Source organism: Clostridium paraputrificum AGR2156 (genome assembly GCF_000424025.1).
GTDB classification, from domain to species: Bacteria; Bacillota; Clostridia; order Clostridiales; family Clostridiaceae; genus Clostridium; species Clostridium paraputrificum.
The window spans coordinates 1-55,759 of sequence record NZ_AUJC01000015.1 but is presented as its reverse complement, the minus strand read 5'-3'; the positions used below and the strand labels follow the sequence as shown (position 1 = coordinate 55,759).

At 29.6% G+C, this 55,759-nt stretch carries 53 protein-coding genes and 3 pseudogenes; 43 read left to right on the top strand and 13 right to left on the bottom strand.

Annotated features, from left to right (window positions below; genetic code table 11):
• The 12 genes from G594_RS0113595 to G594_RS0113540 form a co-directional block, all read left to right on the top strand.
• Positions 1 to 455, top strand: a 455-nt coding sequence (locus tag G594_RS0113595; protein WP_027099091.1) for a transketolase family protein, incomplete at its 5' end; no start/stop codon positions are given.
• A 14-nt stretch (positions 456 to 469) separates the two neighbouring features.
• Complete coding sequence (fsa, locus tag G594_RS0113590) at positions 470 to 1,114, top strand: fructose-6-phosphate aldolase (RefSeq protein ID WP_027099090.1); 645 nt, start codon at positions 470 to 472, stop codon at positions 1,112 to 1,114.
• 107 nt (positions 1,115 to 1,221) lie between these two features.
• The gene (locus G594_RS0113585; RefSeq protein WP_027099089.1) at positions 1,222 to 1,560 is read left to right on the top strand and encodes a hypothetical protein; all 339 of its coding nucleotides are present in this window, start codon (positions 1,222 to 1,224) and stop codon (positions 1,558 to 1,560) included.
• Between the two features lie 306 nt (positions 1,561 to 1,866).
• Complete coding sequence (locus G594_RS0113580; protein ID WP_027099088.1) at positions 1,867 to 4,701, top strand: sigma-54-dependent transcriptional regulator; 2,835 nt, start codon at positions 1,867 to 1,869, stop codon at positions 4,699 to 4,701.
• Positions 4,702 to 4,846: 145 nt separating this feature from the next.
• Entirely contained in the window at positions 4,847 to 5,269 is a 423-nt protein-coding gene (locus G594_RS0113575) for a PTS sugar transporter subunit IIA (RefSeq protein WP_027099087.1), read from the top strand.
• Between the two features lies 1 nt (position 5,270).
• The gene (locus G594_RS0113570; RefSeq protein WP_027099086.1) at positions 5,271 to 5,744 is read left to right on the top strand and encodes a PTS sugar transporter subunit IIB; all 474 of its coding nucleotides are present in this window, start codon (positions 5,271 to 5,273) and stop codon (positions 5,742 to 5,744) included.
• Between the two features lie 13 nt (positions 5,745 to 5,757).
• Positions 5,758 to 6,552 (top strand): PTS mannose/fructose/sorbose/N-acetylgalactosamine transporter subunit IIC, encoded by a 795-nt coding sequence (locus tag G594_RS0113565; RefSeq protein ID WP_027099085.1) that lies wholly within the window; start codon positions 5,758 to 5,760, stop codon positions 6,550 to 6,552.
• Positions 6,552 to 7,352: a PTS system mannose/fructose/sorbose family transporter subunit IID gene (locus tag G594_RS0113560; protein WP_027099084.1), complete on the top strand. Its 801-nt coding sequence runs from the start codon at positions 6,552 to 6,554 to the stop codon at positions 7,350 to 7,352. Before G594_RS0113565 ends, G594_RS0113560 begins: the two co-directional genes overlap by 1 nt.
• Positions 7,353 to 7,370: 18 nt before the next feature.
• Positions 7,371 to 8,636 carry a neutral/alkaline non-lysosomal ceramidase N-terminal domain-containing protein gene (locus tag G594_RS0113555; RefSeq protein ID WP_027099083.1) on the top strand — a complete coding sequence of 422 codons (1,266 nt, stop codon included), beginning with the start codon at positions 7,371 to 7,373 and terminating at the stop codon, positions 8,634 to 8,636.
• Entirely contained in the window at positions 8,611 to 9,333 is a 723-nt protein-coding gene (locus G594_RS0113550) for an N-acetylmannosamine-6-phosphate 2-epimerase (RefSeq protein WP_242829728.1), read from the top strand. The genes G594_RS0113555 and G594_RS0113550 overlap by 26 nt, the downstream gene beginning before the upstream one ends.
• Before the next feature lie 8 nt (positions 9,334 to 9,341).
• Positions 9,342 to 10,070, top strand: coding sequence for an SIS domain-containing protein (locus G594_RS0113545; RefSeq protein ID WP_034866762.1), 729 nt, complete (start codon positions 9,342 to 9,344; stop codon positions 10,068 to 10,070).
• Positions 10,071 to 10,407: 337 nt separating this feature from the next.
• Complete coding sequence (locus G594_RS0113540) at positions 10,408 to 12,870, top strand: CoA-disulfide reductase (protein ID WP_027099080.1); 2,463 nt, start codon at positions 10,408 to 10,410, stop codon at positions 12,868 to 12,870.
• A gap of 72 nt (positions 12,871 to 12,942) precedes the next feature.
• On the opposite strand, the gene G594_RS0113535 is transcribed toward G594_RS0113540, so the two are convergent.
• Positions 12,943 to 13,269: a hypothetical protein gene (locus G594_RS0113535; protein WP_027099079.1), complete on the bottom strand. Its 327-nt coding sequence runs from the start codon at positions 13,267 to 13,269 to the stop codon at positions 12,943 to 12,945.
• A 340-nt stretch (positions 13,270 to 13,609) separates the two neighbouring features.
• Here G594_RS0113535 and G594_RS19700 point away from each other — a divergent pair, with 340 nt between their 5' ends.
• The 3 genes from G594_RS19700 (at position 13,610) to G594_RS0113520 (ending at position 15,445) form a co-directional block, all read left to right on the top strand.
• The gene (locus tag G594_RS19700; protein WP_051196017.1) at positions 13,610 to 14,170 is read left to right on the top strand and encodes a PH domain-containing protein; all 561 of its coding nucleotides are present in this window, start codon (positions 13,610 to 13,612) and stop codon (positions 14,168 to 14,170) included.
• Positions 14,171 to 14,342: 172 nt separating this feature from the next.
• Entirely contained in the window at positions 14,343 to 14,561 is a 219-nt protein-coding gene (locus G594_RS0113525; protein WP_027099078.1) for a hypothetical protein, read from the top strand.
• Positions 14,562 to 14,683: 122 nt separating this feature from the next.
• The gene (locus G594_RS0113520; protein ID WP_027099077.1) at positions 14,684 to 15,445 is read left to right on the top strand and encodes an SDR family NAD(P)-dependent oxidoreductase; all 762 of its coding nucleotides are present in this window, start codon (positions 14,684 to 14,686) and stop codon (positions 15,443 to 15,445) included.
• 51 nt (positions 15,446 to 15,496) lie between these two features.
• Here the strand turns inward: G594_RS0113520 and G594_RS0113515 are convergent, their stop codons facing one another.
• On the bottom strand, positions 15,497 to 16,243 hold the full coding sequence (locus G594_RS0113515) for a MurR/RpiR family transcriptional regulator (RefSeq protein WP_027099076.1): 747 nt from the start codon (positions 16,241 to 16,243) through the stop codon (positions 15,497 to 15,499).
• Positions 16,244 to 16,480: 237 nt separating this feature from the next.
• On the opposite strand from G594_RS0113515, the gene G594_RS0113510 reads away from it, so the two are divergent.
• From G594_RS0113510 to G594_RS0113495, 4 genes are all read left to right on the top strand, one after another.
• Complete coding sequence (locus G594_RS0113510) at positions 16,481 to 18,073, top strand: PTS transporter subunit EIIC (protein ID WP_027099075.1); 1,593 nt, start codon at positions 16,481 to 16,483, stop codon at positions 18,071 to 18,073.
• A 38-nt stretch (positions 18,074 to 18,111) separates the two neighbouring features.
• The gene (locus tag G594_RS0113505; protein ID WP_027099074.1) at positions 18,112 to 19,440 is read left to right on the top strand and encodes a 6-phospho-alpha-glucosidase; all 1,329 of its coding nucleotides are present in this window, start codon (positions 18,112 to 18,114) and stop codon (positions 19,438 to 19,440) included.
• A 64-nt stretch (positions 19,441 to 19,504) separates the two neighbouring features.
• On the top strand, positions 19,505 to 20,236 hold the full coding sequence (locus G594_RS0113500; RefSeq protein ID WP_027099073.1) for a carbohydrate deacetylase: 732 nt from the start codon (positions 19,505 to 19,507) through the stop codon (positions 20,234 to 20,236).
• A gap of 5 nt (positions 20,237 to 20,241) precedes the next feature.
• Positions 20,242 to 21,381, top strand: coding sequence for a glycerate kinase family protein (locus G594_RS0113495; protein ID WP_027099072.1), 1,140 nt, complete (start codon positions 20,242 to 20,244; stop codon positions 21,379 to 21,381).
• Here the strand turns inward: G594_RS0113495 and G594_RS0113490 are convergent.
• Complete coding sequence (locus G594_RS0113490; RefSeq protein ID WP_027099071.1) at positions 21,378 to 21,776, bottom strand: (deoxy)nucleoside triphosphate pyrophosphohydrolase; 399 nt, start codon at positions 21,774 to 21,776, stop codon at positions 21,378 to 21,380. The two genes, G594_RS0113495 and G594_RS0113490, sit on opposite strands and share 4 nt — an antisense overlap.
• A gap of 161 nt (positions 21,777 to 21,937) precedes the next feature.
• On the opposite strand from G594_RS0113490, the gene G594_RS0113485 reads away from it, so the two are divergent.
• From G594_RS0113485 to G594_RS0113460, 6 genes are all read left to right on the top strand, one after another.
• On the top strand, positions 21,938 to 22,384 hold the full coding sequence (locus G594_RS0113485) for a GNAT family N-acetyltransferase (protein ID WP_027099070.1): 447 nt from the start codon (positions 21,938 to 21,940) through the stop codon (positions 22,382 to 22,384).
• A gap of 127 nt (positions 22,385 to 22,511) precedes the next feature.
• Positions 22,512 to 22,934 carry a hypothetical protein gene (locus G594_RS0113480; RefSeq protein ID WP_027099069.1) on the top strand — a complete coding sequence of 141 codons (423 nt, stop codon included), beginning with the start codon at positions 22,512 to 22,514 and terminating at the stop codon, positions 22,932 to 22,934.
• 19 nt (positions 22,935 to 22,953) lie between these two features.
• Complete coding sequence (locus tag G594_RS0113475) at positions 22,954 to 23,133, top strand: hypothetical protein (protein WP_027099068.1); 180 nt, start codon at positions 22,954 to 22,956, stop codon at positions 23,131 to 23,133.
• A 175-nt stretch (positions 23,134 to 23,308) separates the two neighbouring features.
• Positions 23,309 to 23,473 carry a hypothetical protein gene (locus G594_RS20340; RefSeq protein WP_167539564.1) on the top strand — a complete coding sequence of 55 codons (165 nt, stop codon included), beginning with the start codon at positions 23,309 to 23,311 and terminating at the stop codon, positions 23,471 to 23,473.
• Position 23,474: 1 nt separating this feature from the next.
• Positions 23,475 to 24,041 (top strand): ATPase, encoded by a 567-nt coding sequence (locus G594_RS0113465; RefSeq protein ID WP_027099067.1) that lies wholly within the window; start codon positions 23,475 to 23,477, stop codon positions 24,039 to 24,041.
• 479 nt (positions 24,042 to 24,520) lie between these two features.
• The gene (locus G594_RS0113460; RefSeq protein WP_027099066.1) at positions 24,521 to 29,125 is read left to right on the top strand and encodes a dockerin type I domain-containing protein; all 4,605 of its coding nucleotides are present in this window, start codon (positions 24,521 to 24,523) and stop codon (positions 29,123 to 29,125) included.
• A gap of 207 nt (positions 29,126 to 29,332) precedes the next feature.
• On the opposite strand, the gene G594_RS0113455 is transcribed toward G594_RS0113460, so the two are convergent.
• A complete protein-coding gene (locus tag G594_RS0113455; RefSeq protein ID WP_027099065.1) occupies positions 29,333 to 29,728 on the bottom strand; it encodes an RrF2 family transcriptional regulator in 396 nt (131 codons plus the stop codon).
• Positions 29,729 to 29,957: 229 nt separating this feature from the next.
• Here G594_RS0113455 and G594_RS0113450 point away from each other — a divergent pair, with 229 nt between their 5' ends.
• On the top strand, positions 29,958 to 30,398 hold the full coding sequence (locus G594_RS0113450) for a globin domain-containing protein (RefSeq protein ID WP_027099064.1): 441 nt from the start codon (positions 29,958 to 29,960) through the stop codon (positions 30,396 to 30,398).
• Positions 30,399 to 30,919: 521 nt separating this feature from the next.
• Here the strand turns inward: G594_RS0113450 and G594_RS0113445 are convergent.
• The 4 genes from G594_RS0113445 to G594_RS0113430 are packed head-to-tail and all read right to left on the bottom strand — an operon-like array spanning position 30,920 to position 35,911.
• On the bottom strand, positions 30,920 to 31,678 hold the full coding sequence (locus tag G594_RS0113445; RefSeq protein ID WP_027099063.1) for an ABC transporter ATP-binding protein: 759 nt from the start codon (positions 31,676 to 31,678) through the stop codon (positions 30,920 to 30,922).
• Positions 31,679 to 31,682: 4 nt separating this feature from the next.
• A complete protein-coding gene (locus tag G594_RS0113440) occupies positions 31,683 to 34,001 on the bottom strand; it encodes an ABC transporter permease (RefSeq protein ID WP_027099062.1) in 2,319 nt (772 codons plus the stop codon).
• A complete protein-coding gene (locus G594_RS0113435; protein WP_027099061.1) occupies positions 33,994 to 35,277 on the bottom strand; it encodes an MFS transporter in 1,284 nt (427 codons plus the stop codon). Before G594_RS0113435 ends, G594_RS0113440 begins: the two co-directional genes overlap by 8 nt.
• A 13-nt stretch (positions 35,278 to 35,290) precedes the next feature.
• The gene (locus G594_RS0113430; RefSeq protein ID WP_027099060.1) at positions 35,291 to 35,911 is read right to left on the bottom strand and encodes a TetR/AcrR family transcriptional regulator; all 621 of its coding nucleotides are present in this window, start codon (positions 35,909 to 35,911) and stop codon (positions 35,291 to 35,293) included.
• Positions 35,912 to 36,153: 242 nt separating this feature from the next.
• On the opposite strand from G594_RS0113430, the gene G594_RS0113425 reads away from it, so the two are divergent.
• The 10 genes and pseudogenes from G594_RS0113425 to G594_RS0113390 all read left to right on the top strand — a co-directional run bounded on the left by G594_RS0113425 (position 36,154) and on the right by G594_RS0113390 (position 42,682).
• The gene (locus G594_RS0113425) at positions 36,154 to 36,729 is read left to right on the top strand and encodes a YeeE/YedE thiosulfate transporter family protein (RefSeq protein WP_034866758.1); all 576 of its coding nucleotides are present in this window, start codon (positions 36,154 to 36,156) and stop codon (positions 36,727 to 36,729) included.
• A 13-nt stretch (positions 36,730 to 36,742) separates the two neighbouring features.
• The gene (locus G594_RS0113420; protein WP_027099058.1) at positions 36,743 to 37,303 is read left to right on the top strand and encodes a YeeE/YedE thiosulfate transporter family protein; all 561 of its coding nucleotides are present in this window, start codon (positions 36,743 to 36,745) and stop codon (positions 37,301 to 37,303) included.
• Between the two features lie 367 nt (positions 37,304 to 37,670).
• A complete protein-coding gene (locus G594_RS20650) occupies positions 37,671 to 37,793 on the top strand; it encodes a hypothetical protein (RefSeq protein ID WP_278244167.1) in 123 nt (40 codons plus the stop codon).
• Positions 37,748 to 38,542 carry a PHP domain-containing protein gene (locus G594_RS18985; protein ID WP_242829727.1) on the top strand — a complete coding sequence of 265 codons (795 nt, stop codon included), beginning with the start codon at positions 37,748 to 37,750 and terminating at the stop codon, positions 38,540 to 38,542. Before G594_RS20650 ends, G594_RS18985 begins: the two co-directional genes overlap by 46 nt.
• Positions 38,543 to 38,630: 88 nt before the next feature.
• Complete coding sequence (locus tag G594_RS0113410) at positions 38,631 to 39,053, top strand: DUF3788 domain-containing protein (protein ID WP_027099057.1); 423 nt, start codon at positions 38,631 to 38,633, stop codon at positions 39,051 to 39,053.
• 122 nt (positions 39,054 to 39,175) lie between these two features.
• Positions 39,176 to 39,340, top strand: a pseudogene (locus G594_RS20755) (helix-turn-helix domain-containing protein); the annotation flags it as partial.
• Entirely contained in the window at positions 39,341 to 39,643 is a 303-nt protein-coding gene (locus tag G594_RS20750; protein WP_027099056.1) for a hypothetical protein, read from the top strand.
• 338 nt (positions 39,644 to 39,981) lie between these two features.
• On the top strand, positions 39,982 to 40,134 hold the full coding sequence (locus G594_RS20160) for a hypothetical protein (protein ID WP_155849312.1): 153 nt from the start codon (positions 39,982 to 39,984) through the stop codon (positions 40,132 to 40,134).
• 44 nt (positions 40,135 to 40,178) lie between these two features.
• Entirely contained in the window at positions 40,179 to 40,871 is a 693-nt protein-coding gene (locus G594_RS0113395; protein ID WP_034866767.1) for a DUF1287 domain-containing protein, read from the top strand.
• A gap of 14 nt (positions 40,872 to 40,885) precedes the next feature.
• Positions 40,886 to 42,682: a hypothetical protein gene (locus G594_RS0113390; protein ID WP_027099054.1), complete on the top strand. Its 1,797-nt coding sequence runs from the start codon at positions 40,886 to 40,888 to the stop codon at positions 42,680 to 42,682.
• A 73-nt stretch (positions 42,683 to 42,755) separates the two neighbouring features.
• Here G594_RS0113390 and G594_RS0113385 read toward each other — a convergent pair whose 3' ends face one another.
• Together G594_RS0113385 and G594_RS0113380 are read right to left on the bottom strand one after the other, a co-directional pair.
• Positions 42,756 to 44,438 (bottom strand): GH3 auxin-responsive promoter family protein, encoded by a 1,683-nt coding sequence (locus G594_RS0113385; protein WP_027099053.1) that lies wholly within the window; start codon positions 44,436 to 44,438, stop codon positions 42,756 to 42,758.
• A gap of 86 nt (positions 44,439 to 44,524) precedes the next feature.
• A complete protein-coding gene (locus tag G594_RS0113380) occupies positions 44,525 to 45,067 on the bottom strand; it encodes a YcxB family protein (RefSeq protein ID WP_027099052.1) in 543 nt (180 codons plus the stop codon).
• A gap of 318 nt (positions 45,068 to 45,385) precedes the next feature.
• Here G594_RS0113380 and trkA point away from each other — a divergent pair, with 318 nt between their 5' ends.
• Positions 45,386 to 46,741 (top strand): Trk system potassium transporter TrkA, encoded by a 1,356-nt coding sequence (gene trkA / locus G594_RS0113370; RefSeq protein WP_027099051.1) that lies wholly within the window; start codon positions 45,386 to 45,388, stop codon positions 46,739 to 46,741.
• A gap of 5 nt (positions 46,742 to 46,746) precedes the next feature.
• Entirely contained in the window at positions 46,747 to 48,195 is a 1,449-nt protein-coding gene (locus tag G594_RS0113365) for a TrkH family potassium uptake protein (protein WP_027099050.1), read from the top strand.
• Between the two features lie 51 nt (positions 48,196 to 48,246).
• Here G594_RS0113365 and G594_RS18980 read toward each other — a convergent pair.
• Positions 48,247 to 48,992: pseudogene (locus G594_RS18980) on the bottom strand (EFR1 family ferrodoxin).
• Between the two features lie 168 nt (positions 48,993 to 49,160).
• On the opposite strand from G594_RS18980, the gene G594_RS0113355 reads away from it, so the two are divergent.
• Positions 49,161 to 49,937 carry a nitroreductase family protein gene (locus G594_RS0113355; protein WP_027099049.1) on the top strand — a complete coding sequence of 259 codons (777 nt, stop codon included), beginning with the start codon at positions 49,161 to 49,163 and terminating at the stop codon, positions 49,935 to 49,937.
• A 15-nt stretch (positions 49,938 to 49,952) separates the two neighbouring features.
• Positions 49,953 to 50,318 (top strand): ArsR/SmtB family transcription factor, encoded by a 366-nt coding sequence (locus tag G594_RS0113350; protein ID WP_027099048.1) that lies wholly within the window; start codon positions 49,953 to 49,955, stop codon positions 50,316 to 50,318.
• Positions 50,319 to 50,367: 49 nt separating this feature from the next.
• Here G594_RS0113350 and G594_RS0113345 read toward each other — a convergent pair whose 3' ends face one another.
• Together G594_RS0113345 and G594_RS0113340 are read right to left on the bottom strand one after the other, a co-directional pair.
• Complete coding sequence (locus tag G594_RS0113345) at positions 50,368 to 52,314, bottom strand: oxidoreductase (RefSeq protein ID WP_027099047.1); 1,947 nt, start codon at positions 52,312 to 52,314, stop codon at positions 50,368 to 50,370.
• A gap of 156 nt (positions 52,315 to 52,470) precedes the next feature.
• Positions 52,471 to 53,538: a helix-turn-helix transcriptional regulator gene (locus G594_RS0113340; RefSeq protein ID WP_027099046.1), complete on the bottom strand. Its 1,068-nt coding sequence runs from the start codon at positions 53,536 to 53,538 to the stop codon at positions 52,471 to 52,473.
• Between the two features lie 208 nt (positions 53,539 to 53,746).
• Here G594_RS0113340 and G594_RS0113335 point away from each other — a divergent pair, with 208 nt between their 5' ends.
• The 3 genes and pseudogenes from G594_RS0113335 to G594_RS18975 all read left to right on the top strand — a co-directional run.
• A complete protein-coding gene (locus G594_RS0113335; RefSeq protein WP_207734696.1) occupies positions 53,747 to 54,565 on the top strand; it encodes a hypothetical protein in 819 nt (272 codons plus the stop codon).
• 197 nt (positions 54,566 to 54,762) lie between these two features.
• Positions 54,763 to 54,915, top strand: coding sequence for a zinc-ribbon domain-containing protein (locus tag G594_RS0113330; RefSeq protein WP_027099044.1), 153 nt, complete (start codon positions 54,763 to 54,765; stop codon positions 54,913 to 54,915).
• Between the two features lie 479 nt (positions 54,916 to 55,394).
• Positions 55,395 to 55,759, top strand: a pseudogene (locus tag G594_RS18975) (PTS sugar transporter subunit IIC); the annotation flags it as partial.

The following is a 55,759-nucleotide window of genomic DNA, read 5'->3' as shown; positions in this document are numbered from 1 at the left end:
TTGGTAGAATGGCAGTTTCAAGAGTTAATGATGAAACAAACTATAACTTTGTAATAGGTAAGGGAATAACTTTAGCTGAAGGAAATGATGTAGCAATAATAGCAACAGGAATAATGGTTGAAGCTGCATTAGAAGCAAAAGAAGAATTAGCTAAAGAAGGAATAAATGCAAGGGTTATTAATATACATACTATTAAGCCGATAGATGAAGAATTAATAATAAAAGCTGCAAAGGAAACTGGAGTTATAGTGACAGCTGAAGAGCATAGTATAATAGGTGGACTAGGATCAGCAGTAGCAGAAGTTGTTTCAGAAAAGTGTCCAGTACCTGTTTTAAGAGTTGGTGTTAAGGATACATTTGGGGAAAGTGGAAAGCCAAATGAGTTATTAGAAAAGTACGGATTAACTTCGAATAATATAGTTAATAAAGTAAAAGAAGTAATAAAGTTAAAATAAAGGGGGAATTAAAAATGAAAATATTTTTAGATACAGCAAATATTGAGGATATAAAAGAAATTAACTCTTTAGGAGTTATACATGGAATAACAACAAATCCATCCCTAATTGCAAAAGAAAAGAGAGACTTAAAGGAAACATTAAAGGAAATAGCATCTATAGTAGATGGTCCAATTAGTGGGGAAGTTATAAGTTTGGACTATGAAAATATGATAAAGGAAGCAGAAGAGCTTGCAAGTATTCACAAGAACATAGTTGTAAAAATTCCTATGACATATGATGGATTAAAAGCAGTTTCATATCTATCAAAGAAGGGAATACGTACAAATGTTACTTTAATATTCTCAGCAGCACAAGCATTACTAGCAGCAAGGGCAGGAGCAAGCTATGTATCTCCATTCTTAGGAAGATTAGATGATATAGGATCAAATGGGTTAATACTTATAGAAGATATAAGTGAAATATTTAATGTTCATAATATCCAAACAGAAATAATAGCAGCATCTATAAGAAATCCAATTCATGTGATAGAGGCCGCAAAGCTTGGTGCAAACATTGGAACTCTTCCACCAAGTGTTATTAGAGCTCTAATTAATCATCCATTAACAGATGCAGGCATTAAAAAATTTAAAGAAGATTGGGAAAAGGCTAATTTATAATAAAGTAAAATAAAAAACAAGTAAATTTGGACTATTTTAATATTTTAATTATCTAATTCTTTATGATATAATGATTTCCGCACAAAAGATAAAGAAGGAGATATAGCATGAGAATTAACTTAACTGAATTAGTAGCACAAATACAATTATCATCAGAAGATATGAAGTATTATTATAATAAAGAAACTGGAGAATTCGTACTGTATGATGAGCAAGAATATGGATATTTAGAGGATTTAGATAGTTTAGATATAATTTTTCACCCAGAGTGGGATGAGGAAGTATTAAAAAGCTTAATAGATATTAGAGATAATGAAGAAAATTATATAGAAGTTCCTTATTGCAATGTATCAAGAGGATTAGGGGATAGAGAAAGAGAAATAGAATATTTAAAGGTAGCACTAGATTGGTGCAGCAAGAATGATATTCTTCCTGTAAATGAGTAAATTTGAGTAGATATTTATTTTTCTTGTTCCGTCACAAGGTTCCAAGTCACAGAAAAACAAATATCTACTCTACTCACTGTTAAAGGTATGTATTAGAAAGCTTCAAGAAATGTATTAAGTTTCTTGGGGCTTTTTTTATTATTTAGGAAATTATAATCCCGATTAAATTGTGAACACTTCAACAGTTTCATGTTATTAAAGTTTATGTGCATATGAAATAATTATTTTTTCTTTGAAAATTTATAAGGTATAATTGTAAGTAATTATATTTCTAAATAAATAAAAAAGTTAGAGGTAGGTAATCATATGAAGAGGATTGAAAGGATACGAGATAGGTTAGAAAGGTTGTCTTATACAATAACTAAGGAGGATATTCTAAGAAACAGAACAATTGGTTTTACAGCAAATGAAGTTGGTAGTGAACTTGGAGTAGTTAGAAATAATGCAGCCTCTGATTTGAATGAGTTGGTAAAATTAGGAGTGGCATTGAAGATTGCAGGTAAACCTGTAAGGTTTTTATCGAGAAAAGAGATTGAAAGAATTATAGGAAATAAAATAAATGGACATATTTTTAACGCTCCAAAAGAATTACTTGAAGCAGAAAACAAGACAAGCTATCAAATGAGTAATAAGAAAATAAGAAAAAAAGACTGCTTTATTGATTTAGTTGGATATAATAAAAGTTTGAAAATGTGTGTTAATCAAGGTAAGGCAGCTGTTTGTTATCCTCCACACGGATTAAATACATTAATAGTTGGAGAAACTGGTGTTGGAAAAAGCTTGTTTGCTGAAAAGATGTTTGAATATGGAAAAAGTGAAGGGGTTTTTTGTGAAGATTCAAAGTTTGTAACATTTAACTGCGCAGACTATGCAAATAATCCTCAATTATTATTAGCTGAAATATTTGGGAGCAAAAAAGGTGCATATACAGGCGCGTTAGAAGATAGAAAAGGAGTGCTTGAAGAAGCTGATGGTGGTGTTTTATTTTTAGATGAAATACATAGACTTCCTCCAGAAGGACAAGAAATGTTATTTTTCTTTATGGATAAAGAAAAATATAGACGACTTGGGGAATCAAAAAATGATAGAAATGCTCGTGTAATGATAATAGGAGCAACAACTGAAGGAATTGAATCGAGTTTATTGAGAACGTTCACACGAAGAATTCCAGTAAGTATAAGTATTCCACCATTAAGGGAAAGAAGTATTAAAGAAAGATTATCAATTTTAAAAACATTATTTTCCCTAGAGTCAAAAAGAATTGGTCAGAAAATATGCGTCCATAAAGATGTAATGACTTCTTTGTTAATATATAAACCAACAGGAAATATAGGGCAGTTAAGAAGTGATATACAAATTACAGTAGCACGTGCATTTTTAGAGTATAGAAGTAATTACAAAGATTTTATAGAAGTTATTGTTGATTTTTTACCTTCTTATGTTAGGGATTCTTGCTTAGAGGTAGATGAAAATCTTAGATATAAAATAGATAGATTAGCTTATGATAATTATTTTGAGTATTCAGGAAGTGAGAAGAGCAATTTAGATATTGAGGTTCCTAAGTATGATTTTGAAAAGTATTTCAATGATTTAAGAAAAAAGATTAATAGTGATTCTATAAATTTAACTAAAGTATATGATGATTTTACACAAGCTGTAGTAAAGGATATGTATTCAAACTATAAGTATGCAAATATCATTAATGATGAAATTATTGAGATTGTAAGTACTATATCAGAAATTGTATATGAAGACCTACAGTTAGTTTTTGATAAAGAAGTTTACTATAGCCTAGCGTTCCATTTTAAAAATATATCTGAATTTAACTATATTGAACCGTTAAATGAAGAATATAAACATTATATTAAAATTATAAATTCTAAAGAATTCTCTGTGGCTATAAAAGTAGTGAAAAGGATAGAAAAAGAATTTAATATAAAGTGTTCTAAGTATGAGCCGTATCTTTTGGCAACAATATTCTTTGTTTTATCAAGCAATAAGAAGCATGATTTTATAGATATTATAGTAATAGCACATGGAGATTTAATCGCAGAAAAATTAGCAGAGACAGCAAACTTATTATTAGGAATAGATCATATAAAATATATAAATATGCCACTTACGATGAAACCAGAAATTGTTTTAGATGAAGCGCTAGAAATGGTTAAGAGTAGCAAGAATAATAAAGGAACACTGATAATGGTTGACATGGGATCTCTAGTATTTATAGGGGAAAAAATACAAGAAAGAACTGGACTTAAGGTGAAAGTTATTGAAAATACCAACATACTATCTTTAATTGAGGCATCAAGGAGGGCTATAATGCCTAATGCTAATATTGATGAAATTATGTATAGTTTGGTTAAGCTTCAAAAGAATCTTTATGAAAAACAAAAAAGAAGATTAGACGAAGAAATGGGAAATAGCAAGAAAGTAATATTTACAATTTGCAATACAGGTCAAGGAACAGCAACATATATTGAGGAGTCTATAAAAAAGATACTAAAGAAAAATAATATTTATGATATCAATGTAATACCTATAAGCGTAAGTAATAAAAAAGAGGCAGAAAGGATTATAGATTTAGCAATTCATGAAGAAAAGAAATATATAATAGCAATAGTTGGAGCAGTGGAATTTATATATAACAATATTCCTTATATATCATTGCAAGAAATGTTAACGTATTCTGGAATTAAAAAATTAGTTAATCTCATTGATGAAAAGATTAATATAGAAAATGATGAGAGCCTTATTATTGATGTTAATAGAGATATGGTTCTTGGGGCTGCTGCTGATGTAACATCTAAATATCTTCAATGTTTAGATGTTGAAAAAGTACATCCTTATTTAGTAGATTTTATTTCCTGCATAGAGCATAGTAATATTTTTAAGTTAGCTTTAAATGAGATAGCAAGCACATATGTACATGTATGTTGTATGATAGAGAGAATTTTACTATGTAATAATATTCTTAAGTCAGATGAAAATTTAGAAGAGGTAAAAGCTAAGTTATTTACTGAATTTAATTTTATAAAGAGAGCATTAAGGAATATAGAAGTTGGATTTTCTATAGAGATACCTGATGATGAAATATATTATCTATTACTTATATTTATTGAAAAGAAGCAATGCACTTAATTTAAAGTGCATTGCTTCTTTTTGGTTAAAGCGTATTAATGTGCATTATAAAGCATATAAATATGAAATTTTAATAGTTTAAGAGCATTGGCATAAGAATTGCTATAAATAATATTGAGAAAATAAAGAAAGGAAGAAATGGTTTATGACAGATATAGCATTTATACTTGCAAGTCATGGATATTTTGCACAAGAGGCTTTAAAAAGTGCTGAAATGATTGTAGGAGAACAAAGTAAAAATAAAGTTAGAGCCTTATCAATGACATTAGGGATAGACCTAAATCAGTTTAAAGAAAAGATACAAAAAGTAGTAGATGAGTTTGGTGTTGAAAGAAATATTTTAATTCTAACTGACTTAATGGGTGGAACACCCAATAATGCATCAGTTTATAGTTTGATATCAAATAATAATGTACAAGTAATCAGTGGATTAAATTTACCTGTATTGATAGAAGCATTTACTAATGAACATATGAATTTAAATGAACTAAAAGAACATTTAATAGAGGTTGGTAAATCATCATTTATTGATATGGAGAAGTACATAAATAAGAATGGAGGAATGTAAAATGGCAATAGATTTTGTAAGAATAGATGATAGGTTAGTGCATGGACAAGTAGCTACTACTTGGATAAAAAAGTATGAAATTGAGCAGGTAATAGTGATAAATGATTTATTAGCTAATGATCCAGTTCAAAAGTCTGTATTAGAAATGACAGCACCACAAGGAATAAGAATTTTACTTTTTGGTGTAGATAAGTTTACAGAGGTATATAAGAATAATCCTATTAAAAGAAAAACAATGTTAATTTATACGAATCCAGAAGATGTGTATAGGAATCTCAAAGCTGGAGTTAAAATACCTTATCTAAATGTAGGAGGAATGAAGCATGTATTAAATAAAGAAAAGTTAACTAAGGCAGTAGCAGTAGATGAAAAAGATAAAATGGACTTTAAAGAAATAATGAATTTAGGAGTAAATGTTGAAATACAAATGATTCCTGCTGATAAAGTTACAAATATGAAAGAATTTATAAAATAAGGAGTGATTAATAATGTTAATTCAAGCAACACTATTAGCAATTTGGGCTGCTATATGTACATTTGATTTATTTTCATTTCAAACATCATTATATAGGCCATTAATTGCAGGATCTATTACTGGACTTATATTAGGTGATTTTAATCAGGGGCTTATAATTGGAGCAACTTTAGAACTTATGTGGTTAGGTGTAACTGGAATAGGGGCGTATGTACCACCAGATGTTATTTCTGGATCAATAATAGGAACAGCAGTAGGAATAATATCTGGAGAGGGATCAGTAGCGGGGATAGCTATTGCAGTACCAGTAGCAGTTGTGTGTCAACAACTTGATATGTTAGCAAGAACTTTTGCAATATCTTTTACACATAAAGCTGATAAATTAGCAGAAGAAGGCGACATTGATGGAATAGATAAATGGCAACTTATAGGATTTCCAATGTATGCATTAACAAGGGCTGTACCAGTATTTTTGGCAGTTTACTTTGGAGCAGATTTTGTACAAAACTTATTTGGATATATTCCAGAGTTTATTATGAAGGGATTAACTGTAGCAGGGGGAATATTACCTGCATTAGGGTTTGGTATGTTACTATCATTAATGCTAAATAAAAAATTATGGGTATTTTTATTAGTTGGATTTGTTTGTACTATATATGGAAATATACCAACTATAGGGTTAGCTATGATTGGTATTATATTTGCAGTATTATACGATATATTTACTAATAGTAAAAAGGATTCAGCATCAACAGTTGAAGCAAGTGCAAATACACAAGTAAATGATGAGGGAGGTTATGATTTATAATGGAGAAGTTAACCAAGAAAGATATAAGAAAAGTATTTTGGAGATCTAATCTCTTAATGGGATCTTGGAACTATGAGAGAATGCAATCTTTAGGTTTTTTATATAGTATAAAACCAGTATTAAAGAAGTTATATGGAGATAAGCCAAAAGAAGAAAGATCAAAAGCTATGAAGAGGCATCTAGAATTTTTTAATACAATGCCAACTTTTGCATCACCTATTTTAGGTGTAACAGCGGCACTTGAGGAAAAGGAAGGAAATAAAGCTGATAGAACTATATCAGGAATAAAAGTGGGATTAATGGGACCATTAGCTGGGCTTGGAGATAGTATAGTATTTTTAACATGGTTACCTATATGTATGAGTATTGGTGCATCCTTTGCTAAGGAAGGAAATCCATTCGGATTAGTAATTGCTTTACTTATGTTTAATGCTTTAAATATGGGGATTAAGTTCTACGGAATTAACTATGGATATAGGGAAGGAATCAAATTTTTAGATAAAGCTAAGGATAGTGGGGTAGTTCAAAGATTTACTACAATGGCCACTATATTAGGATTAATTCTTGTAGGTGGTTTAATACCACAATTAGTAAATATAAATATTCCAACAGTGTTTAACATTGGAGAACTGGAACTTGGAATTCAAGCAACATTAGATAGTATTTTACCTAAATTAATTCCACTATTAACTACTTTAGGTTGTTATAAGTTATTAAAGAAAGGAAAGAGCTCTATCCTTATATTATTTGGAATAATTGCATTGTCAATAGTAGGAGTTTTATGTGGATTTTTAGGATAATAATTAAGGAGAATTATTATGAGTAATTATAAAGTTGGATATAAGGAAGAAATAATAACTCCTAAGTTAGGATGTTTATTAGCAGGGTATGACGTAATTAGAAAAGCAGAGGAAATTCATGATGAATTAAAAGCAAGAATATTAACTTTAAGAGGCAAGGATAATTATCTAATTGTTCAATTGGATATTGTAGGGGTTGATTACCATTTTATGGGTTTAGTGAAGAATTCCGTAAGTTCATTAAACTTTAATGAAAAAAACATTTTTGTATCAACATCTCATACTCATTCAGGGCCAACTGGAACAATGAATACTAATGAAGGATATCAAAAAGGCCTAAAACAAGTATTTGGAGAATATGATGCAGAATATGTAGATTATATTGTAAACAAAGTTAAGCAAGCTGTAGTTGATGCTATAAGCAATGAAGATAGTGCTAAATTATCAGTAAGTAGAAAGATGGTAAATAATATTTGCAGTAATAGAAATAATAAAGACTGGTTTTATGATAATGAACTTATTAGTATTAATTTGTTAAGAAAGGATGGAAAAAAAGTTTTATTATATAACTTATCATGTCATCCAACTGTAATGAGTAGTGATAATTTGTCTATTACAGGTGATTTTCCTAATAAAACTGAGGAAATGCTTAATGAATATGATTTGGTAATGTTTTTAAATGGAAGCTGTGGTGATATAAGTACAAGATTTACAAGGAATGCATCAACTTTTGAAGAGGTAGATAGAATTGGAACTCAAGTTTCACTAGAAATAAGAAATATGCCAGAAGTAAACAGCTATGAAGATATAGAAAAAGTAAATTCTATAGAATTAGAGATACCATTATTGGTCAAGGAATTTGACTCAGTAGAGCATGCTAAAGAAAAGGTTAAAGAGAAGGCTAGAGAGGTAGAAATAGCAAAAAGTAAAAACATGGATTCAAAATCTTTGAGATTGTTGGAATCAAAGTTAGAAGGATTAACGAATAATTATAAGATGGCTTTAGGATTTTCTGATGTTAAAGAAATAGTTGCAAAGGTTAAGATACTAAAAGTTAATAACTATAACCTTATATATATACCTGGCGAGCTTTTTTCAAGCTTAGGAAAAAGAATTAAAGATAATAATAGTAAGAACAATATTGTTATAGGATATGGAAATGGTTATATAGGATATATTCCAGATAAATTTGCATATGAAGTTAAAACTTATGAGACTTTTTCATCACCATTTAAAGAGGGTGAAGGTGAAAGGTTAGTTGAAGAAATATTACTTAATATTTAAAGGAGAAGATAAGATGAAGATATTAGATGATTTAAAAGGTACATTATTAGTATCATGTCAAGCTTATCCAGATGAACCATTGCATGGTGAAATGTTTATGGCGAAGATGGCTTTGGCGGCTAAAATAGGGGGTGCAAAGGGATTAAGAGGTTGTGGTCCTTTGGACATAAAAGCAATGAAGCAAGAGGTTGATTTACCTATTGTAGGAATTAATAAGAAGTTCACAGAAGGGTGTGAGGTTATTATTACTCCTGATATTGAAAGTGCAGAAGAGATTTTGAAAGTAGGAGCAGATATTATAGCTATAGATTGTACATTTAGAAAGAACTATAAAGGAGTATATTCCTATGATTATATTCCAGAATTTAAAAGTAAATATCCAAATGTTCCTGTAATGGCTGATATATCTACTTTAGAAGAAGGTATAAATGCTTATAAATTAGGAGCAGATATTATATCTACAACTTTATCAGGATTTACTGATTATAGTCCAAGACAGGAAGAGCCAGATTTTAAGCTTATAAAAGATATAAGGGATGCTTTAGGAGATAAAGTTTATATAAATGCAGAAGGTAGAATTTCAACTAAAGAAGATGTTAAAAAAGCTCTTTTAATGGGTGCGGACTTTGTTACTGTTGGAACTGCAATAACAAGACCTCAATGGATTACTGAGCAAATAACAAAATATATTGGATAGGTGAGAATATGATAACAATAGATTATTTGGATTTTATAATAGACAAGCTAAATGAAGTAAAGGCTAGTCAAATTAAAAATATAGAAAAAGCAGCAAGATTAGTTGCAGATACATGTAAAAATGGAGGGAGATTTTATATATTTGGAACAGGTCATTCTCACATAATTGCTGAAGAGGTTTTTCAAAGAGCTGGTGGTTTAGCATTAGTAAATGCAATATTAGAGCCAGAAATATTGCTTAATCAAAAGCCTAATAAAAGTACATTGATTGAAAGATTAGAAGGCTATTCAAAAATAGTTTTTGGTTTAAATAAGATACAAAAGGGAGATACTATTCTTGTTGTATCAAATTCAGGAAGAAATGCTGCAACAGTAGAAATGTGTTTAGAGGCAAAAAGTCAACAGGTTAATATTATTACTATGTGTTCTCTAAAGCATTCAAAGAATATAGATTCAAGACATTCAAGCGGTAAGAAAATCTATGAGTTATCAGATGTTAATATTGATAATTGTGCAGAGTATGGAGATGCTGCCTTCGAAGTTAAAGGGTTAGATACGCCTGTAGGAGCAACTTCTGATGCAACAGGTGTTGCCATTGTACAAGCACTTGTAACAACAGCAATAGATATGATGATAAAAGATGGTTTTGTTCCACCTGTATTTAAAAGTTCTAATGTAGATGGAGCAGATGAATATAATAAAGAAATATTTGATAAATTCTATAATTCTATAAGATAGTTATAATAAAAAAGCTTCAAGAAATAGATTGATTTTCTTGAGGTTTTTTTATTAATAATAAGATTCAAATTATTTGATAAGAATAATTGAGAAGGTATAGTTTTATATCTTCTTTTTAACGGCTAGGAAAGTATAAAATTTTAATTAGATATAAATTAAAGGTGTTATTTACCTTTAGTACAAAGGGAATAGATATTTATTTTTCTGTGGCTTGGAGCTTGCGACGGAACAAGAAAAATAAATATCCCCCATAAGTTATGTGACAAAGTCACAGAAGAAAATGAAAGGGAACGCTATAATAGAGTATATTGAAAAAAGTATTAAAGGAGATAGAGTTATGAAGAAGAAAGTTTTAATAGTTGGAGGAGTAGCAGGAGGTGCTTCAGCTGCAGCTAGACTTAGAAGACTTGATGAAGACGCAGAAATAATTATGTTTGAAAAGGGAGAATATATATCCTTTGCTAACTGTGGTCTTCCTTATTATATAGGGGATGTGATTCCTACAAGAGAAGCGTTAATAGTTCAAACAGTTAAACAAATGAGCAGAAAATTTAATTTAGACATAAGAAATCTAAGTGAAGTTATCTCCATAAATAAAGAAGAAAAAAAGATAAGTGTTAAAAATTATAGAACTGGTGAAGTATATGAAGAAAGCTATGATACCTTAGTTTTATCACCAGGAGCAAAGCCAATAAAACCACCTATAGCTGGAATAGAAGATTGTAAAAACCTTTTTACTCTTAGAAACATTCCAGATATGGATAACATAAAAAGCTTTTTAGAAGAAGAGAAGCCAAAGAGAGCTATTGTAATTGGTGGAGGCTTCATAGGCCTTGAAATGGCAGAAAATCTTCATGAAAAAGGAGTTAATGTTACCTTAGTTGAAGGAAGCAACCAAGTAATGGGGCCATTGGATATAGAAATGGCAAGTATTATACATTCTCATTTAATTGATAATGGAGTGGATTTAATTTTAAATGATGGTGTTGAAGAGTTTAAGAATAATGGTAAAAAGGTTATTTTAAAAAGTGGAAAAGAAATATATGGAGATATGATAATCCTATCTATAGGTGTTAGACCTGAAACAACTATAGCAAAGGAAGCAGGGCTAAAGTTAAATGAAAGAGGAGCAATTATAGTTGATGAATATATGAAGACTTCAGACCCTAATATCTATGCTTTAGGTGATGCTGTTGAAATAATGGACTTTGTAAATAAAAAGCCAACAATGATTCCTCTTGCATGGCCAGCAAATAGACAAGGAAGATTAGTAGCAGATAATATTTCAGGTAAAGAGGTTAAATATAAGGGAACTTTAGGATCATCAGTAGCAAAGGTTTTTGACTATACTGTTGCATCTACAGGAAATAATGAGAAAACACTAAAAAGATTAGGACTTGAATACAAAGCTATTCATATTCACCCAGGTTCTCATGCAGGATATTACCCAGGAGCTTTTCCAATAGCTTATAAGATGTTATTTAATCCAAAGACAGGGCAAATTTATGGAGCTCAAGGTGTAGGAATGGATGGAGTAGAAAAGAGAATTGATATAATTGCTACTGCAATTAAGGGAGGCCTTAAGGTAGAAGACCTTCAAGATGTGGAACCTTGTTATGCACCACCATATAATTCAGCAAAGGATCCTGTTAATATGATGGGATATTATGCTTCTAATATTATGGATGGGGATGTAAAAACAATTCAATGGAGTGAAGTTGATAATATAAACTTGGATGATTCTATAATTCTAGATGTTAGAGAAGAAATGGAGTTAATGACAGGAACAATACCAAATTCAATTAATATTCCATTAGGACAGTTAAGGGATAGATTGGATCAGCTAGATAAGAGTAAGAAGATATATGTAACTTGCCAAGTTGGATTAAGAGGATATATAGCTTCTAGGATTTTATCTCAACATGGATATGATTCCTTCAATATAGATGGTGGAGTAAAGACATATTTACAAGTTAAGAGAGCTTTAGAAAGTCATAATGATGATAAGAATGTTAGGGAAGAGGTTGCAACTATGTCACTAGAAAAAGGTTTAGATATAGCAGAGGTAAATGCAAAGGTTACTTTAAATGCATGTGGATTACAATGCCCAGGACCTATAAAAAGAGTATTTGAAGAAACAAAATCTTTAAATGAAGGGGAAGTATTAAAGGTAATTGCAAGTGACCCTGGTTTTAAGAAGGATATAAGCTCATGGTGTGAAAAGACAGGAAATACTTTAGTGAAAACAGATAAAGATGAAAAGAAGAATTTTGTGGCTTATATAAAGAAGGGTAAAGAAGGAGATAAGGAGGTTACATGTAGCACAGTAAAGGATGGAGCAACTTTAGTTGTATTTAGTGGAGACTTAGATAAGGCTATAGCTTCATTTATAATAGCTACAGGTGCAGCTTCCATGGGTAAAAAAGTTACTATGTTCTTTACATTCTGGGGTCTTAATATTCTTAAGAGTAAGGATAAGCCTAAGGTTGAAAAGAAAACTGTAGAAAAGATGTTTGATTGTATGCTTCCAAGTCACCCAGGTAAGTTACCTTTATCTCAAATGAATATGATGGGTATGGGACCTGCCATGATTAAAAAGATTATGAAGGATAATAATGTTGATTCTTTAGAAGATCTTATAAAGAATGCAATTGATATGGGAGTTAATGTAGTTGCTTGTTCTATGAGTATGGATCTTATGGGAATTAAGAAGGAAGAGTTTATTGAAGGTGTAGAAATTGGTGGAGTAGCTTCTTATTTAGGAGCAACTGAAGATTCAGGATTAAATTTATTTATATAATAGTAAAAAAATCCCTAAGAGTAGTTATATTCTTAGGGTTTTTTTTATATTGTTATTAATAATTTAATACCATTAAGGGTTCTGATTATCATTATTATCAGTTTTAAAAGTATTTTCTAATTCTCTAAAACACACTAAGTTAAATGCTATTATAATTCCTAAAATTAAGCCAGTAACAAAAAAGTTTATGTTATTAGTTAGGCAAAATAAACCTATTATTATTAATAATATATTAGTAAATACATTTAAATTACGTTTCTTTTTTTCATTTAAAGTATCTATCTTTCTTTGTATTGATTTAAATAATCCTAATTTACTATTGTTTAACCAATAGAATAAGCAAGAGAATATAGTACCTGATAAGGTTGATGATGCTAATATTATTATAAAATCTTTCATTTAAAGTTCACCTTCCTTTTGGATATTTGTTTCCATGTAACTTGGAGTGTAGCGATGGAACAAACAAAATAAATATCCAATCCACCTTTTTTATTTTATTATATACAAATAATGGGAGGGGTTAAATATATCTAATATTATATTTTTAATTTTTTAACAATATCTTTAGGTTTTTCTGCAGAGTCATGATTTACGTATCTGTGATAGAAATATTCCCACAAGTTCAAAAATCTTTAGCATTAACGTAACAATCAAAATAAATATCCCATCCTAATCTTTATTGAAAAATAATCAAAAGAATATTAATATGGAAATAAGTTGAAGGAAAGGAAATGGGATTATGAAAGAGGTTTTCTATAATGAATTACAAGGTGATGAACAAATACTTTGGAGTGGAAAAGGAAAATATAAATTTTTTGAAAAGGGTAGCCTATTTCAATTATTATTTATGATTGTATGGTTAAGCTTTGCACTTTATTGGGAGTACACTGCATATAAAGGTGGAGCAGGTTTAGTTATGCTTCTATTTGGAGGAGTTTTTGTTTTTGTAGGCTTAAACATGGTTTTTGGCTTACCAATAAGAAGAGCTATTGCTATAAAGAATAGGGTATATGCAGTAACTAACAAGAGAATTTTATTTTGTAATATGGGTAAGAATATATCATTTCAATATTTAGATCTTAAGGATGCAGAGATTGTAAATAAGTATAAAGAGAGAAGCGGAAGAGGAAGTATTGAATTTAACATGGGATATACAAACTATGATATGTATAATGACAATGGATATGATAACAGAAGAAATAGGGGAAGAGTAATGCCAAACAGATTTATGTTTTATAATATTGAGAAGGTAGATGAGGTATCTAATATTATAAGGATGGCAAAGGAAAGCTTAATATAAAAGGAATATTTATATAAATATAAAAAGATATAAATATATGAATATGGTTTTATGAGAAGGGAAATTTATGAATGCTTTAGTGGAAATTCAAGGAGAAAAATATAATTATAAGATTTGATATAGAGATGATGAATTATTGAGAAGGAGTTTTAAACTAATAATGTTTTACTGCATGGATTTTTTAAAGGATAGGATTTATTATATTAAGGATTTAAATGTGATAGCTATTTGTGATTACAATGGAGATGAAGTACTTATTACTCCAAAGGATACATCATTTTATAAAGAGAGTATATTACATGAAGAGGATACTACCCTTTTTATAAGAAGTAAAAATGAAACTCCATTTGATAGAGAGAGAATAATGTTTCCAATGTTGTCACACACTTAAAATTGGTAAAATGTGTTGTAAATGTATACAATAAGTAATATACTTTTCTATAAGGTCTTCACATTAAGAATTGGACTAGTCTAAATATAGGCCTGAATTTATATATGGGATGGAGGGTTTTTATGAAAGAGTTAAATGAGAAAGTAGCTATTATTACAGGTGCAGGACAAGGTATTGGTAAGGGGATAGCACTTCACCTTGGAAAACGTGGAGTTAAGGTTGTTTGTGTAGGACGTCGTCTAGATCCAATAGTCCAAACAGTAAAAGAGGTAGAAGAAGCAGGTGGACAAGGATTTGCCATAACTTGTGATGTTGGAAATCGTGAAGATGTTAAAAAAGTAGTAAAAGCTACAGTTGAGAAGTATGGAACCGTTGATGTTGTTGTAAATAATGCTCAAAGTTTACCAGGGTCAGCTAAGGTTGAAGATACAACTTATGAACAAATGCTTACAGCTTGGCAATCAGGAACCATAGGATCATTAAATATGATGCAAGAATGCTTCCCTTATATGAAAGATCAAAATGAAGGAAGAATAATAAACTTTGCTTCTGCAACAGGTATGTTTGGATATGCAGGGCAATTAGCTTATGGATGTAACAAGGAATCTATACGTGGACTTACTAAAATTGCAGCTAAGGAATGGGCTCAATACAATATTATTGTAAACTGTGTTCTTCCAGGTGCAGAAAGTCCAGCTGCTAAAGTATGGGCAGAAAAGTTCCCTGAGAAATATAAAGAAATAATGGAAGCTCAACCAATGAAGAGGTTTGGAGATGGAGAAGATGATATTGGACGTGTTATAGCATTTTTAGCAGGTCCAGATAGCAAATACTATACTGGTCAATGTTTATTAGTGGATGGTGGATACTCAATAGCTCCTTAAGTAATAAATCTCATAAATTGCAAGGTTATTCTTGCAGTTTATGAGATTTTTTTATTGTGAATAAAGTTTACTGAACTCTTCAAATATTAAATCTAATACTATATTAAAACCAAGTCTTGAAGTTAAATCATGATTATTTAATTGATAGTCCTTTAAGTAAGCAAATAATGATAAATCACTTAAGTTAGATAAGAAGTTTTGAGAAAGTCCAGTTAATGAAATTGTATATATGTTTTTTGTTTTAACAATGCCTGTAATTTTCTTTATTATATCTGTTGATCCAGAAGAGCTAATAATAAAAGCTAGATCGTCATCCTTTAAGTTGTTAGCAAACAATTTATTTTCATCTCTATCCTCTGGAACTAAGCACATTTTATTAAAGTACTGAAGTTTTTTACAAAATGATAAAGCAGGGTATTGAGACAATCCTAAAGAAAAAATAACAACTCTATTTGAATTATATATTTTAGTTGCAGCAGTACATATATCATCTGGTTTATTAAGAGAAAGAGTTTTTACTACAGAGTTATGTATAGAAATATGACTAGAATCTAAATCAATTTCATTATTTGATTTATTTGCATTTACAATATTATATTTTAATTCTGAAAAACCTGAATAACCAAGCTTTTTACATAATCTAATTATTGTATTAGATGATAGATATAGATCATTTGCCATATCTGTAATTTTTATATTTGAAAAAGAATGTGATTTTTCTAATATATATTCTACAATACGTTTCTCGGTATTATTTAAAGTAATATTTTCTTTAGAAATTACATCTAAAAATTTCATCTTAAGAAAGTACCTCCTATGAGTAATTAGTTTTAGTATACAATATTTAACATATATTTTAAAGGAAAATCCTTAGTATATGGGATTTGTGAAAAATATTACAGAATGTAAAAATATATAGGAATGTATAAAAAGTATAAGATGCTTTGTAAACGTTGTTACGAGGTGGTTAACTTGTTATACTAAAATCATGAAACATGCATGTGACAAATTTATGTAGCAACACGGAGGGTTTTTATGAAGAGCTTTATGCAAAAATTCGGAAAGTCATTACTTTTACCTATTTCTACTATAGCTGCTGCAGGTATATTTTTAGGACTAGCAGCTGCACTTCAAAATAGTTCAATAGTTGGAGAAGCCTTTGTAAATTTGCAAGGGGTACAAGATTTTATAGGATTTATTAGAAAACTAGCAGGGTTAGTTTTTGGTAATTTACCAGTATTTTTTGCAATTTCAATTGCTTTAGGAATGGCAAAAGAAGAGAAAGCTACAGCGGCATTTGCTTCTTTAATTGGTTTCTTAGTATTACATCTTACACTAAATTATTTGTTAGGATTAGATGGTATAACAGCAGAAACAACTTCGGTTAAGTATTTAATGGAGAATAACGGATTGTCTCAAATTGATGCCAGTATCGTAAATGCAAAGTATGAGACAGTTTTGGGATATTTTACTTATAGAATGAATGTGTTTGCAGGAATTATAGTAGGTCTTACAGTAACATTTTTACACAATAAATTTTATAAGATACAATTACCAAGTTCAATTAACTTCTTCGGTGGAAAAAGATTTGTACCACTTATAACTCTTATTGTAATACCAGTGGTAGCATTTATATCTTATTATGCTTGGCCAATTGTAGATACAGTAATATCAGGTTTTGGAAAGGGAATTGAGGGTGCAGGAGCATTTGGACCTTATTTATACGGATCGTTAAATAGATTGCTTATACCAACAGGACTTCATCATATATTAAATCAAATCGTAAGATTTACTCCTATTGGTGGTACTGCAGTAATAGATGGAGAACCAGTTGTAGGTGCGCTAAATATATTTAATGCAGCTATAGCATCTACAACAGGAGTTGGAAATGATATTGTAGCAATTGGTAGTAGATATGTTGGACAAGGACATATGCTTTCAGTAATGTTTGGTTTACCTGCAGCTGGTTTAGCTATGATACATTGTGCTAAAGATAAAAATAGAAATAAGGTTAAGGCATTAATTGTTGCTGGAATAGCAGCATCTATTTTAACAGGAATTACTGAACCATTAGAGTTTACTTTTATGTTCATATCACCAATTTTATTCTTATTCCATGTTATTGTTTATGGATTTGGATTTATGATAATGGATTTACTAGGAGTAGCTGTAGGAGGAGTTCAAGCTGGATTAATTGATTTTACTGTTTTTGGACTACTTAGAGGAATGGATACAAAATGGTACTTAATTATCATAGTAGGAATAATAATAGCTTTAGTTTACTATTTTGGATTTAGATATATTATTACAAAATTTAATATAATGACTCCTGGTAGAGAAGATGATGTTGAAGATGAAGATGGGATACCAGCAGTAATAAGTGATGATAAATTATCTAGCACAATTGTTGATGCTTTAGGCGGAAAAATAAATATTGTTAGTATTGAAAATTGTATGACTAGATTAAGAGTTGTAGTAGATAATCCTAATTTAATTAATGAAAAGGTGTTAAAAGATACAGGTGCATCAGGATTTGTAAGACCTACAAAAGAGAATATACAAATTGTATATGGATTAAAGGTTGATCAAATAGCAAGTTATGTAAAAGCATATTTAAAGAGTATATAAATCACATTAATAAAGGTAGCATGTATGGAGGCGTAAATATGAATAAAAATAAAACAAAGATAACAATAGTTGGAGGGGGCTCTACTTGGACCCCTGGAATTTTAAAGGCACTTACAAGATATAAAGAATCTCTATCTCTAAAAGAACTAGTACTATTTGATACAAATGCAGAAAGACAAAAACATATAGGAGAGTTTGGAAAGTTATTATTTAAGGAAGTTTGTCCGGAGGTAGTGTTCAAGTATACTACAGATAAAGAAGAGGCGTATAGGGATGTTGATTATATATTCTGCCAAATAAGAACGGGTGGATATCCTATGAGAGAATTAGATGAAAAAATCCCACTAGAAGAAGGTGTAGTAGGACAAGAGACTTGTGGTGCAGGTGGTTTTGCTTATGGAATCAGATCTCTAAAAGATATGATTGAAATGGTAAAAGATATAAGAAATTTCAGCAAGGATGCTTGGATATTAAATTATACTAATCCAGCAGCAATAGTTGCTTATGGATTAACTAAGGAATTTAAGGACGATAAGAGAATTTTAAATATATGTGATCAGCCTATTAATATGTTAGTTTCCATGGCTAAAATATTAGGTGTAGATGCACAAACTTTAGTTCCAGAATATTTTGGACTAAATCATTTTGGATGGTTTACAAAGTTATATAATAGGGAAGGTAAGGACTTATTACCAGAGCTAAAAGAAAAAATACTAGAACATGGATTTGCTCCAAAAGATGCAGAGCAAAGAGATAAATCATGGTTAGACACATATGCATTAGTTGAGGATATGGTAAGAGATTTCCCAGAGTATGTTCCAAGTACCTATGTTCAATATTACCTATATCCTGAATATAAGACAAGCAAGTTAGATCCAACTTTTACAAGAGCAAATGAAGTAATGAATGGTAGAGAGAAAAGAGTATTTTCTGAATGTGATGATGCAGTGGCACAAGGAACTACTTTAGGTCACAATGTAGTTCATAATGATGCTCATGGCGAAATGATAGTAGAAATTGCAGATACAATTCATAACAATAAGGAAAAGACATACATTGTTATGGTTGAAAATAACGGTATAATACCTAACTTGCCAGAAGATGCTATTGTTGAAGTTGCCTGTGTTTTAGGAAATAGAGGTGCAGTACCTTTCCATGTAGGAGAAATAGATACATTCTATAAGGGATTGCTAGAAAACCAATATGCATATGAAAGATTAACTGTAGAGGCATTCTTTGAAGGTAGCTATACTAAGGCACTTCAGGCACTAACATTAAATAGAACAATTGTAGATGCAAAGAAAGCAAGAAGAATATTAGATAGACTTATAGAAGCTAATAAAGGATATTGGCCAGAATTAAAGTAAATTAAAAAAATCAGTGGTGCTATCATCACTGATTTTTTGAAAATAATAAGAGGAGAGATGAGAGATGACAAAAATTATTTTTAATGCAGATGATTTTGGATATAGTAATGGAATAAATTATGGAATAATTGATGCTTTTAAATATGGAGTGTTAACTTCAACAACATTAATGGTTACAATGCCAGGAACAGAACATGCGGTAAAACTTATGAAAGAAAATGAGGGCTTAGGAGTTGGGCTTCACTTTAATATTTCTTTAGGAAAACCAATTACAAAAGGTAAAACCTTAGTAGGAGAGAACAATAAGTTTATCAAACCAGATAGTTTGCCAGAAGGATTTAAATATGATGAAAATGAATTAAGGGAAGAGCTAAGAGCTCAATATAATAAATTTATAGAGTTAGTAGGGAAAAAGCCAACTCATGTAGATTCTCATTTATTTAGTAGTGATAAAGTTCCTGAAATGAGAAAGCTATGTGCAGAAATAGCAAAAGAAGAACAAATTCCTATGAGAAATTTTGATTTGGATTTTGTACCACATGTTCAATTTGTACAACATAGATCCTATAATGCTGGACCAGGACTAGAATATGTTAAAGATAATTTCAATGATATATTAAAAAATGAATATGTAGAAATCATGGCACATCCAGGTTATATTGACAGTTATCTTATGAATAATTCTTCGTATAATATGAAAAGGTTAGAAGAGTTGGATTTCTTATTATCAGAAGATGTGAAGAATATGCTTGTAAGTAATAATGTAGAATTAATTAATTATAGTAACTTGGAGTAGATTGTATGAAAATAGTGTTAGCACCAGATTCTTTTAAAGAAAGTATGACAGCAAAAGAAGTTTGTATTGCTATGGAAAAGGGTATAAGAAATGTAAGAAGTGATGTTGAAATAGTACATTCTCCAATGGGAGATGGTGGTGAGGGAACGTTAGAAGCTTTAGTAGATGCTACAGATGGAAGTATGCATACATTGGAAGTTACATCTCCACTTGGAGATAAAGTTATTGGTAGATTTGGAATTTTAGGTGACAATAAAACTGCTGTTATTGAAATAGCAGAAGCTAGTGGTTTGCATTTAGTAAATAAAGAAAAAAGGAACCCGTTAATAGCAACTAGTTATGGTACAGGAGAATTAATAAAGGAAGCTTTAGATAAAGGTGTTAGTAAGATAATAATAGGACTAGGTGGAAGTGCAACTAATGATGGTGGCGTTGGTATGTTGCAAGCATTAGGGGTAAGCTTTAAGGACTGTAACAACAATGAGATACCTTTTGGTGGAGGAAATATAAATAAAATAGAAGATATAGATATTTCAAATTTCGACAAAAGAATATTTAAAGTAAAAATAGAAGTGGCTTGCGATGTTAATAATCCTCTTACAGGAAAAAATGGAGCTAGTGAAGTATTTGCAAGGCAAAAAGGTGCTGACAGTAACATGGTTAAAGTGTTAGATGAAAATTTAGTGCATCTAGCAAAAAAAGTAAAAGATATCTTAGATAAAGATATCAATAATGTACCAGGTGCTGGAGCAGCTGGTGGTATAGGAGCAGCACTTGTAGGATTTTGTAATGGAGAGATAAAAAGTGGAATAGATACAGTTATTAAATATTCTAAACTTGAGGATAAGATAAAGGATGCAGATTATGTATTTACTGGTGAAGGAAGTATAGATTTTCAAACAAAGTATGGTAAGACTCCAATTGGGGTAGCAAAAATAGCTAAAAAGTATGAAGTTCCAGTAATAGCTTTTGCAGGAAAAGTAGGAAAGGGAATTGAAGAATTATATGAAATGGGTATTACTTCTGTAATTGGCATTTTACCTGAAATTGTAACTATTGAAGAGGCTTTAAAAAGTGGAAAATTGAATCTAGAAAGAAGTATACAAAATGTTTCTAGATTATTATTTAAAATGCAGAGTGATTAACACTCTGCATTTTTTAATTCCTCCACAGCAGGGATATCTGCAGGAGCCCATTTTAGTGAATCAAGATTTTCTCTTTTAAGCCATATAAGTTTAGAATGTTCACTTGCAGTTGGTGTTCCTTCTATAAGCATACACTTAACTGTAATAAGATTTACTATAATATTTTCATATTCATGAGTATTATCATTAAAGTCTTCTATGTATTTCACCTTGCAGGATAATTCTTCTCTAATTTCTCTTTCAATAGCTTGTCCGTTGCCTTCACCCTTCTCTATCTTTCCACCAGGAAACTCCCAAAGGTTTGGCATACTCATTTTTGGAGATCTTAAGGCACAAAGAATTTCTGAATTAGAGTTTTCTATTATAGCTCCTACAACTTTTATAGTCTTTTTCATTGTAACCACCTCTAGGATAAGTTTAACATATTGTATGGTGAAGTGTATTTGTGGAGAGGAAAAATTAGAAATAATTTATAAGATATTTAATAATGCCTTGAGATATAATTGTATTGGTAAATTATTGTAAAATGTAGCAGGATAAATAGGGGATGGGAAGAGTGAATATTAGAAAAGCAACAAAAAAAGATTTATCAAGAATAGCAGAAATATATGTTTTTAATAATCGAATGAATTATTGGCCAATTTTTAAGGATGATGGATTTTCTTTTGGAGAATTGCAGGTAGTTACTATGATTGATAATTATTTTGGAAAAGATGAAATATTAAAAAATATATTAGTTTATGATGATGGTTTAATAAAAGGATTTGTTCAATTGAAAGAAAGAGAGATTTGTAAAATATATGTAGATACTTTTTTTCAAAGTAAAGGAATTGGAAAAGAGCTCATAGAATATGCAATTAATGAGTATGGTGCTAATAATCTTTGGGCATTAGAAAAAAATGAAAGGGCAATTTCTTTTTATATAAAACATGGGTTTAATCTAACTGGTGAAAAGAAATTTGAAGAAGATACTATTGAATATTTAGTTCATTTAACTAGGTAAATTCTAGTTTATTCATTAGAGTATAAAGGATAAGGTTAGTGAAATTAGAAGTAAAACACTTTCTAAAAAGGATTAATATTTAGATTAAATTTAAATATATTACTATTATTGATATGGAGGTTATTATATGAAGATATTTATTTTGTTTTGCAACATTATTGTTCCAGTAATTATGATTTGTATAGGAGTATTATATAATAGACATTCCAACAAAAGAATAAATAGAATATTAGATTTATTTATGCCTATTGCTATGATTGGTAGCGGATTAGGGAATGTAGATAATAGTGATTTTTTTAAGGGTAAAAATTCATTACAATCTTCTAATAAAAAGTGTGGGATGATTTGGCTTTTATCAGGATTAGTTACATTTATAATAACTGCTATAGTATTAATAATAAACAAATCAGATATTTTAAATGCTACAAGCTTTTTAGATACTACTAATGTCAGTGTTATTATGTTAGAAGTTGAATTTGCAATAGTAGTCATGACTTTTATAAGTGTAGAGTTTGTTTTAAAGAAGTATTTTTATAAGAAAAATGATTAATTTTATGGGGGAGATTTATATGAAACGGTATGAATACAGAGTTGAGCAAATTCAAATTGAACTAAAGAGTGTGTTTAAAGCAGATAAAAGTAAATATAACAAAGAGATTAGTGAAAAGCTAAATGTACTTGGAAATGAAGGATGGGAATTAGCAGGGGTAGATGGTACATGGTTTTATTTCAAAAGAGAAATAGTGTAAGCTAATGGGCAGTAGTTGTCTAGTCTATTGCAATTATTAGCACCTCTAGGATGAATTTAGTATAATGAATGGTGAAACGTATCTGTGGAGAACCAAAATAAAAAGATAGTAGGTTTATAATATATTAAGTTTGGTATATAATATTCATATAAATGCTTTTTTAGGAGGAAATTTAATGGTAAATAAGGATATTAATTTATATGATATTTTTATAAATTATTCATATAGTCAATTAAAGCAATTATTTAAAAATGCAAAAACAAAAGAAGAGCAAGACTTTTATATGACTTTATCTAATTTAGTATTACAAAAAGAGCAAGCTAAGGTTATAGGTGAATAGTATGCCAACTTATACAATTTTTGCAGGAGTTAATGGAGCAGGTAAAACCTCAATATACAAATCTATTTATTATAATGAAAATAAAAATGAAAAAAGAATTAATACTGATGAAATGGTAGCTAGAATTGGTTCTTGGAAAGACAATAATCTTCAAATGAAATGTGCAAGAGAAGCTGTTAAGTTAATAAAACAATACATTTTGGAGGGGATACCCTTTAATCAAGAAACAACACTATCTGGCAGAAGCATAGTAAAGAATATAAAGTTTGCAAAAGAGAATGGTTTTTATATTGTTATGAATTATATAGGGTTAGAAAATCCAGAACTTGCTAAGAAAAGAGTTAAAATTAGAGTAAGCAAAGGTGGACATGGAATACCTGATAAAGATATAGAAAGAAGATACTATGATTCATTAAAAAATCTAAATGATGTAATTGAAATATGTGATGAAGTAAATATATATGATAATACAGAAGTATTAAGAGAAGTTATATATTTTAAAGAAGGTAAGGTAATATGGAGAGACAAAAAAATACCTAATTGGGCAAATAATATACTACAAAAGTAGCTAGTAAAATTATATAAGTTTTATTAGCTATTTTTATATACAAATATAGTTGAAACTTGAAATTGAAATATTATTAATTATATAAGGAAACTCGACTCCTTGCAGTCGCTGAGTAAGTTCGAAGCACTAAATCAAAGATTTAGATTCTCACTTATGAGGTAATCTAATCTTTTTTACTTACGGTATGGTGAAGCGTATCTGTGGAGAACCAAAATTAAAGTGAGCAAATTTATAAAGATGATTGGTATTTATAGATGGAATTTTGATATAATTGAAAAAAATTGGTGAAGATGATATAATTTTCTCAAAAAATCATATCGTAAAACAGATAAAAAGATAATTCTTAGGAATAGCTTTGAACTGCTTTAGTTATGATTTTTTTGTTGTACTAATTTGTAGAATATCATAAGATTTGAGAAATGATAATATTCATTTGCCTTTATATTAGTATTGGATTTTAATGTGAAAGGAGTAGTAAGATGCGAAAGAGAATTATATCCGCTGTATTAGTGATAGGACTTGTTATTGGTTACATTCCATTTCAAAGTTTTGCTGCGGAAATTGGAGATAATGGAAAGGTTATCAATGGAGACTATGTGATTGCAGTAAATACAAATGCAGACCCCAATAATAAACAGAGTAGTGGGACATTAGTATTTGATAGCATGGGAGGAAGAGGGACAACTTCTTTAGAAAATGAACTAAATCAAGAGGCAGAAGATATAGATTTTATTGTAGATGGAAGCGATACCAAAGTAGAGAATAAAAACTTATTCTCAAGACTTTTAGGAGTAGGAGACATATATTCTATAGGAGATGAGAAAAAATTTTATCAAGGAAGGACATATGTTTGCATAGGAGTTTATGATAAGAGTTACATATGGATGGAAAAAAGCATGAAGAATGATTATGATGCTGCTGGAAAGACAAATGATGCAGCAGAAGATATGCGTTCGACTTATGAAAGTAAGCCTTATGAAGTTCTTATGGAATTGAGTGATAATAAATTCCCCTATAATGATGGGTCTGGAAAATTATCTATTCTTTTAGAACAGACTAGTAATGGGTCATCAGGGTTTTATGCAGGTGAAAGTGGAATTACAGCTATACATATTAATATACCGAAAGCAGCAGAGTATACAAAAGGACGTCTTTCGTCTACAAATGGGCTGCTTGTACATGAAGGGCAACATGCAATATTTAGAAATTTGACTTGTGGAGGAGATGCTCAACTGGCATCAAAGTATCGTTGGTTAGATGAGGGACTAGCAGTAGCTAGCATGGACTATACATGGGGTGGAAGTGATCCTTCAGGCTGGTTTGATTATATTAAAGGAAATCCTCAGATTAGGAATGGTTCTGCACTTGTATATAGTTCTTATAGAAATTCTTCTGCACAAGATTATGCAATGCCAGATTTATTTGTCAGATATCTGGCAAATCAGAAGTCGAAAGGATATAAACCAATAGAGTTTTTCCAAGGTATTTATAGAGTGACGGCAACTGGTAAAGACACAAAAACTTTCATGAATGATGTTTTTAAAGCAGCAGGACTTAAAGATGAAAATGGTAATGTACTTACATTTGACAAGTCTTTGGTGCAGTTCTATGCAGCGATTATTGCTCAAGATAAAGATGGAGTTTATGGTTTTTATGGTGATCCGGTAGTTTTAAATAAGCTTAATGATTATCCTATTTATATGGGGGAAAGCGGAAAACCAGTTATGCTTTCTGGAACAGCGGCTATTGTTCTGAAAACTGAAAATGGAGAATTTAAAGTACCGTCAGATGGTGGAAAAGACATTCGATATATTGCAGTAAATAGATCGGATACGGTATCTAAGCCTTCTAAAGGATCAGGTACAGCAGCAGATCCTTATAAGATTGAGAAAGCTTCAGACCTTTTTTATATAGCAAGTAATCAGAGTTGCCATTTTATTTTGACAAGTGATCTGGATTTAACAGGAAGTACTTATATTAGTGCAGGATGGTTTGGTGGAAGCCTTGATGGTAGAGGATATACAATAAAAGGTCTTAAACAGCCATTAATAGAAAGAAACAAAGGTACAATTAAAAACTTGAATATTGAAGCGGATTTTAAAAGTGATTATCAGGCCTATACTGGAGCACTTGCCAACATTAATGAAGGAAAGATATTAAACAGTAGTGTTAAAGGAAACTTCGATATACAGATGACAGGAACCGGGTATGGGGTTGTTCAGACATTTGGAGGGCTTGTTGGAAGAAATGAAGTATCAGGTGTTATACGAGAGTCTTTTGTTGATGCAAATATAAATGTGAAATTTGGATTTAGTCATGGATCAGCAGGGGCATTAGTTGGAAAAAATTCAGGTGCTATAGAAAACTCTTATGCACGTGGTTACTTGAATGTGATACAGGATAATAGAGGGGATTACAAATTTTATGTTGGAGGTATCACTGGAGAACTGACTAGAGATATGGGGTTAGGTGCAACACTGAAAAATTGTTATAGTACAACCCAGATAAGCACAAGAGCAGTTAGTGATTCAAATAAGCAAGCAATAGGTAGACTTTATGGTCAAGATCAAAATATTTCAGTAAATAGTGTAAGTCAATCTTATGCTTTGGATGGTATGGATGCAGTTGGTAAAACCACATCTGGAATTGATGGGGAAATTTATTCGAAAACTTCAGATCAACTTAAGAAAGTTGCAACTTATGTAAATTGGTCATTTAATAGTATTTGGAAAATACAAGAAGGAAAAGATTATCCGGTATTTATAGAAGCATCAGATATTAAAACTATTTCGGTTTCAGTACCACAAATAGAAAAAGAACGTTATGTAGGAGAAGAACTTTTACTTTATTCTGCAAAATTAATTGTAAATGGTACGGCAGTTCCCCTTACAAATGATATGATTAATGGTTTTGACAGTAGTACTGAGGGAGTGAAAACAGTAACTGGTAACTATAAGAATAAGGTATTTCAATTCGATGTTACAGTAAAAGCTCCTAAGTCAGTAGATAAACTTGAGATTTCAAAAGCTGGTAAAACTTCTTATGTTCAAGGTGAAGAATATAGTAGTGCAGGTGTTGTATTGATGGCAACATTAGATGGTACACCATATCATTATATAAAAAGTGGATTTACAAGTGATTTAGATGGTATTCTATTGGATAATCAAAATAGGGTAACATTTAGTTACTATGATGGCAAAGTTAGTCAAGAGATTACTGTGAAAAAGGATGAGCCAAAATCATTGACTGTTGTTAATCCTATGAATAAAGTAGATTATTATTCAGAAGACAAATTAGACTTTTCAGGTATGGGTATCCAGATTACATATGCTTCTGGAAAGAAATCTTCGGTTTTAAGATTTGATGAACTTAAAGGGAATGGAATACGCTTAGTATTGGATAATAACGGTAAATTTACTACTGTGGATTCTGATACTGTATTAACAGAAAAAGAGAATGGTACTAATATATATGCTTGCTTTGGAGACAAAAATCCAAACGAGTTTGGTTCAATATTTGCAAGATTAGCCCAAATTACTGTAAAGCCAAAATTGCATTTAGATAGTCAAATTTTCTTATTAGGTCAGAATGTTACAAGATTTGATTTATTTACAGATATGGTTGTAGGAGGAGAAGGAAATTATAAGTTTGAGATTGTTGAAGGAAAATTACCAAAGGGAATCAGAGAAGTTAAGAATATGCCTGGAAGTACTAGAATACTTTTTGAGGGAACACCTACAGAGGTTGGAGAGACAAGAGTTGTTTATAAAATTTCAGATTCTGCAGGAAATACTACTTTAACAGATATTATTTTTGTAGTGAATCCTCCATCAAGTGTAGCTGAGGTAGAATCATTTAGTATAACGAATGCTAGAGAATCTTATCCAGCTGTCATTAAAGGTACAACAATTGAACTTATTGTACCAGCAGATATACAGTTGAGTTCATATTGGGCGTCTGTGAAATTATCAGATGGAAGTAACTATTATCCAGATCCTAATATGCCACCTATAGTAAAAGAGGGAATACAAACATTAGCTATTATTGCTCAGGATAAAAAGACAATTAAAGAGTATACAGTGTTAATTAAGAGGGCAACACAAAATATGCAGCCTTTAGATAAACCTAAAAATCTAGTTTGGGATTCCAATACTAATACTTTAAGTTGGGATTCTGTGAATAATGCAGAAAGTTATATTGTTAATATAGCTCCTGAAGGTGAAGTTTCTTACATGGTAAGTACTTCAGAAAATAAACTTAATCTGAAAGATGTAGTTCAGAAATCAGGAAATATTGGTCTAAGTGTATTTGCTATTGGTGATAATATAAATACATATACTGGTAAGTCTTCTGAAATAACTGTTTCTTATGTAGCACCACCACAGATAAAGTATATTAGTGTTAATCCAAAGAAAATAGAAGCATTTAAAGGTTATAATACACAATTTAAAGTAACGATTTCAGCAAACAGTAATGCAGATAAAAGTGTAACATGGTCTATTGAAGAAGCTTCAAGTGCTAGTACTTCAATTGATTCAAAAGGTGTGCTTACAATAGGGGATGATGAGACTTCATCAGAAGTACAGGTAATTGCAACATCTAATCATGATCCAAGTAAAAAAGCAAGGGCAGTTGCTACGATTAAAGAGTTACCAAAACTAAATACTCCATCAGGTCTTATTTGGAAGGGACAAGTTGCTACATGGAATGCTGTTGATAATGCAAATGGTTATAGTGTTGAGCTATATAAGGATGGTATCAAGGTAGGAGAAAGTCAAGAAACTAATAATACACAGTTTGATTTTACCAATAAAATGAAAGAAGCTGGGATATACAAATTCCGTGTTATTGCTTTAGGTGATGGAAAAACTATAGCAAATAGTGATGAAGCAGAAAGTCTAGAATATAATTATATAGTTGATATCAATCATGATGGGAAGGTAGATATGCTAGATTTAGCAATAGTATCAGAAAAGTATAATTTGAAAAGTACTGATGTTGGATATATCAAAGACTGTGATTTAAATAATGATGGGATAATAGATATATATGATATTGTTATGGTAGCAAATAAAATAAAATAAATGTTTAGAGCTTAAGTGAAAAGTTAAGCTGTTATATATTTTTTTAATAAAGTTCCTACAACATTAAGCATAATATGTTTATTGTTTAAGTAGGAACTTTATTGATTTCCTCAATAAAATTTTAATAGTGGTAAGTTTATATTAAGGAGTTGCAATTAGTATTGATTATAATGTAGATAGAAAAATTTAAGAAGATATACTATAAGATTACAGTATATCTTCTAGAGTATATTGAGATAGCTCATTAACAAAACTCTGTAATGATTTAGAGAAAATACCTTTAAGCTTACAACCACTAGTCATTAGAGGGCAAAGTTTAGGATTATTCATACATTCAACTAAGTTTAAGTTTTCTTCAGTTGATATTAAAACTTTACCAAGGTTTATTTCAATTGGTTCTACACCTAATTTTAATCCACCATTTCTACCCTTAGTTGATATTATATATTCTGTTTTGGCAAGTTTATGTATAACCTTTTTCATGTGGTGCTCTGATACTTCTAGATGTTCAGCAAGTTTATCAATAGTAGTATTTTCAGCTCTATTTCTAGCTAGATATATTAACGCTCTAAAAGCATAGTCTGTAAATTTTGATATCTGCATAATTCTTCTCCTTTGAGATTTAAATATAGTATATTATAACAAAATAAATGATTATTATAATAGTTACATACAAATATTTATATTACTATTTTCAGAATCAAGACAGAGTAAATTTGAGGGAATAATGTGTATTTTACTTGCACATTTTAAATTTTTGTGTTATATTTAATGTATCAACAGATAATTATTATTAAATAATATATATTAAAGATTACAGGAGAGATTATATATGTTAGATCAGAGAACAATAGAAATAATTAAAAGTACGGTACCAGCATTAAAGGAGCATGGAGTAGAAATTACAAAAACTTTTTATAAAAATATGTTTGAAAACAATCCAGAGGTTAAGCCATTATTTAATATGGATAGACAAGCTTCAGGAGAGCAACCAAAAGCATTAGCTATGACAGTATTAGCAGCTGCTCAAAATATAGACAACTTGGAAGCTTTATTACCAGCGGTAAAGACAATAGGAGAAAGACACTGTGATGCTCAAATTAAAGAAGAACATTACCCAATAGTTGGAGCTAACCTTTTAGGGGCAATCAAAGAGGTTTTAGGTGATGCGGCAACAGATGATATTATTGATGCTTGGGAAAAGGCTTATAGAGTTATAGCTAAGGTGTTTATAGATGTAGAAAAAGAAATTTACGAATCAAGAAGCAAATAATAAATATGTTTAGCCATATTCATGATAGAAGTGAATATGGCATTTTTTACTGACTAGTAAAGTATAAAATTTCAATTAGCTATGAATCAAAGGTATATTACATTTTTATATCAAAAATATAAAATAAAGGATGGTAATTTTATAAAGTAGTACAGTGGATATTTGTTTCCATTTGACTTGGAGCTTGAGACGGAACAAGTTTGATATTTTTTGTTGTAATAAATGTTTTGAATGGAAAGAAATGAGTTGAAAATATATATTTTATTTATACCTTTATAGGCATAGTATTTTATATCTTTTTAATAGTACTAATAAAGGTTATATATTAAGTCTAAATAAGTAGTAGAATTTTAGTAGGTTTTAATACTTATTTTTTATAAAAACATAGTTGAACTTGAATTTGAAATTCTATTAATATTTGGGTAGCAGAACTTATACAGAGTGAAAGTAAGTGAGGTTTATAGCCTTATGCGTTAATATAACTAGCATAAGGCTATTTTTATAGTTAAAAATGATGCTAACTATATCCCAATATTCTTCATTTCCCCAAGTACCTTTTCAATTCTCTCATCAATATTCTTACCATCATATTTTGAAAGTTTTAACTCACTTTGTATTTTCCCATCAGACATAAACATAATACGTTCTGTTTTTGATGCAACCTTTGGATCATGAGTTACAAGCACTATTGTAGTACCCTTATTATTAATATGTCTTAATAAATCCATTATTTCTTCCGCTGATTTAGAATTAAGTGCCCCTGTAGGCTCATCACCAAATATTATCTTAGGGTCATTCATTAAACTACGACATATTCCAGCTCTTTGAAGTTGACCTCCAGAAACTTCATTAATATTACGATTCTTTAAGTTCTCTATTCCTGTCATTTTCATAAGATTATCTGCCTTTATCAAAATGTCTTTAATATTTTTTCTATTAGAGCGTACAGAAGTAAGAATAATATTATCACCTATATTTAAATTCTTTAGCAAGCTTGGTTGTTGAAATATAAATCCCATTTTTGTTCTTCTTATTTCTGCTAAATCTTTTTCTTTTATAACAGCTAAATCATCACCATCAAAAGTAACGTTTCCTCCCTCTGGAACATCCATACCGCTTAATACATACATAAGTGTAGACTTTCCAGATCCTGATGGACCCATTATTGAAATAAACTCACCTGTTTTAATAGATACTGAAACATTATCTAATACCACTTGTTTTTCATTTCCTTCACCATAGGATTTTCTTATATTTTTTCCAATTAATAATTCACTCATCTTCTTACTCCTTTATATTATCTGAAATTTTAATTTTTCCTAAATTTGCAGTAACTATTATAGAAGATACTATTACAGTTAAAATAAGTATAACTGGGGAAAGTATATAAGCTACTATAAGGTTTACCATAAATTTAAATGTTGTTGCTCCAAGAGAGGCAAGTATAGAACCTGCAAGTAATTCTCCAAGAGTATTAGCTAAAATAGTACCTAAAACAATTCCTAAAATTGAAACTACTACAGCTCTTACAATGTATTGAACTGTAACATCATTATTAGTAAATCCAAGGGACTTCATTATTGCAATAGGATATTTATCCTTTGAGATGAGCATCTTTATAAATAATAATGTAACTAAGGCTACTATTATAATAGAAACTATCATTGCAGCAGTAGATGCTAATTTTATAGAATCCTTTATGGAACCAAAAGTTTGACTAATATACTCATCAATGTGTGATACTTTTCCATAAGTAAAGTCTTTTGAATATTTATTAAAAATACTATCTAAATTGGACTTATCGGTAGCTTTTACATAGATGATTGAATACATAATGTCATTTAAATCACTATTAAATGTAGCCTTGGCTGTTTTCCCTCCATTAGTAATATCAGAGTAAATCCCACATACAGTTAATTTTTTATCTTGTCCGTTAATATTAAGAACTATAGTATCTCCAACTGTTTTATTGATTTCCTCACTATTAGTTACTGAAAGAGCAATTTCATTATTTGATGCTGGTGAACTTCCTTTTGAATATTTTACTGGAAAGGAATTATGATCTCCAAGCTCAACCTTAATGTTGTCACTACTACCATCAGCATTTTTCAATTTAAAAGATTTTGTGTAGAAAAGGGCATATTTACTGATGTTCTTGTCATTTTTCATAGCTTTTACTATGCTTTCAGATTTATTTTTAATATCACTTTTTTGTTGAATATCTATTCTAATATCACAATCTCCAACACCCATATATGTGACAAAGCTCTTTGAAGAAATAGTATTATATAGATTTTGAGGAACAATCATTATAAATGTAGCTAATATAAGTACAATTAACATTGTTATATAAAGCTTTTTCCTTGAAAGAACATCCTTTATTCCAAGAAAAATATTACTACTAAATAAGCTGCAAGATTTAATACTAAAATAATTTGTATTTGATGTTTTATCTGAAGATAAATTATTACTTAAAGCCCTTGATGGAGATATTTTCTTAAAAGCTTTAAGAACTCTATTTACATAGCATATAATCAAAAGAAATATTAGTATTACTCCAAATAATGAACCTACTAAAGATATTGCATTATTTCCTCCATTACCAAAATGTAATCTTATATTCTTTAAAAGCATATTTTTAAAAGGAAAAGATATTATTAAACCAAGTAATGATCCAACTCCAGCAATAAAGGCATACTTTGTAAGATATATTTTCTTAATATCAGAAATAGAAAGACCTATTGCTTTCATTACTCCGATTTCTCTATAATCATCCTCCATTTTTGCAATTAGAGTAAAGCGAATACACATAAAAGCAATTAATAAAATAAGTACACTAACAAGTATGATTACTCCTATCATAAGACCTTCTGACATTGCATTAATCATCTTAAATAATGGGTAAGTTATAGTTGGTCCATTTGCTTCAAGATTAGCATTTACATACTGATTTTCAAATTTATTAATATCTGATAAGTTTTTTAATCTAAATTGAATTAAATATTCCATGCCTCCAAGACTTTTAATATTTTCAAAATCATTTTTACTAATTAAATATCTTTTAGAAGAAGCCATAGAAGAATTCATTTGAGAATCACGTAAAAATCCTGCCACTGTAAACTTCTTGCCATATACATACACTGAATCATTTATCTTAGCTTGCTTTTCTTTCATAAATGTTACTGGGAGATATATTTCACCATCTAAAACCTCAACGTTTTTGCCATCTAAATCAAAAAGATAATCAAAATTCTTACTTTGAATAGAAAAACCATTATCAATAACACTATCTCCAAGAGATTTTCCATTAACAATAATTTCTGACCCTTCTACATTAAGAAAGGGCACTACTTGATATTCATGAACTAAATTATTAGATTTAGCGAATTTATCTATATTACTTAAATTAATATCACCTGAATGCATTTGCATAAAGTGAGGTGTTTTAGCTTGTATCATAAGTGTATCTATTGAGCCTAATAAGTTAACTGCAAGAGTTATAGCTAGCGAAAGTAATACTGATGATGCAGTAACTATTAGCAATGTGGTTAAGGTTACAAATTTACTTCTTTTTATATCATTAATAATTAATCTTTTAAACATATTGATCCTCCAGTTTTCTAATTGACTTAATAGAGTAGAGGATTATTGCTGTTATAGAAAGAATTATCCCAGCAATAATAATTAATAAGCCTGTACCCCTACCAGTACCAGTTCCAATAATTTTACCAATATTATTTGCAAGTATGCCTCCTTCAGTAAGCATAGGATTGAAAATATTATCAGAAATAATTCCTACAAATCCAAAAGCAATAACATATCCTAGCTGCGATATAAGTCCAATAAGCCCCCAAGCTCTTCCCTGAACTTCATTAGGTATGTTTGATCTAATTAAAACATCAATACTTGTATTTGCAAAAGGAAGGGTAGCAAAAAATAAAAAACCTGCTATAGAAATTAAAATTATATTTTCTCTTAATCCAAAAATAGCCATGAAAGTTCCAGTCATAAACAATGAAATAGATAATATTTTTGAATAACCCTCTTTAATTGATATCATCCCAATAATTACGCTTGAGACAAGCATTCCTGTGCCACAAATAGTTTCACATACTCCTAAAGTAGTAGCATTGGAAAAGGATAGTATCATTGGTGTTGCAAGGGTTTGTATTATTCCTAAACATAAAGTGAGAATAGAGCCTAAAATTACTAAAGTAAATATTCCTTTATTACTTGTAATTGCCTTCCATCCTTCTTTAAATTCAGAAGTTAAGGATTCTTTTTTTTCAATTGCTTTAGATTGAAGTCCCTTTCTAACAATAAGTGTAGCTGTTACAGTTACAAAGAAAGTACATATATCAATAATTAGCAAAAGCTTTATATTTGAAAAACTTAATAAAAATCCAGCAAGAATAGGGGAGATTAAGAATTTAGATGAACCTGCTATTTGAACAAGTCCACTTGCTTTAGAAAATTCCTCTTTAGTTAATAGATCTGTAATAGTTGCTTTGTATGCAGGTTCAAGAAGTGATGAAAATATTGAACTTATAGTTACTCCAATAGCTATTGGATAAAGTGTAGCCTCACCATTTATCATACATATTAATATATAAATGAGTCCTAGGGCGGATAAGCTATCTCCTAAAATCATGAGTAGCCTTCTATCATATCTATCTGCAAGTACTCCAGCTATTGGACTTAACAATAGTGATGGTAAAAAAGCTAATAAAGTAATTAGAGCAGTAGAAGATACCCGTCCTGTTTGCTGATATACATAAATTCCAAGACCAAAGGAAGTCAATCCACTTCCAATGGCAGAAATAAGTTCACCTGACCATAATAATAAGAACTTTTTAAAGGATTTATTTAAACCTTCCATTAAACCTTACCTCCTAATTAAATACTTGTTTTATAAAATCAAAGCTTCCTTTTTCAGCGCCCAATAAACGTTCTAAATTAACAATAAAAGCTGAAATTTTTCTTAAAGTTTCTTCCATAGATAGGTTGTTATTACTATCAAAGACAGTTTGGGTATAAATTAAAATCATCTCAACTGTTTCTAGAGGATAATCAGTATTAAATATTCCTTTTTCAATTCCTTCACAAATAACCTTTGTAAGAATTGGAACTACGTTATCAATAATAGAATCAAATTGTTTTTGATGCATAAGAAGATTTTGTGGATTATGAATATTATTTACAATTTTCTTTTCCTTATCATCTTCTATATTAAGTGACATTACCACACCAAGGATTTTTTCCTGAACTGAAAGTGAAGGGTCCTTAGAAATTTCTTGTGCCTTATAAAATATTTTTTCTGAAATTCTATCTATAATAGCATCTAAAATTTCTTCTTTAGACGTGAAATAGTAGTATAGTGTACCTTTGGCAATTCCTACTTTTTCAAGAATATTAACAATACTAGTATTTTCATATCCTTTTTCTATAAATAATTCCTTAGCTATATCAAGTATCTCATGTTTTCTTTCTTCACCATTTTTTATAACTTTCATAAGAATTCCTCTTTTCCCTCAACCGACCGATGGTCGGTTTGTAGGTATATAATATCATTCAATACATTAAATGTAAATAAAAAGTTGGAAATTTTTTGAATTAATATTTAAATAGAAGGTCTGTTACATAGTAGGAAGGAAAAGTTAGTAAAATCAATTTATGTGACTTTGTCACATAAAAAAAAATAAAAATTATGTATAGTGTAAACAAACCGATGATAAAAGTTTAAGGAGGAAAAGAAATGAATAAAAATAATTGGATAAAAGGTGCTGTAGTGTTAGGTTTCTCATTCTTTATAGTTATCTTACTTGTTAAACCAATAGGAGTTTCAACTCAGTTTTCAGTGCTATCAGGAATAGTACATACTGCAATAGATAGTGATGTAATAGTTGAAGATTCAAGTAGAGAAACTGGATATAAAAGCTCAAATGCATATTATGATAAATCAGAGGGGAAATTAGCCAAGTCTATAAAGAATCCATTAAATTATGATTTTATTTTTGTATTATCAATTCCAGTAGGTGGATATTTAGGATATTTGTTATTTAGCAGAAAGAAGAAAAATGAAGAAGATAATAATGTGGAATCATGTGTATTAGATGATAATAAAAAAAGTTTTATAAGAAAGTATGTACCTAGTTTTATTGGAGGATTTTTACTACTATTTGGAGCAAGAATGGCTGATGGATGTACTAGTGGTCATATGATGAGTGGAATGATGCAAGGTAGTATAAGTGGATATGTATTTGCAATATCTGTTTTTGCCACTGCCATACCAACAGCTATAACTGTTAAAAAGATTAAAAAATCAAACTAAGGAGGAAAAATAGATGAAAATTTTATTGGCAATTTTACTTGGGGGCTTCTTTGGATTTGCACTAGCATATGTAGGAGCTACAGGTTTTAAAAATATACTAAAAATGTTAAGATTAGAGGACTTATCTTTAGCTAAGATAATTTTATTTGGAATAGGCTTTTCAAGTGTATTACTTTCTATTTCAAGCTTATTAGGCATATTTGATACTTCTCATTTAAGTATTAAGACTATGAATTTAGGTGTTATAATTGGTGGATTATTATTTGGAGTTGCATTTGGTGCTGTGGGAACATGTCCAGGTACTTGTATTGGTGCAGTTGGAAGTAACGGAGTTAAAAGAGCTGTTGCAGCTATATTAGGTGGATTAGTTGGAGCTTTTGCATTTTCAATGTCCTATGGATATTTTAAGGAACTTGGATTATTTGAAGCATTAAATATGGGTAAGTTAACTTTATTTAATATTTCTAATAAGTATCCATCAGTTTTTAATGCAGGATTTGTTGGCTTATTAATTGTTGGAATATTGTTTATGGGTACAGCATATATTCTTCCTAAAAGAATATTAAAGGATTAGAACAAAGAAAAATATTTATATCTTTATATATTGTTATAAATATATAAAGATATAAAGAAACAAATATATAAATATAAAAATATATAGTAAACATAGGAGGTTGAAGGGACATTCTTAAGAAAAATTTTAAAGTTAAGAAACTAAATCCAGCAATGTATAAGTTGCTGGATTTTATTTTTTCTAATTTAGATATTCATTTATATTTGAATCAAATATTCATTTACTTTTCTGAGGAGACCTTGAATTTTCAAAAGAGATGCTATAGAATTTTTGGTAATAATATAGATTCTTAAAATTGGATACTAAGTAGTGAAGGGGAAGGGGAATTTTGACTTCTATAAATAGATTTTAGAGGAGAGGAAAAGAGATGAGTTATATAGATTTGCATATGCATTCAAATTATAGTGATGATGGGGAGTTTACGCCTAAAGAGTTAGCAGACCTTTGTATAGAAAGAGGGGTAATGATCATAATTCTGTTAGAGGAATAGAAGAGGGGAAAGAATATATTAAAGATAAAGATATTACAATAATTCCAGCCATTGAATTAGATTGTAGTATTGATGGTGTAAACCTACATGTATTAGGATATGGAATAGATTATAAAAGTGATATTTTTGAAGAAATAGAAGCCAATATAATAAAACAAGAGCAAGTTGCTTCAAAAGAAAGAATGAGATTAGTTAGGGAACTAGGAATAAATTTTGAGGATGAAATGATAAAAAAGCTATCTAAAAATGGAGTGGTTAATGGTGAAATGATAGCTGAAGCAGCAATGAGCTTTGATAAAAATCAAGAAAATCCACTACTTAAACCTTACTATAAAAATGGGTCAAGAAGTGATAATCCATTTGTAAATTTCTATTGGGATTTTTGTGCTCAAGGAAAACCTGCATATGTTGAGGTGAAGTTTATCTCATTAGAAGAGGCTGTAAAAGTTATTTTAGACAATGGTGGAGTTCCTATATTAGCTCATCCAGGTAATAATATAAAGGAAGATTTTAATCTATTAGAAAAAATAATTGCTAGCGGAGTTAAGGGATTAGAAGTGTATAGCAGTTATCATAATGAAGAACAAATAGATTTTTATAGGGATTTTGCTTATAGAAATAATTTACTTTTAACTTGTGGCAGTGACTTTCATGGAAAAACAAAGCCAAGTATAATTGTAGGTGGAGTAAGTTGTAATAATAGTGAAGAGAAAATAATTAAGGAACTTGATATTAAATTAGGCCAATGATATTAAAAATGATCATTGGCTTATGTTACAATTGGAATGGTAAATTATTGTAAGAAGTGGATAGGTATTTGAAAGGAATAAGAATACTATGATAGATATTAAAAATTATAATTATTGTCCAGACATAGGTGAAATAAGTGAATATATTAGAAATTCATTATTTAATGATTTCTGTGCAGAGATAGTTAAAGAATATAATGCAAAATATAAAGTAGAGTTTAGTAAATGTTCATGGGAGTCAGGATGGAATATTAAATTTAAAAAGTCTGGGAAAACACTATGCACAGTATATCCAAGAGAAAATTATTTCACTGTATTGGTGGTAGTTGGAGTGAAAGAAAAGGAAGCTGTGGAAGAATTGTTATTTAATTTATCTCCAGTAATTCAGAGGATATATAATGAAACCAAAGAGGGAATGGGGCAACGTTGGTTAATGATAGATTTAGAAGATAAGGATGAAATATTTAGTGATGTACTAAAACTTATTGATGTACGCGCAAAATTTAGGTAAAGTTCATATTTAAATTGTCATGTTCTACATTAACTCTACCAATTCTACCTGTGGTAGGTTTAGATTTAATGCCATTGAAATTATAATGATATTAAAGGTGGTGTAATTATGGATACAAAAAAATAGGAGTATTTATAGCAGATGCTAGAAAAAAGAAAAAACTTACACAGGCAGAACTAGGAGAACATCTAAATGTAACTGATAAAGCAGTTTCTAAATGGGAATGTGGTAAGTGCCTACCTGATAGTTCATTATTTGAAGATATAAGTAAGGTGGTGGATGTATCTATGAGTGAATTATTAAAGGGTGAATATATTGAAGAAGAAAATGTAGAGGTAGAAAGTAATAAAACTATAAATTCATTACTAAGTGAGATTAAAAAGTTAAAAAGAAATGAATCATTAATTGGAGCTTTATGTGCAATATTAATATCATTTATTACAGCAATTTATTCACTTATATGGCAACCTGGTGAAAAAGCTTATGAACAATTTTTCTCAGGATTTATTGAGGCAATAAGTGCTGGGTGCCTTATTATAGGAATAGTTCTTATATTCTATACATGGGTAAAGTACTCTCAAAAAAACTGAAAATAAATCACTTTTCAAGGACTAAGCTAAATAACTTGGTCTTTTTTACTGCCTAGGAAAGTATAAAATTTCAATTAGATATAAGTCAAAGGTATTATTACATTTTCATATTAAAGAATATAAAATAAAGGATAGTAATTTTATAATTTCCTTACCTTAAGTAAGAAGGGAATAGATATTTATTTTTCTGTGACTTGGAGCCTAGAGACGGAACAAACAAAATAAATATCCAATCCACCTTTTTTTATTTCTTGGGAAATTATGTATATAAAGTGGTAAAATTAAATATAACAACATAGTTTTTTAGCTGTAAAGAAATATTTAATCTTGGAGGATTTATGAGAACAATAGATATTGTAATTATGTATGTAAAGGGCTATTTAACTAATGAATATTTAATACAGTGGGTACGTGAGCATGAGGAGGAATTAAGTAAAACTTATTATGGATTATATAATTATGGATATAAAGAAAAAAGAAGTAAATTATGATGGACAAGAAGGAATGCAAGGTTAGAAGGGGGTTGGGTGAATTTATGATAAGTAGGAAAAAGAAAATAATAATAACATTAATTACAATGTTTGTAGTAACTACAGCAACTGTTTTAGTTCTTAAAAAATTTAAACCAGAGGTTGCAGAAAAGGTTGAACCATTTGTGAATAAGATAGAGGTCCCAGAGGAATACTCAAGAGCTGATAGAAATAATAATGGGGTTCCAGATCCAATTGATATTTCAAATAATTTAGAAGAGCAGCTAGATTCAAATACAAAATATGTGGATGCCTATTATGTAGGGGGATATCCACCAGAGGATGAGGGAGTTTGTACTGATGTTATATGGAGAGCTTTTTCTTCAATAGATATAAACTTAAAGGACTTAGTAGATAAGGATATTAAAAATAATATAGATGATTATTGGAGAATAGAGGACAAGGCAGATCCTCATATTGATTTTAGAAGAGTACCTAATTTAATGGTGTATTTTGATAAATATTGTGACACCTTAACAAGTGAAGTGATACCAGAGAATGTTGATAATTTAAAACAGTGGCAGCCTGGTGATATTATTTTATTTCTTGAGCCTTATCAACATGTTGGCATGGTAACAAATGAGAGAGATAGCGATGGGGTGCCTTTTGTAGTTCATAATTCTAGACCAAGCATAAAGAAGGGAAAGTTAAGCTGGTTTAGCGATTATAAGTTATATCATTATAGGTGGAAGTACTAAAAGGGGGGAAATAAATGAATAGATTTTCAAGTTTATCAGAAGATGAAATTAAAGAGAAGTTCAGACAGTTTAGTGAAGAGCCTAGAGGACCAAGAGTAAGAAAATTTATCTATGATATTTTGTTGAAAAATCCAATAAATAGGGAGAAGTTTGATTTTAAGAAAAACTTAAATTTAGATGTAGAGAAAATTAAGTCTGCTAACAACTCGGGCCACAAAAATCAGACCATAGCTTCAGACTTTTTTATTTATGGATTAGTGGCACATATTTTGGGTGATGAAAAAACTTATATAGAACTATTAAGTAGCGACGAGTTTCAAAATGGAATATTTGATACTGATATGAAGAAAAATGAGAGGTGGTGTAAAGAACTTACTAGTTTTTATGGAGTAATTAGATATGATATTGCTACAATAAAAATACATGAGATTATGGTTTTGAGAAAATATGATAAGCCTATTTATACTGTAGTAACAAGAGACCGAGAAGCTATGAGTAAAAATGAAATAAGAACCTTTAAATGGGATTATTGTAGTATGGATGAATTCATATATTCAGTATTATGTGATTTGTACGGAACTAAAAGAATAGGACAATACTACAAAAAAAATGATGAGTTTTTACTAAAGATGTATTATTCATTGTATCTTTACTTGACAGAGGATGAGAATAAGGAAGAGTATAAAAAGTTAGCTTTAAATTATGCACAAAAAGCTATTGAAAGTGATTACTTTGATGTAGTTTTTGATTTCATAATGTTATTAGATTTATCAATAACTTTCCCAGAAGTTTTTGGTGACATTATAGATAAGCCCCATAAAATAGTTAAAGCAGATGAAAGTCTTTTAGATTTTAATAAGGTAAAAGCAGTAACTCCATTATCTAATGTGGAGAAAGATTTAATTAAAAACCTAAAGGATGAAGACATTAGAATTCTTATGGAAAAGCCTAAAAAATTAAAAAATAAGAAAGACTTTATAAACAACCTAGTGGTATTAAAGCATAATGCAGAAAATTATCTTTCTAAAAATAAAGAAAAACTAGAGAGGGCAGATGACTTTTCACAGTACTTATCAGAGCTAAATACTTTATTCTATATTCAATATGAGTTAAAAAATGATGATAAGCTTAAAGAAATATTAGAGGATTCAGAAAATAGAGCATTACAATTTAGAGAATTTGTTGAGAAAAAAACAAGTGAATATGATGAGGATGAAGAAGAAATTGGTTTCCTTACATTAGGATATAGATTATTTGAGCTTGCTCTTATGTTTAGTTTAATGGAAGATGATGAAAAGTCTAAATATTATTTTAAAGAAAGTTCTATAAATCTTAAGGGGGAGGTAGAAGAAAAGTATTTTGAAACTCCAAGAGAAAGTGATGGTTGTTCAAATAGTTTCCTGAAAAATACTTATGCTCATATAATGACTGGAGATGTAGATAACTTTAAAGCTGCTTTATATATAAATCCTGATATTGACTATATTGAAGATGATGAAGAACTTTTAGAATATGAGGTAACAGACCCAATGGTACTTTCAGTATATGAGGATACAAATATAAAAGAACTTCTTAAAACTGTGAAGGACATGTTAAGAGTGGACAAAGCCTACGGAAGAGAAGTAAGTAGACAAAAGGAAATATGTGAAGTATTAAATAAGATAGTAAAACTTGAAAAGTCTAAAGATAAAGAAAAAGCCAAAGAAGCAATAAACAAGAAACTAGATAAAGTATATAACTCAATAGCGTCAATAAATAGCTATCTTGAGGTGTATCCTATGTATTTAGGGCTAAAAAGTTTGTATAGTTAATTAAAATATTGTTTCAAGATATAAAGATAGCTAGTGAAACTATAAAAGTTTTACTAGCTATTCTTATATAAAATTATAAATTAATTATTTCATTTTTAATTATATTTTTAATTCTTTTATTAGTTGTTATAACCCTAGGAACTTTAATTTGATTTTTAGATACACCTTTATTTTGTAAAAACTCTTTTATTTTATAGAAAGTTTTTGGCTTTACAATTATTACTTTTAGATTTGCTAAACGATTATTACTTCTAAATCTTCCATAAGCTAAATTTGATTTTCTAAGTTCTTTATCTAATAATTGTTCAATTTTATTTTTTAGTGGTAAGGATGCTTGTTCTTGTATCTCTATATAGAAAACATATCTACCAGGAGAGCGTGTATTGTCAGCTAATGTAGTATAGTCTAATAAGCTTAAGTTCAAAGCTTTCATAGTATTTTTTATACTATTAGTTAGGTGATCCTCTGTTGTTTTTTCAGAAACCATATTTAATATTTGATTTCTTCTATAGAGAAATTCAATTTTAGGAGAATTATTATAATATCCAACTACTTTAACAACATCACCTAGTCTATATCTATAAAGTCCAGAATAATTTGTAAGAACAATTTCATATATTTCTCCAATCTTTACTTCATTAATGTTATAAGTTGAAGGTGATACTTCATTACAGTGTTCTAAAGGTATGAATTCAAAGAAAACTGTATCAGGTGTAACTACATAACTAATATTTTCAGCATAGGGATTTATGCCAATCATTCCTTCAGTTGCAGCATAGGCAGGTGAGTAAATAGGAATATAATCAGTATAGTAATTCACCTTATCATCATAAACTGAGAAATTTGCACCTGTTACTGTAGCTATATAAATAAGTTTTGGCCAAATTCTTTTACATATTCCTTGAAGTCCCTTTGAGAATTCTTTTTCTAAAAAATCAGCTCTAGCTGCATCAGGTTTTAATAGCTTGTTTAATTTTTCTTTAACTTTAGAGTCTATTTTTACTGAATAATTTATTGAGCCAGTTCTAATATCCTTAATTAGTTTCTTGTAATTATCTTCAAGAAATCTTAGAAGATCTAAAATGCTAGATATAAATACAGCACTTATATACATTAAATTTTTCTCTTTTAAAGCAAATAATAGGTGAAGATATAAAGATGTTTCTCTATCCTTTATTTCCATAACTTCTATTGGGGAGGTGTACATTAGTGAAAGTATTGGTTTAATACTTTTCATTCCTCCTGAAGTGGCAGAACAAATAGGGGTACCTCCCTTGGTATAGGTAGTCATAACTATGTCAGAAATCATTAAGCCACGTCCATAAGTATATCCATATTTAAAGTTGTTATAAGAAAACTTAGGCACTAAAAGTGCCATATATTTAGCTGCAAATTTTTGAGCTTTTTTTGTTACAGGAATTAATTTTTGACTTCCAGTAGTGCCAGAGGTATGTCCAAAATAACTAATTGGATAGTTTACCAATATATTTTTTTCCCCATTAGCCATCTTATCAATATATTTTTCGTAATCTGTATAAGTTGTAATAGGTACAGTGTTTTTATACTCTTCAGCAGAGTGAATTTTTTTGAAGTTATATTTTAAGCCATACTCGCTTGAACTATTTAGAGATAGAATGTTAAGAAGGGTATTAGAATTAACCTTATCTGAGTTTTTAGTAAACTTATCAAAAGTATATTCAACCACTTTACCAGATATAATAAGTGTCTTATAAACTATTTTGTTTGATATTGTCATATTAATACATCCTATATTGTTTTATGTATCAATATATGAATATTAAAGAAAGATAGTGAATATAGACGTTACTTTTGATATAGCTTCTATATATACTTTAAATTGTCCGGATATGATTTTTTTATATTTAAGTTGGATTTTTCCTCTATTAATCTAATAAATTGTTCCTTTTCTTCACTAGTATTAAAAGCTGATACTGGAATAAGTAAATATTCCTTATTTAGCAATACAATAAACATATATTGACCTACTAAATTTAAACTGCTAATTGAATTAAATAAAATTTCTCTGTTACCTAAGCTATTCTTAATAAAAATATTTTCTTCACTAATAGATATAACTTTTTCATCAAATATATATGAAAATTCACTTTTTTTATAATTTTTATTTAACAATATTTTGCAACAAGTTTTAAAGAACACTTTAAAAAATATGCACATTATTACTCCTAGTATTATAATAAAAACTCTCATATCCTTTCTTTCAGTCACAAGTGATACAAACCCCAACAGGGAAAGCATATAAAGAAAAAACCATATACGTCCTTTCTTAAATTGTTTCGTATTTACTATATTAGAACACTGAAATTCTATTATATTATCTCTATCTAAAGAGAATTTAATTTCCATATAATCACTCCTATGTAAATAATTTATATTAATTATATAATAGCATAACTAAGGTGATACTTTAACACCTTAAATTCTTTATTATATAGGAGATTCAATCTATAGAGGATTTGAAAAAAATATATATATTAAATTTAGTTAATTCCAAGTTTAAGCATCATATAATAGATGATGATGAAAAGGAAGTTTTAGCCTCTTTAATTGCTAAAAAGTTATAAAATCAAAGATAATAATTTATAGATAGAATAAATAATATTTGTGTTGTATAATGAGTTTATTGTGCAAAAGATTAGTATTTAAATTATAAGGAGATATGAAATGAACGTTATTATAGTTGGTGCAGGTAAAGTAGGCTATACTTTAGCTCAATATCTATCTATTGATGGGGATAATATAACTATTATAGATAAGAAAGATTGTGCTTTAGAGCATGTAAATAATAATCTTGATGTAATGTGTGTTAAAGGTAATGCAACTAGCTTAAAGGTTCTTGAAGAAGCTGGAGTTAGGGAGGCAGACTTATTAATATCTGTTACAGATAGTGATGAATTAAATATGCTTTGTTCACTTGCAGCAAAAAAATTAGGTGCTAAATATACAGTAGCGAGAGTAAGAAATCCAAGCTATGATGAAGAGATAACTCTTCTAACAGAAGCTGTTGGTATAGATTTAGTTATAAATCCAGAAAAGGCTGCAGCAATAGAAATAGCTAAACTTATTAAGTATCCATCAGTATGTAGTATAGATAATTTTTCTGATGGTAAGGTAAATTTAGTTGGATTTAAGGCTGAAGATACAGCTCTTGAAGGAAAGAAGATAAGCGAAATTCGCTTTATAAGAGGAAATGTACTTTTCTGCGGTGTGGAAAGAAATGATGAATTTATCATGCCAAAGGGAGACTATGTTTTTAACAAAGATGATAAGGTTTATGTAATAGGTGAGCACAAGGATATTCAAAACCTATTTAATAAGCTTGGGAAATATAAGAAAAAAGTTAAGAGAGCTATGATAGTTGGTGGAGGTAAGATTGCATATTACCTTGCTAAAATAGTAAATGAAGTTGGAGTTAAATGCAAGATAATAGAGAAGGATTTAGCTATTTGTGAAGAGCTTACTGAACTTTTACCAAACTCAATAATAATAAATGGGGATGGTATGGATGAGGAGCTTTTATTATCTGAAAATCTTTTAGAAGTTGAAAGTTTCATTACTTTAACAGGAAGAGATGAGGATAATATAATAGCTTCTATTTTAGCTTACAATAAGTCTGTAAGTAATGTAATTACTAAAATTACAAGAGATAATTATAGAGATATTGGAAAAGCTGTAGGAATAAATACTATGGTAAATCCAAAGTCAGTTACTGCCTATAAAATATTGAGATATGCAAGATCTTTAAAGAATAAGAAAAAGAGTTTTATAGAGAATATATATAGAATTTGTAATGATAAAGCTGAAGCTGTAGAGTTTATAATTGGCAATGATACAACTAATATAGGTGAAAAATTTAAAGATTTGGAGTTTAATGAAAATGCATTAGTAGTAACAATTGTTAGAAACAATAAGATTATAATTCCAACTGGTGATGATTGCCTAAAGGTAAATGATAGAGTAATTATTGTGTCTAAAGATAAGAAGTTATTACAAGTTGATGATATATTTTATAGGTGGTAGTCAAAATGAATTATAGAATGATGTTAAGATTTATTGGGAATGTACTATTATATGAATTATTGCTTATGATAATTCCACTTGGTGTAGCCTTATATTATGGAGATGGGGATGCTAGGGCATTTCTTCTTACTATAATTTTAATGTTACCTTTAGCCTTGATATTACGTTGTGTTAAGGTTAGGGATAAAGAAATGTATGAGAAGGAAGGATTCCTTACAGTAGGATTATCATGGATTGTAATAGCAGCTTTTGGAGCACTACCATTTGTTATAAGTGGTGCAATACCATCTTTTGTAGATTCATTTTTTGAAACAGTATCAGGTTTTACAACTACAGGAGCAACAATACTTACAGAGATTGAGTCTTTGCCTAGAGGAATATTATTTTGGAGAAGTTTTACCCACTGGATAGGTGGAATGGGATTCTTAATATTTATTTTAGCAATAGCACCTTCTTTAGGTTCTAATACAATATATTTATTAAGGGCAGAAAGTCCAGGACCTAATCCAGGTAAAATAGTTCCAAGGTTAAAAGAAACCGCAAAGATATTGTACATAATATATTTTGTATTAACTATAATACAAACAGTACTGTTAATGGTTGCAGGGCTTTCCTTTTATGATGCTATAATTCATGCTTTAGGAACAGCTGGAACAGGAGGATTCTCCAATATGAATTCAAGTGTTGCAGCCTTTAACAATCCAGCTGTTGAGTGGATAATTACAATATTTATGATACTATTTGGAGTGAATTTTGCTTTATATTTCCAAGCTTTAAGGGGAAGTATTAAAAGTTTCTTTAAAAGTGAAGAATTAAGGTATTATTTATTAATGATTGGATTTGCAATAGTATTTATTACTATTAATATATTAGGATTTAATGGTGGTAGAATAGGAGAGTCAATTAGGCAATCATCTTTCCAAGTAGCTTCTATAATTACAACTACTGGTTATGCTACAGTAGATTTTAATTTATGGCCCACTTTAAGTAAGATGATTATATTAATTCTTATGATATCAGGGGCTATGGCTGGGTCTACAGGTGGTGGAGTAAAAACTACTAGAATAGTAATAATGCTAAAAAGCATAAGGCGTGCAATAGATAAGATACTTCATCCAAAGATAGTGAAAAGTGTGAAAATGGATGGTAAAGTTGTAGATGAAGAAATAATATCAGGTGTGTTTTTATTTTTAGGAGCCTATGCTGTAATAGCACTTATTGGAATGATAATTGTTTCCTTTGATGGTTTTGATTTAATTACAACATCAACGGCTGTATTAACTTCAATAAGTAATGTAGGGCCAGGCTTTGAGATGGTTGGACCTACAGGGAATTTTTCAGCATTTTCAGATTTAAGTAAACTTGTATTATCATTTTGTATGCTTGCTGGTAGATTAGAAATTTATCCAATGCTTATTATGTTTAGTAAATCTATTTGGAAGAGAACCTATTAGTAGAGAAAGAGCATATGACTTTAGTGAAAAAGTCATATGCTCTTTATATTTTTATTTAGGACAAGTATACCTTGATATATCCTTACTATGTTTACCATATTCAATAGCCTCTTTTGGACATCGACAAATACATGCCATACAATGAGTACAATTTTCTCCCCAATTTGGTTTCCCATTTTGAAGTTTAATATTTCCCAATGGACAGATATTTTCACATTTTCCACATGAAATACACTCCTCTGTTACATAGAATTTTTTTGAATGAACAAACATTGGATAAAAAATTGTATTTATAAAACTACTGTTAAGTTTATCCTTAAATGTTATTTCAGGTTCTGGAAATGATAGATCACTTCTAATGTATTCTATTGTATTTAATATGCTTTGTTGGGCTTGTTCTATTATTTTAAGGGCTTCATTTTTATCAGTGTCTTGAAAAGTGCAATATAATTTTCAGGCATTATTATAGAAGTACATCCCTTATAATTCATCCCTTTATCTAGGCATAGTTTATTTAAATATTTACCTGAATCACCATTAGAGCCTCCACAGGTCATTACAAAATAAATATCCTTATTTCCATGTAGTTCTGTTTTTATTAGCCATTCATGTACAATGCGAGGAATACGCCAAGCATAAGTTGGTACAACGATAATCCATGGGTTATGAGAGGTTAAAGAAGAATAATCATTATTTCGGATTTTTTTAAATAGGTTTAATGATTCACTCTTAATCTCTTTTTCAATTCTTTTAGCTACATATTCACTGTTACCCGTACCTGAAAAATACAAAATCATAAATTTAAATCCTCCCTTAGGAATTGTTATTATTAATGTTTGCTACCAATTATAGCAGATAAAATAAAAAAAATAGTATTGGTAAAGAGATTCTTTACCAATGAAATTTTAAGAAATTTAAATGATATAATAGTTTAAACCTATAAACGAAAGGGGAATGAATATATTATGAAAGAACAACACATAATTGAAGTTAATAAGGATATTTGTATTGGGTGTGGCCTTTGCGAAAATGATTGTCCAGTAAATAATATAACTATTAAAGATAAAAAGTCTGTAATTAAAAATCAAGACTGTATAAAGTGCGGTCATTGTTCAGCAATATGTCCAACAGCAGCTATTACCCTAACAGGATTTGATGATGAGCCAATTGAAATTAAGAATGAAACTACTGTAGATTCAAATGAATTATTAATGGCAATTAAATCTAGAAGAACTATTCGTAAGTTTAAAAATAAAGAAGTTCATTCAGAAATTATACAGCAAATTATTGAGGCAGGGAGATTTACACCTAGTGCTAAAAATTCACAAGATGTATCATATATTGTTTTAGATGAGAACAAGAGTAAATATGAGGAAATAGCAGTGAAGTTTTTTAGAAGAATAAAACCAATTGTAAGTCTTTTTATGAAAAGTGCAAAAGAAGTTACAATTGCTGATAATTTTTTTTTCAAAGGGGCTCCTGTTGCAATAATGGTATTAACTAAAGATAAGATTAGTGGTTCACTTGCAGCTTCAAATATGGCATTAATGGCTGAGTCCTATGGCTTGGGTGTATTATATAGTGGATTTTTTACAACTGTAGTAAATAATTCGAGGAAATTAAGAAAAAGTTTAAATTTAAAGCACAATGATTATGTGGTTACAACCTTAGTTCTTGGATATCCAGATGTAAGATACAGACGTACTGCACAAAAAGAGAGGGCTAATGTAAGATTCTTATAAGTGTGAGGTGGTTTTATGGAAAAAGAATGTAGGGAAAGATTAGATGATATAGCATCAAAGTTTAAAACATGCCGTAAGGCTATTTCTGCTATAGGTGATGAAACAAGACAGTTAATTTTACTTGCACTATTAGAAAGTGATTTTAATGGGATTCGAGTGGGAGAGCTTACAGAGAAAACACATCTATCACGCCCAGCTGTATCTTATCATCTTAAAATACTTAAAGAAGCAGAAATTGTGAATGTACGAAGAGAAGGAACAAAAAACTTTTATTATCTTGATTCAAAGAAATCCCAATGGGAAAACCTAACAGAGCTAATGAATCTTATATTTGAAGGAATACAGCATATTAATGAAGATGACATTAGAAAAGAGGAGTAAGTCAAAAAAGGGCATATGACTTTAGTGAAAAAGTCATATGCTCTTTATATTACAATTCTTTAGCAAGATCATATCCTGCGTGGATAGCGTCTTGTATTGTTCCAACACTATTTGCATCTCCAATAGTGTGATAAGTTATTTTAAGTTCATTTAAGGTGTCAGCTAATGCTTTGTCTGGACGATAACCTACTGCAAAGATAAGGGTATCAGCATCAGAAATGCAGTGAGTTTCACCATTTATGCTGTAGTAGATTTTATTCTCTTCTACCTTTTCAACCTTAGCGTTACAAATTAGTTCTATTCCTTTTTTCATCATACGTTGCACAAGTAAGCTTCTACCTGGACCTGATTCAGTAGACATAACTTCTGGAGCCATTTCAATTACAGTAACTTTTCTATCTCTAGGTAGACGGTCATAAACTAGAGGTGCTAGGTAATCTGCAGTTTCACAACCTACAGAACCGCCACCAATAACCACAATTCTACGACCAGGGAATGCTTTTCCACCTAGAATATCATCAGCAGTTGCCCAATGTTTAAATGTTGTAAATGGCTGTATAACAACAGGGGAAGCACCATTGCTCATAACCACTTCATAATCAGCAAATTCATTTTGTAACATATTTTTATTAACTTCACAGTTTAAACGAATTTCAACTCCAGCTTCTTCAAGCTTTCTAACCATATATTGTGTAACCTTTGCAAGATCTTGTTTAGCAATTGGTACAGAAGCTAACTTCATAAGTCCACCAAGTTCTTCATTTTTATCACAAAGAACTACATCATGACCTCTTTTCTTTGCAACATAAGCTGCTTCCATACCAGCAGGTCCACCACCAATAACAAGTATTCTTTTCTTTGTGTTTGATTGTTTAATAGTATCTTCATTGTCAATTTCAAGAGAAGGGTTGATTGTACAAGCAACACGCTTTCCAAACATAATACCATTTAAGCAACGAAGACAACCTATGCATGGACGTATATCCTTGTCAATACCTTTTTCAGCCTTATTAGCAAATTCAGGATCACATAAATTAGCTCTTCCAATCATGCATATATCTGCATTACCATTAGCAATTAACTCATCAGCAATCCAAGGCTCAGTTATTCTTCCAACAGTAGCTATTGGAATTGATGTGTGTTTCTTAATTTCTTCTGCTAGTTTAGCATGAGAACCTTGTTTTGTACCAGGTGCTGGTATTGAACTACCACGCATTATAGTAGTACCTCCAGATACATGAATCATATCAGCTCCAGCTTTCTCTAACTGTTTGGCAATATATATTCCATCGTTAAGGTTTAACCCTCCATCACAGTATTCATCACCAGAAATTCTTACATCAATAATGAAGTCTTTTCCACAAATTTTACGAACTTCTTCAATAACTTCTAGGGTTAATTTTAAACGGCCATTGATATCACCGCCATACTCATCAGTTCTTTTATTATATAGTGGAGATAGGAAACCTCCTAGTAAACCATGGGCATGAGCAGCGTGAATTTCAACACCATCTCCACCAGCTTTTTTAATTCTTAAAGCTGCTTCACCAAACTGTTTTATGATAACCTTTAACTCTGGTATAGTTACTGGTCTTGGTGCTTCCTTTGCATATGCAGGTCCAACATTTGATGGTGCAATTAAACGTGGAGTTCCTGGAATAGGAAAAGCCATATAAGCAGGGTGGAATAATTGAGGAAGAATTTTTGCACCATACTTATGTACTGCATCAGTAAGCTTCTTCCAACCTGGAATATAGGAATCATCACATATGGACATATCTCCAGGTAGATATGTATAAACAGGTTCAACAGTAGTTACTTCAGTGACAATAAGACCAACGCCACCTTTTGCTCTTGCAGCGTAATGTTCAACTAAAGTATCTGTTACATAACCCTTATCTGCTAGATTTGTAGATATTGGTGGCATAAAAATACGGTTTTTAACTGTTGTTTCACCAATTTTAATAGGTGAAAATAAATGACTATATTTTTGCATAGTATCATCTCCTTTTCTTTGATGGTACCATATTGCTTAACCAGTATCCTTGTCCTAGATTGATGTTAAAGGTTAAAATATGTCATTATATTTTTAGATTAAGGCAAAAAACTGCCTATAATATAAAGCCATAAGGTGGATTAAAAATCATTAGATTTAAACACTAGCAATATCTATAACAATCTCATCATTGCAATGGGATATAGTACTATTCACATATTTATCACATTGAATGGAACAAATGATATGTTTTTCTTCAACTTTGATTTTTACACCAGCATCCTCATAAATGGTGTTTTCAATACCTTCTAACAGAGGCTGAAGTAGCTGTTTTTGGTTATTATCTAAAGACATTAGCTGTTCTTTCTTATCATCATTAATCTTCATATTATTGATGAACTTTTTACGATAATGGCTAGGAACAATTCCATAAAGTTCTTTGAAAGCTTTAGTATAAGCTTTAGAATTTGGCATTCCACAGTCTGCAGCAATTTGCTCAATAGATTTTTTTCCTTCTAATAAATCTTCTATAGATTCACGAATTCTTACTAATGCAACATATTTTACAAATAAAATACCTGTATACCTTTTAAATAGCTTTGAGGTATAAGAAACACTAAACATTAGAGTGTTTGCCACATCAGTTAAACGCAAATCTTCCTTATAATGCTTGTCTATGTACTGAATAGCCTTCATATAATTTTCTCTATGAATAGATTGAGTAGGCAAGCGTTCAATAGGATATTGCATGTGATTAGAAGTTGTATAAATTATCTCCATCATACTTGTATTTAGTTCAAATAAATTATTGCTATCACTTAATAGAATTCTAAATAACTTACCTATTTGAATTTTTAATTTTTTTAATAAATGTAAGTTTTTCTTGTTGGTACAAACAATTGATTCATAGGCTTGTCCTATTTCTCCTACCATTGCTGGGGGAAATAAAGAAAAATCAATATGTATGGTTAATATTACATTCTCTTCGTTAGAATGTTGGCGAATTATATGAATATCATTAGGTGCAATGATTACTAGTTCATGTTCCTTAATTATATGAGAGAAATTTTCTGTAATAACCTCATATTCTCCCTTTAAAACATAGGTTATTTCTAGACTGTTATGACGAGAAAATATTTCTCTACTAAAACTATTAATACTTAAGCTTAAGGGATAGCCAAATCTTTGGCCTGAAAAGTCATAATAATATTTCATATTTTGCATAAAAAACCTCCATTTATCTTGGTGTAGATTTAATGTGTTTTATCTTTAGGTGTTAAAATATAATAATATAATAGAATGTTTTATAATAATAAACAAGTTTTTCCTCTTAAATATGTAAATTCATAAGGTGTATCTTCACAGTAGATTAATTCACATGCTAAAATAGAAGGAATAGAATGAATTTAGGTGAGGATGTGTTTAAATAAGTATGCAAAAATATGATCAAGAAAATCCAAAGCTTATTAATTCTATGGTATGTACTATAGATATATTAGGATTTTCACAAATGATAGTAGACTCTTGTAGTAAGGGATATGGAAATAAACTTCTCAATGAGATTAGCTCTCTTATAAATAAGAACAAGCAGTGTATAATTCCAAATAAGTATAGTCAGGGGAAGATAAAAATATATACTGATAATATGATTGTTGGATACCCTATAAAAGATGATGGGGAAGAAGAATTAGATGAAATACTTGATAATGTATCAGAATATCAATTTAACTTGGCACTAGAAGGTCTCTTTGTTAGAGGAGGAGTAAGTGTTGGTGAATTTTACATAAATGAAGATATTGTTTTTGGTCCAGCTCTTTTGGATGCACATAATACTGAGAGTAATTTAGCTTGCTATCCAAGAATTGTATTAGATGATAAGACGGTGGGCAGATTACAAAAATATATAAATAATTATGATGATGTTGCTCCACAACATAAGAAAATACTTATTGGTAGTGATGGACAGTGGTTTTTAAATTATTTAAATACTATATTTAAATATTATACAGAATGTAATAATGAATATGAGTTTGAAAAAGTGCAAATAGAATTACTTATGAGGCATAAAGCTAAAATTGAAGAAATGCTAAGCTTGAGTAAAAAGAATATAAGAACATGGGACAAGTATGTATGGACGGCTAATTATCATAATTACTTCTGTGATTTACACTTTCCAAAAGAGAAGCAGTTAAGGATATCAAGAAAGAGTTTACTTGCATGGCCTAGAGAAATTTCAAAACATGATTTTTAACATAATAAAGTATGGATTATGAGGTTAAATAAAATTTATTTGTATTATTTAAATAAATGTCTTGTAATAATGTTAAAGCTGTGTTATTATAAGAAGGTAGCCAAAAGCTAACAAAAAAGTTTCATTTAGGTAAATAGTTTCTTGAAAATTAGAGATTATATATCGATTTAGAATCTTTAATTTTAGGAGGAATATTTATGACAGATAAGACATTAGTATGTAGAGATTGTGGAAGTGAATTCGTATTTTCAGTAGGAGAACAAGAATTCTACCAAGAAAAAGGATTTACAAATGAGCCTACAAGATGTATCGCTTGTAGAAGAGCTAAGAAAGAACAAAATAGAAGATAATTTTAGATTGTTAGAGGTTGTAGTTTAAACTACAACCTTTTTTGCTGTCTAGAAAAATATAAAATTTTAATTTTTTATAAATCAAAGCTATTATTACAATTTCATATTTAAAGATATAAATAAATAACCGCTCTACTTTTTATGTTATAGTATCCCCTCAAGAATAAAAAATAATTTATATTGACAAATTATTTTTGGTAAATTATACTTTTTTTAGAGGTTATTGATAACAAATTATTATCAATAACTAGTATTTAAAAGAGATATATACTATATAAATAATTATTTATAATCAATCAAAAGGGGAGGAGGGAGGATTTTTTGTTTGATTAATAAGTATAATCTCTTTTAAGGAATTAATCGTAAGTTTAAGTTAATTATAGAGAACTTATTAATAGCTGTAATCTACGCTTAAAGAAAACGATTAACTATTATTTTTATTTTGCAAAAAGAAAAATATAATTGTAAGGAGAGATACAATGAATAAAATTATGGAATCCATTGAAAGGTATTTACTACCTATTGCCTCAAAAATAGCTAATCAAAAATTCTTAATAGCTCTTAGAGACTCATTTATAGGTACTATGCCTGTTGTTATGACAGGGTCTATTGCACTTTTGTTAAATGCATTTTTAGTAGATGTACCTGGACAATTTGGAAATACTTTTATTCCAGAAACATTCAGTTGGTTTGTAGATATAAATAATTTAATATTTAAAGGAAGTTTAGCTATAGTATCGTTATTATTTATTTTTTCTTTGGGTGTAAATATAGCTAAGATTTATAATACAGACACACTATCATCTGGTATAGTTGCACTTTCAGCTTTTATAATAGCTATTGG

Coding starts and splice junctions, on each gene's coding strand:
- fsa (WP_027099090.1), top strand. CDS start 470: ATGAAAATATTTTTAGATACAGCAAATATTGAGGATATAAAAGAAATT.
- G594_RS0113585 (WP_027099089.1), top strand. CDS start 1,222: ATGAGAATTAACTTAACTGAATTAGTAGCACAAATACAATTATCATCA.
- G594_RS0113580 (WP_027099088.1), top strand. CDS start 1,867: ATGAAGAGGATTGAAAGGATACGAGATAGGTTAGAAAGGTTGTCTTAT.
- G594_RS0113575 (WP_027099087.1), top strand. CDS start 4,847: ATGACAGATATAGCATTTATACTTGCAAGTCATGGATATTTTGCACAA.
- G594_RS0113570 (WP_027099086.1), top strand. CDS start 5,271: ATGGCAATAGATTTTGTAAGAATAGATGATAGGTTAGTGCATGGACAA.
- G594_RS0113565 (WP_027099085.1), top strand. CDS start 5,758: ATGTTAATTCAAGCAACACTATTAGCAATTTGGGCTGCTATATGTACA.
- G594_RS0113560 (WP_027099084.1), top strand. CDS start 6,552: ATGGAGAAGTTAACCAAGAAAGATATAAGAAAAGTATTTTGGAGATCT.
- G594_RS0113555 (WP_027099083.1), top strand. CDS start 7,371: ATGAGTAATTATAAAGTTGGATATAAGGAAGAAATAATAACTCCTAAG.
- G594_RS0113545 (WP_034866762.1), top strand. CDS start 9,342: ATGATAACAATAGATTATTTGGATTTTATAATAGACAAGCTAAATGAA.
- G594_RS0113540 (WP_027099080.1), top strand. CDS start 10,408: ATGAAGAAGAAAGTTTTAATAGTTGGAGGAGTAGCAGGAGGTGCTTCA.
- G594_RS0113535 (WP_027099079.1), bottom strand. CDS start 13,269: ATGAAAGATTTTATAATAATATTAGCATCATCAACCTTATCAGGTACT.
- G594_RS19700 (WP_051196017.1), top strand. CDS start 13,610: ATGAAAGAGGTTTTCTATAATGAATTACAAGGTGATGAACAAATACTT.
- G594_RS0113525 (WP_027099078.1), top strand. CDS start 14,343: ATGGATTTTTTAAAGGATAGGATTTATTATATTAAGGATTTAAATGTG.
- G594_RS0113520 (WP_027099077.1), top strand. CDS start 14,684: ATGAAAGAGTTAAATGAGAAAGTAGCTATTATTACAGGTGCAGGACAA.
- G594_RS0113515 (WP_027099076.1), bottom strand. CDS start 16,243: ATGAAATTTTTAGATGTAATTTCTAAAGAAAATATTACTTTAAATAAT.
- G594_RS0113510 (WP_027099075.1), top strand. CDS start 16,481: ATGAAGAGCTTTATGCAAAAATTCGGAAAGTCATTACTTTTACCTATT.
- G594_RS0113505 (WP_027099074.1), top strand. CDS start 18,112: ATGAATAAAAATAAAACAAAGATAACAATAGTTGGAGGGGGCTCTACT.
- G594_RS0113500 (WP_027099073.1), top strand. CDS start 19,505: ATGACAAAAATTATTTTTAATGCAGATGATTTTGGATATAGTAATGGA.
- G594_RS0113495 (WP_027099072.1), top strand. CDS start 20,242: ATGAAAATAGTGTTAGCACCAGATTCTTTTAAAGAAAGTATGACAGCA.
- G594_RS0113490 (WP_027099071.1), bottom strand. CDS start 21,776: ATGAAAAAGACTATAAAAGTTGTAGGAGCTATAATAGAAAACTCTAAT.
- G594_RS0113480 (WP_027099069.1), top strand. CDS start 22,512: ATGAAGATATTTATTTTGTTTTGCAACATTATTGTTCCAGTAATTATG.
- G594_RS0113475 (WP_027099068.1), top strand. CDS start 22,954: ATGAAACGGTATGAATACAGAGTTGAGCAAATTCAAATTGAACTAAAG.
- G594_RS20340 (WP_167539564.1), top strand. CDS start 23,309: ATGGTAAATAAGGATATTAATTTATATGATATTTTTATAAATTATTCA.
- G594_RS0113465 (WP_027099067.1), top strand. CDS start 23,475: ATGCCAACTTATACAATTTTTGCAGGAGTTAATGGAGCAGGTAAAACC.
- G594_RS0113460 (WP_027099066.1), top strand. CDS start 24,521: ATGCGAAAGAGAATTATATCCGCTGTATTAGTGATAGGACTTGTTATT.
- G594_RS0113455 (WP_027099065.1), bottom strand. CDS start 29,728: ATGCAGATATCAAAATTTACAGACTATGCTTTTAGAGCGTTAATATAT.
- G594_RS0113450 (WP_027099064.1), top strand. CDS start 29,958: ATGTTAGATCAGAGAACAATAGAAATAATTAAAAGTACGGTACCAGCA.
- G594_RS0113445 (WP_027099063.1), bottom strand. CDS start 31,678: ATGAGTGAATTATTAATTGGAAAAAATATAAGAAAATCCTATGGTGAA.
- G594_RS0113440 (WP_027099062.1), bottom strand. CDS start 34,001: ATGTTTAAAAGATTAATTATTAATGATATAAAAAGAAGTAAATTTGTA.
- G594_RS0113435 (WP_027099061.1), bottom strand. CDS start 35,277: ATGGAAGGTTTAAATAAATCCTTTAAAAAGTTCTTATTATTATGGTCA.
- G594_RS0113430 (WP_027099060.1), bottom strand. CDS start 35,911: ATGAAAGTTATAAAAAATGGTGAAGAAAGAAAACATGAGATACTTGAT.
- G594_RS0113425 (WP_034866758.1), top strand. CDS start 36,154: ATGAATAAAAATAATTGGATAAAAGGTGCTGTAGTGTTAGGTTTCTCA.
- G594_RS0113420 (WP_027099058.1), top strand. CDS start 36,743: ATGAAAATTTTATTGGCAATTTTACTTGGGGGCTTCTTTGGATTTGCA.
- G594_RS20650 (WP_278244167.1), top strand. CDS start 37,671: ATGAGTTATATAGATTTGCATATGCATTCAAATTATAGTGATGATGGG.
- G594_RS0113410 (WP_027099057.1), top strand. CDS start 38,631: ATGATAGATATTAAAAATTATAATTATTGTCCAGACATAGGTGAAATA.
- G594_RS20750 (WP_027099056.1), top strand. CDS start 39,341: ATGAGTGAATTATTAAAGGGTGAATATATTGAAGAAGAAAATGTAGAG.
- G594_RS20160 (WP_155849312.1), top strand. CDS start 39,982: ATGAGAACAATAGATATTGTAATTATGTATGTAAAGGGCTATTTAACT.
- G594_RS0113395 (WP_034866767.1), top strand. CDS start 40,179: ATGATAAGTAGGAAAAAGAAAATAATAATAACATTAATTACAATGTTT.
- G594_RS0113390 (WP_027099054.1), top strand. CDS start 40,886: ATGAATAGATTTTCAAGTTTATCAGAAGATGAAATTAAAGAGAAGTTC.
- G594_RS0113385 (WP_027099053.1), bottom strand. CDS start 44,438: ATGACAATATCAAACAAAATAGTTTATAAGACACTTATTATATCTGGT.
- G594_RS0113380 (WP_027099052.1), bottom strand. CDS start 45,067: ATGGAAATTAAATTCTCTTTAGATAGAGATAATATAATAGAATTTCAG.
- trkA (WP_027099051.1), top strand. CDS start 45,386: ATGAACGTTATTATAGTTGGTGCAGGTAAAGTAGGCTATACTTTAGCT.
- G594_RS0113365 (WP_027099050.1), top strand. CDS start 46,747: ATGAATTATAGAATGATGTTAAGATTTATTGGGAATGTACTATTATAT.
- G594_RS0113355 (WP_027099049.1), top strand. CDS start 49,161: ATGAAAGAACAACACATAATTGAAGTTAATAAGGATATTTGTATTGGG.
- G594_RS0113350 (WP_027099048.1), top strand. CDS start 49,953: ATGGAAAAAGAATGTAGGGAAAGATTAGATGATATAGCATCAAAGTTT.
- G594_RS0113345 (WP_027099047.1), bottom strand. CDS start 52,314: ATGCAAAAATATAGTCATTTATTTTCACCTATTAAAATTGGTGAAACA.
- G594_RS0113340 (WP_027099046.1), bottom strand. CDS start 53,538: ATGCAAAATATGAAATATTATTATGACTTTTCAGGCCAAAGATTTGGC.
- G594_RS0113335 (WP_207734696.1), top strand. CDS start 53,747: ATGCAAAAATATGATCAAGAAAATCCAAAGCTTATTAATTCTATGGTA.
- G594_RS0113330 (WP_027099044.1), top strand. CDS start 54,763: ATGACAGATAAGACATTAGTATGTAGAGATTGTGGAAGTGAATTCGTA.